At 71.9% G+C, this 57,433-nt stretch carries 49 protein-coding genes and 1 riboswitch (2 of these 50 only partly in view); of the genes, 17 read left to right on the top strand and 32 right to left on the bottom strand.

All coding sequences use genetic code 11. The features are described 5' to 3' along the window. A protein-coding gene (dnaE, locus tag ACIGO6_RS04755) for a DNA polymerase III subunit alpha (RefSeq protein ID WP_399871225.1) crosses the window boundary here: on the bottom strand, positions 1-2,568 show its 5' portion. 972 nt of this gene lie to the left of the window's left edge; 2,568 of the gene's 3,540 nt are visible here — the first part of the coding sequence; it begins with the start codon at positions 2,566-2,568; its stop codon lies off the left edge, out of view. A gap of 289 nt (positions 2,569-2,857) precedes the next feature. Between dnaE and ACIGO6_RS04750 the strand changes: the two genes are divergently transcribed. The 4 genes from ACIGO6_RS04750 to ACIGO6_RS04735 all read left to right on the top strand — a co-directional run bounded on the left by ACIGO6_RS04750 (position 2,858) and on the right by ACIGO6_RS04735 (position 7,680). After that, the gene (locus ACIGO6_RS04750; protein WP_399871223.1) at positions 2,858-4,198 is read left to right on the top strand and encodes a DUF2252 domain-containing protein; all 1,341 of its coding nucleotides are present in this window, start codon (positions 2,858-2,860) and stop codon (positions 4,196-4,198) included. 69 nt (positions 4,199-4,267) lie between these two features. Beyond that, positions 4,268-4,975, top strand: coding sequence for a hypothetical protein (locus tag ACIGO6_RS04745; protein WP_399871221.1), 708 nt, complete (start codon positions 4,268-4,270; stop codon positions 4,973-4,975). 97 nt (positions 4,976-5,072) lie between these two features. Beyond that, positions 5,073-5,876: a DsbA family protein gene (locus ACIGO6_RS04740; protein WP_399871218.1), complete on the top strand. Its 804-nt coding sequence runs from the start codon at positions 5,073-5,075 to the stop codon at positions 5,874-5,876. 118 nt (positions 5,877-5,994) lie between these two features. Continuing rightward, positions 5,995-7,680, top strand: a complete 1,686-nt coding sequence (locus ACIGO6_RS04735; RefSeq protein ID WP_399871216.1) for an alkaline phosphatase D family protein — start codon at positions 5,995-5,997, stop codon at positions 7,678-7,680. Here ACIGO6_RS04735 and ACIGO6_RS04730 read toward each other — a convergent pair. Further along, positions 7,665-8,252: a dienelactone hydrolase family protein gene (locus tag ACIGO6_RS04730; protein WP_399871213.1), complete on the bottom strand. Its 588-nt coding sequence runs from the start codon at positions 8,250-8,252 to the stop codon at positions 7,665-7,667. The two genes, ACIGO6_RS04735 and ACIGO6_RS04730, sit on opposite strands and share 16 nt — an antisense overlap. A gap of 106 nt (positions 8,253-8,358) precedes the next feature. Between ACIGO6_RS04730 and ACIGO6_RS04725 the strand changes: the two genes are divergently transcribed. Then, positions 8,359-9,483 carry a mechanosensitive ion channel family protein gene (locus ACIGO6_RS04725; protein WP_399871210.1) on the top strand — a complete coding sequence of 375 codons (1,125 nt, stop codon included), beginning with the start codon at positions 8,359-8,361 and terminating at the stop codon, positions 9,481-9,483. Between the two features lie 30 nt (positions 9,484-9,513). On the opposite strand, the gene ACIGO6_RS04720 is transcribed toward ACIGO6_RS04725, so the two are convergent. From ACIGO6_RS04720 to ACIGO6_RS04700, 5 genes are all read right to left on the bottom strand, one after another. After that, positions 9,514-11,100, bottom strand: a complete 1,587-nt coding sequence (locus tag ACIGO6_RS04720; protein ID WP_399871207.1) for a Na+/H+ antiporter — start codon at positions 11,098-11,100, stop codon at positions 9,514-9,516. 266 nt (positions 11,101-11,366) lie between these two features. After that, positions 11,367-11,852, bottom strand: coding sequence for a GNAT family N-acetyltransferase (locus ACIGO6_RS04715; RefSeq protein WP_399871203.1), 486 nt, complete (start codon positions 11,850-11,852; stop codon positions 11,367-11,369). Beyond that, the gene (locus tag ACIGO6_RS04710; protein ID WP_399871201.1) at positions 11,849-12,793 is read right to left on the bottom strand and encodes an RluA family pseudouridine synthase; all 945 of its coding nucleotides are present in this window, start codon (positions 12,791-12,793) and stop codon (positions 11,849-11,851) included. The genes ACIGO6_RS04715 and ACIGO6_RS04710 overlap by 4 nt, the downstream gene beginning before the upstream one ends. 59 nt (positions 12,794-12,852) lie before the next feature. Continuing rightward, complete coding sequence (gene lspA, locus ACIGO6_RS04705; protein WP_399871198.1) at positions 12,853-13,446, bottom strand: signal peptidase II; 594 nt, start codon at positions 13,444-13,446, stop codon at positions 12,853-12,855. A 67-nt stretch (positions 13,447-13,513) separates the two neighbouring features. Continuing rightward, positions 13,514-14,239, bottom strand: a complete 726-nt coding sequence (locus tag ACIGO6_RS04700; protein WP_399871196.1) for a TraR/DksA C4-type zinc finger protein — start codon at positions 14,237-14,239, stop codon at positions 13,514-13,516. Between the two features lie 591 nt (positions 14,240-14,830). On the opposite strand from ACIGO6_RS04700, the gene ileS reads away from it, so the two are divergent. After that, positions 14,831-17,986 (top strand): isoleucine--tRNA ligase, encoded by a 3,156-nt coding sequence (ileS, locus tag ACIGO6_RS04695; protein ID WP_399871193.1) that lies wholly within the window; start codon positions 14,831-14,833, stop codon positions 17,984-17,986. 256 nt (positions 17,987-18,242) lie between these two features. Here ileS and divIVA read toward each other — a convergent pair whose 3' ends face one another. The 16 genes from divIVA to rsmH all read right to left on the bottom strand — a co-directional run bounded on the left by divIVA (position 18,243) and on the right by rsmH (position 36,069). Next, a complete protein-coding gene (gene divIVA / locus ACIGO6_RS04690) occupies positions 18,243-19,427 on the bottom strand; it encodes an apical growth/hyphal branching protein DivIVA (RefSeq protein ID WP_399871190.1) in 1,185 nt (394 codons plus the stop codon). 55 nt (positions 19,428-19,482) lie between these two features. Beyond that, complete coding sequence (locus tag ACIGO6_RS04685; protein WP_007448661.1) at positions 19,483-19,767, bottom strand: YggT family protein; 285 nt, start codon at positions 19,765-19,767, stop codon at positions 19,483-19,485. 80 nt (positions 19,768-19,847) lie between these two features. After that, a complete protein-coding gene (locus ACIGO6_RS04680; RefSeq protein ID WP_399871186.1) occupies positions 19,848-20,489 on the bottom strand; it encodes a cell division protein SepF in 642 nt (213 codons plus the stop codon). A gap of 129 nt (positions 20,490-20,618) precedes the next feature. Next, positions 20,619-21,338 carry a YggS family pyridoxal phosphate-dependent enzyme gene (locus tag ACIGO6_RS04675; RefSeq protein ID WP_399871183.1) on the bottom strand — a complete coding sequence of 240 codons (720 nt, stop codon included), beginning with the start codon at positions 21,336-21,338 and terminating at the stop codon, positions 20,619-20,621. 6 nt (positions 21,339-21,344) lie between these two features. Beyond that, positions 21,345-22,073 (bottom strand): peptidoglycan editing factor PgeF, encoded by a 729-nt coding sequence (gene pgeF / locus ACIGO6_RS04670; RefSeq protein ID WP_399871180.1) that lies wholly within the window; start codon positions 22,071-22,073, stop codon positions 21,345-21,347. Continuing rightward, positions 22,070-23,275 carry a cell division protein FtsZ gene (ftsZ, locus tag ACIGO6_RS04665; RefSeq protein WP_399871178.1) on the bottom strand — a complete coding sequence of 402 codons (1,206 nt, stop codon included), beginning with the start codon at positions 23,273-23,275 and terminating at the stop codon, positions 22,070-22,072. Before ftsZ ends, pgeF begins: the two co-directional genes overlap by 4 nt. 287 nt (positions 23,276-23,562) lie before the next feature. Further along, the gene (ftsQ, locus tag ACIGO6_RS04660) at positions 23,563-24,357 is read right to left on the bottom strand and encodes a cell division protein FtsQ (RefSeq protein WP_399871175.1); all 795 of its coding nucleotides are present in this window, start codon (positions 24,355-24,357) and stop codon (positions 23,563-23,565) included. A 25-nt stretch (positions 24,358-24,382) separates the two neighbouring features. After that, a complete protein-coding gene (gene murG, locus ACIGO6_RS04655) occupies positions 24,383-25,477 on the bottom strand; it encodes an undecaprenyldiphospho-muramoylpentapeptide beta-N-acetylglucosaminyltransferase (RefSeq protein WP_399871172.1) in 1,095 nt (364 codons plus the stop codon). A 6-nt stretch (positions 25,478-25,483) separates the two neighbouring features. Continuing rightward, complete coding sequence (gene ftsW, locus ACIGO6_RS04650; protein ID WP_399871170.1) at positions 25,484-26,854, bottom strand: putative lipid II flippase FtsW; 1,371 nt, start codon at positions 26,852-26,854, stop codon at positions 25,484-25,486. A gap of 77 nt (positions 26,855-26,931) precedes the next feature. Further along, positions 26,932-28,338 carry a UDP-N-acetylmuramoyl-L-alanine--D-glutamate ligase gene (gene murD, locus ACIGO6_RS04645; RefSeq protein WP_399871167.1) on the bottom strand — a complete coding sequence of 469 codons (1,407 nt, stop codon included), beginning with the start codon at positions 28,336-28,338 and terminating at the stop codon, positions 26,932-26,934. 11 nt (positions 28,339-28,349) lie between these two features. Then, positions 28,350-29,441: a phospho-N-acetylmuramoyl-pentapeptide-transferase gene (mraY, locus tag ACIGO6_RS04640; RefSeq protein WP_399871625.1), complete on the bottom strand. Its 1,092-nt coding sequence runs from the start codon at positions 29,439-29,441 to the stop codon at positions 28,350-28,352. Further along, entirely contained in the window at positions 29,441-30,856 is a 1,416-nt protein-coding gene (gene murF / locus ACIGO6_RS04635; protein ID WP_399871164.1) for a UDP-N-acetylmuramoyl-tripeptide--D-alanyl-D-alanine ligase, read from the bottom strand. The genes mraY and murF overlap by 1 nt, the downstream gene beginning before the upstream one ends. A 28-nt stretch (positions 30,857-30,884) precedes the next feature. Next, positions 30,885-32,405, bottom strand: coding sequence for a UDP-N-acetylmuramoyl-L-alanyl-D-glutamate--2,6-diaminopimelate ligase (locus ACIGO6_RS04630; protein WP_399871162.1), 1,521 nt, complete (start codon positions 32,403-32,405; stop codon positions 30,885-30,887). 209 nt (positions 32,406-32,614) lie between these two features. Further along, positions 32,615-34,582 (bottom strand): peptidoglycan D,D-transpeptidase FtsI family protein, encoded by a 1,968-nt coding sequence (locus ACIGO6_RS04625; RefSeq protein ID WP_399871159.1) that lies wholly within the window; start codon positions 34,580-34,582, stop codon positions 32,615-32,617. Beyond that, entirely contained in the window at positions 34,579-35,052 is a 474-nt protein-coding gene (locus ACIGO6_RS04620; protein ID WP_399871157.1) for a septum formation initiator family protein, read from the bottom strand. The genes ACIGO6_RS04625 and ACIGO6_RS04620 overlap by 4 nt, the downstream gene beginning before the upstream one ends. 60 nt (positions 35,053-35,112) lie before the next feature. After that, positions 35,113-36,069, bottom strand: a complete 957-nt coding sequence (gene rsmH, locus ACIGO6_RS04615) for a 16S rRNA (cytosine(1402)-N(4))-methyltransferase RsmH (protein WP_399871155.1) — start codon at positions 36,067-36,069, stop codon at positions 35,113-35,115. Between the two features lie 422 nt (positions 36,070-36,491). Here rsmH and ACIGO6_RS04610 point away from each other — a divergent pair, with 422 nt between their 5' ends. From ACIGO6_RS04610 to ACIGO6_RS04595, 4 genes are all read left to right on the top strand, one after another. After that, complete coding sequence (locus ACIGO6_RS04610) at positions 36,492-37,046, top strand: beta-class carbonic anhydrase (protein WP_399871152.1); 555 nt, start codon at positions 36,492-36,494, stop codon at positions 37,044-37,046. A gap of 268 nt (positions 37,047-37,314) precedes the next feature. After that, positions 37,315-38,352 (top strand): AAA family ATPase, encoded by a 1,038-nt coding sequence (locus ACIGO6_RS04605; RefSeq protein ID WP_399871150.1) that lies wholly within the window; start codon positions 37,315-37,317, stop codon positions 38,350-38,352. Next, entirely contained in the window at positions 38,352-39,716 is a 1,365-nt protein-coding gene (locus ACIGO6_RS04600) for a DUF58 domain-containing protein (RefSeq protein WP_399871147.1), read from the top strand. The genes ACIGO6_RS04605 and ACIGO6_RS04600 overlap by 1 nt, the downstream gene beginning before the upstream one ends. A gap of 154 nt (positions 39,717-39,870) precedes the next feature. Next, positions 39,871-42,261 carry a DUF3488 and DUF4129 domain-containing transglutaminase family protein gene (locus tag ACIGO6_RS04595; protein WP_399871145.1) on the top strand — a complete coding sequence of 797 codons (2,391 nt, stop codon included), beginning with the start codon at positions 39,871-39,873 and terminating at the stop codon, positions 42,259-42,261. Positions 42,262-42,388: 127 nt separating this feature from the next. Here the strand turns inward: ACIGO6_RS04595 and ACIGO6_RS04590 are convergent, their stop codons facing one another. The 3 genes from ACIGO6_RS04590 to ACIGO6_RS04580 all read right to left on the bottom strand — a co-directional run bounded on the left by ACIGO6_RS04590 (position 42,389) and on the right by ACIGO6_RS04580 (position 44,805). Beyond that, complete coding sequence (locus tag ACIGO6_RS04590; RefSeq protein WP_399871143.1) at positions 42,389-42,796, bottom strand: spore wall synthesis complex protein; 408 nt, start codon at positions 42,794-42,796, stop codon at positions 42,389-42,391. Between the two features lie 278 nt (positions 42,797-43,074). Further along, positions 43,075-43,902: a methyltransferase gene (locus tag ACIGO6_RS04585; protein ID WP_399871141.1), complete on the bottom strand. Its 828-nt coding sequence runs from the start codon at positions 43,900-43,902 to the stop codon at positions 43,075-43,077. A 204-nt stretch (positions 43,903-44,106) separates the two neighbouring features. Beyond that, positions 44,107-44,805 carry an SAV_6107 family HEPN domain-containing protein gene (locus ACIGO6_RS04580; protein WP_399871138.1) on the bottom strand — a complete coding sequence of 233 codons (699 nt, stop codon included), beginning with the start codon at positions 44,803-44,805 and terminating at the stop codon, positions 44,107-44,109. A 187-nt stretch (positions 44,806-44,992) separates the two neighbouring features. On the opposite strand from ACIGO6_RS04580, the gene ACIGO6_RS04575 reads away from it, so the two are divergent. Both ACIGO6_RS04575 and ACIGO6_RS04570 read left to right on the top strand, forming a co-directional pair. Beyond that, positions 44,993-45,622: a TetR/AcrR family transcriptional regulator gene (locus ACIGO6_RS04575; protein WP_399871136.1), complete on the top strand. Its 630-nt coding sequence runs from the start codon at positions 44,993-44,995 to the stop codon at positions 45,620-45,622. A 492-nt stretch (positions 45,623-46,114) separates the two neighbouring features. Beyond that, positions 46,115-47,614: a phytoene desaturase family protein gene (locus tag ACIGO6_RS04570; RefSeq protein WP_399871133.1), complete on the top strand. Its 1,500-nt coding sequence runs from the start codon at positions 46,115-46,117 to the stop codon at positions 47,612-47,614. A 34-nt stretch (positions 47,615-47,648) separates the two neighbouring features. On the opposite strand, the gene ACIGO6_RS04565 is transcribed toward ACIGO6_RS04570, so the two are convergent. From ACIGO6_RS04565 to ACIGO6_RS04540, 6 genes are all read right to left on the bottom strand, one after another. After that, positions 47,649-48,632, bottom strand: a complete 984-nt coding sequence (locus ACIGO6_RS04565) for a hypothetical protein (protein ID WP_399871131.1) — start codon at positions 48,630-48,632, stop codon at positions 47,649-47,651. A 56-nt stretch (positions 48,633-48,688) separates the two neighbouring features. Beyond that, the gene (gene metF / locus ACIGO6_RS04560; protein ID WP_399871129.1) at positions 48,689-49,612 is read right to left on the bottom strand and encodes a methylenetetrahydrofolate reductase [NAD(P)H]; all 924 of its coding nucleotides are present in this window, start codon (positions 49,610-49,612) and stop codon (positions 48,689-48,691) included. A 115-nt stretch (positions 49,613-49,727) separates the two neighbouring features. Further along, positions 49,728-50,384 (bottom strand): thiamine phosphate synthase, encoded by a 657-nt coding sequence (gene thiE / locus ACIGO6_RS04555; protein WP_399871127.1) that lies wholly within the window; start codon positions 50,382-50,384, stop codon positions 49,728-49,730. A 205-nt stretch (positions 50,385-50,589) separates the two neighbouring features. After that, the gene (locus ACIGO6_RS04550) at positions 50,590-50,955 is read right to left on the bottom strand and encodes an Rv2175c family DNA-binding protein (RefSeq protein ID WP_399871126.1); all 366 of its coding nucleotides are present in this window, start codon (positions 50,953-50,955) and stop codon (positions 50,590-50,592) included. Positions 50,956-51,031: 76 nt separating this feature from the next. Beyond that, positions 51,032-52,246: an NAD(P)/FAD-dependent oxidoreductase gene (locus ACIGO6_RS04545; protein WP_399871622.1), complete on the bottom strand. Its 1,215-nt coding sequence runs from the start codon at positions 52,244-52,246 to the stop codon at positions 51,032-51,034. A 143-nt stretch (positions 52,247-52,389) separates the two neighbouring features. Beyond that, on the bottom strand, positions 52,390-52,740 hold the full coding sequence (locus tag ACIGO6_RS04540; RefSeq protein WP_399871124.1) for a hypothetical protein: 351 nt from the start codon (positions 52,738-52,740) through the stop codon (positions 52,390-52,392). 51 nt (positions 52,741-52,791) lie between these two features. After that, a riboswitch (TPP riboswitch) is annotated at positions 52,792-52,903 on the top strand. Between ACIGO6_RS04540 and thiO the strand changes: the two genes are divergently transcribed. The 5 genes from thiO to ACIGO6_RS04515 all read left to right on the top strand — a co-directional run. Beyond that, a complete protein-coding gene (gene thiO / locus ACIGO6_RS04535; protein ID WP_399871122.1) occupies positions 52,901-54,100 on the top strand; it encodes a glycine oxidase ThiO in 1,200 nt (399 codons plus the stop codon). Its footprint overlaps the riboswitch before it by 3 nt. A 2-nt stretch (positions 54,101-54,102) precedes the next feature. Beyond that, the gene (gene thiS, locus ACIGO6_RS04530) at positions 54,103-54,303 is read left to right on the top strand and encodes a sulfur carrier protein ThiS (protein WP_399871620.1); all 201 of its coding nucleotides are present in this window, start codon (positions 54,103-54,105) and stop codon (positions 54,301-54,303) included. Positions 54,304-54,305: 2 nt separating this feature from the next. Next, positions 54,306-55,103, top strand: a complete 798-nt coding sequence (locus tag ACIGO6_RS04525; RefSeq protein ID WP_399871120.1) for a thiazole synthase — start codon at positions 54,306-54,308, stop codon at positions 55,101-55,103. Between the two features lie 196 nt (positions 55,104-55,299). Continuing rightward, the gene (gene pknB / locus ACIGO6_RS04520; RefSeq protein WP_399871117.1) at positions 55,300-57,264 is read left to right on the top strand and encodes a Stk1 family PASTA domain-containing Ser/Thr kinase; all 1,965 of its coding nucleotides are present in this window, start codon (positions 55,300-55,302) and stop codon (positions 57,262-57,264) included. Positions 57,265-57,311: 47 nt separating this feature from the next. Then, positions 57,312-57,433, top strand: the start of a protein-coding gene (locus tag ACIGO6_RS04515) for a deoxyribonuclease IV (protein ID WP_399871114.1). It continues 769 nt past the right edge of the window; 122 of the gene's 891 nt are visible here — the first part of the coding sequence; it begins with the start codon at positions 57,312-57,314; the stop codon falls past the right edge of the window.

The raw sequence follows: 57,433 nt of genomic DNA, 5'->3' as shown, positions 1-57,433 counted from the left end.
GAGGCCGAAGAGGATCACGTCGTCGCCCTGCGCGGCGAAGTTCGCCATGGACTCGTTGACGTTGGGCGGCAGCACCTTGATGCCCATGCGCCGGCACTCGTTCAGGTAGACGGCCGACTTGTCCTTGTCGTCCTTGACCGAGGTGAGCAGGGCGGCCATGTACTCGGCGGGATGGTTCGCCTTGAGGTACGCGGTCCAGTACGAGACCAGTCCGTACGCCGCCGAGTGCGCCTTGTTGAAGGCGTAGCCGGCGAACGGGACCAGCACGTCCCACAGCGCCTGGATGGCCTCGTCGCTGTAGCCCTTCTTGCGGGCGCCCTCCTGGAAGAGGACGAAGTTCTTCGCCAGTTCGTCGGGCTTCTTCTTGCCCATCACGCGGCGGAGGATGTCGGCCTCGCCGAGCGAGTAGCCCGCGATGATCTGGGCGGCCTTCTGCACCTGCTCCTGATAGACGATCAGGCCGTAGGTGACCGCGAGGACCTCCTGGAGGGGCTCCTCCAGCTCCTTGTGGATCGGCGTGATCTCCTGGAGGCCGTTCTTGCGCAGGGCGTAGTTGGTGTGCGAGTCCATGCCCATCGGGCCGGGACGGTAGAGCGCGGAGACGGCGGAGATGTCCTCGAAGTTGTCGGGCTTCATCAGCCGCAGCAGCGAGCGCATGGGGCCGCCGTCGAACTGGAAGACGCCGAGCGTGTCGCCGCGCTGGAGCAGTTCGAAGGTCGTGGGGTCGTCCAGCGGCAGGGACAGCAGGTCGAGGTCGATGCCCTTGTTGGACTTCACCATCTTGACGGCGTCGTCCATGATCGTGAGGTTGCGCAGGCCGAGGAAGTCCATCTTCAGCAGGCCGAGCGACTCGCACTGCGGGTAGTCCCACTGCGTGATGGTCACACCGTCGGTGTGCCGCACCCAGATCGGGGCGTGGTCGACGATCGGCTCGCTGGACATGATCACGCCGGCCGCGTGCACGCCCATCTGCCTCACGAGGCCCTCGACGCCCTTGGCGGTGTCGATGACCTTCTTCACGTCCGGCTCGTTCTCGTACATCGAGCGGATCTCGCCGGCCTCGCTGTAGCGGGGGTGCTCCGGGTTGGTGATGCCGTCGAGGTCGATGCCCTTGCCGAGGACGTCGGCGGGCATGGCCTTGGTGAGCCGGTCGCCCATCGCGTACGGGTAGCCCAGCACGCGCGCGGAGTCCTTGATGGCGTTCTTCGCCTTGATCTTGCCGTAGGTGCCGATCATGGCGACCTTGTCGGCGCCGTACTTCTCCGTGACGTACCTGATCACCTCGACGCGCCGACGCTCGTCGAAGTCGATGTCGACATCGGGCATGGAGACGCGCTCGGGGTTGAGGAACCGCTCGAAGATCAGACCGTGCGGGATCGGGTCGAGGTCGGTGATGCCCATGGCGTACGCCACGATCGAACCGGCCGCGGAGCCTCGGCCGGGGCCGACCGCGATGCCCTGGTTCTTGGCCCACATGATGAAGTCGGCGACCACGAGGAAGTAGCCCGGGAACCCCATCTGGATGATGACGTCCATCTCGTACTCGGCCTGCTTCTGGCGGTCCTCGGGGACGCCGCCGGGGAAGCGGCGCGCCATGCCGCGGCGGACCTCCTCCTGGAACCAGGTGATCTCGGTGTAGCCCTCGGGGATGTCGAACTTCGGCATGAGGTCGCGCTTCTCGAACATGCCGGTGGTGTCGATCATCTCGGCGATCAGGCGCGTGTTGGCGCAGCCCTCCTGCCAGGCGTCGGAGGAGTCGATGGCGTACATCTCGTCCGTCGACTTCAGGTAGTAGCCGGTGCCGTCGAAGCGGAAGCGGTCCGGGTCGGAGAGGTTCTTGCCGGTCTGGATGCACAGCAGGGCGTCGTGGGCGGTCGCCTCGTGCGCGTACGTGTAGTGCGAGTCGTTCGTCACCAGCGGCGGGATGCCGAGCTTCTTGCCGATCTCGAGGAGCCCGTCGCGCACCCGGTGCTCGATCTCGATGCCGTGGTCCATCAGCTCCAGGAAGTACCGGTCCTTGCCGAAGATGTCCTGGTAGTCGGCGGCCGCCTTGAGGGCCTCGTCGAAGTGGCCGAGGCGCAGCCGGGTCTGCACCTCGCCGGAGGGGCAGCCGGTGGAGGCCACGATGCCCTCGGACCACTGGCTGATGGTCTCCTTGTCCATTCGCGGCCACTTCTGCAGCCAGCCCTCGGCGTACGCGTCGGAGGAGAGCCGGAAGAGGTTGTGCAGGCCGGTGCTGTTCGTCGCCCACATGGTCTTGTGGGTGTAACCACCCGAACCGGAGACGTCGTCCCGCTTCTGGTGCGGCTGGCCCCACTGGATCTTGCGCTTGTTGCGGCGCGACTCGGGGGCGACATACGCCTCGATCCCGATGATCGGGGTGACTCCGGCCTTCTCCGCGGAATGAAAGAAGTCGTACGCCCCGTGCAGGTTGCCGTGGTCGGACATGGCGATGTGCGTCATGCCCATCTCATTGCAGGCGTTGAACATGTCCTTCAGCCGCGCGGCACCGTCCAGCAGCGAGTACTGGGTGTGGACGTGCAGGTGCGTGAACGGCGGCTTGGACACGTGCGGCCTCCTGAGAAAACTGTGGGCGACGGGCTGCGGTCAGTCCGGGGGGTCAGCGTCGAAGTCTATGCCTCGCCACTGACACTCCGAACGGACTCCGCGGCGCGAAGCGCCTCCATGAGGGGCGGTGGTCGGGTGACGGGTGGGCCGCCCGCGCGTACCTTCGGGGGCGGGCCCGCGTGTCGGGCGGGCCCCCGGGGCGCGGGCACTCCCGCATCCCCTCGAACGTTGATCCGAGTGGAGATCCGCTCCACCCGTCAGGCACCACCCGCACCAGGAGGCACCAGGCATGTCGGCACCGCAGCTCAGCGAGGAGCACCGCGGCGAGGAGATCCTCGCCGTCTTCGACACCGCCTTCGGCCAGCTGCTGGCCGCGGATCCGGCGGCGTTCCGCGTGAAGTTCCGGAAGATGGCGGCCTCGGCCTTCGCGTTCTACCGCGGCACCGCATGCCTCTTTTACCACGATTTGACCGCGGACCCCGAGTTCGGTTCCCAGACCGGCGGCCCGTACCTGGACGACCGGACCTCCCGGGTGTGGATCCACGGCGATCTGCACGCGGAGAACTTCGGCACGTACATGGACTCCACCGGCCGGCTGATCTTCAACGTGAACGACTTCGACGAGGCCTACGTCGGGCCCTTCACCTGGGACCTCAAGCGCTTCGCCGCCTCCGTCGCGCTGATCGGGTACGCGAAGGCGCTCAGCGACGAGCAGATCACCGAGCTGGTGCGGGTGTACGCGGAGGCGTACCGCGAGCGGATCCACGCCCTGGCCACCGGCGCCAAGAGCGACGAGGTGCCGCCGTTCACGCTGGACACCGCGGAGGGCCCGCTGCTGGGCGCCCTGCGGGTCGCCCGCTCCCTGACCCGCTTCGGGCTGCTGGACTCGATGACGGAGATCCGCGACTTCGAGCGCCGCTTCGCCTCCGGCGGTGGCGCCGTCGAGCTGGACGCGGCCACGCGCTACAAGGTGCTGGCGGCCTTCGACGGCTACCTGGAGACGCTCCCGGAGTCGTCCCTGACCCGCCCGGACTCCTACCGCGTGAAGGACGTCGTCGGACGCCGCGGCATCGGCATCGGGTCGGCCGGCCTGCCCTCGTACAACATCCTGCTGGAGGGCAACAGCGACGCCCTGGAGAACGATGTCGTGATCTACATCAAGCAGGCCCAGACCCCGGCGGTCTCCCGGCACATCACCGACCAGGCGATCAGCGACTACTTCCAGCACGAGGGCCACCGCACGGTGATCTCCCAGCGCGCCCTCCAGGCGCACGCCGACCCGTGGCTGGGCTGGACCGAGCTGGACGGCTCTGGCCAGCTGGTCGCGGAGGTGTCGCCGTACGCCGTCGACCTCGACTGGGGCGACATCGACGACCCCGAGGAGATCGCCGAGGTCGTCGCAGACCTGGGCCGGGCCACGGCGACGATGCACGCGGCGGCGGACGACCAGTCCGGGGAGTCGCTGGTGCCGTTCTCCACGGAGCGCGCCATCGACGCGGCGATCGCGGCCGACGAGGAGGGCTTCGCGCCCCTGCTGGTCGACTTCGCCCACCGGTACGGCGCACGCGCGCGTGCCGACCACCAGACCTTCGTCGACCTCTTCCGCAACGGCCGGATCCCTGGCCTGTGACCGTCGGGATTCTCACAGGAACCCTTTAGGAGTCCCTTACCGGACCCCGTGACACACTCTTCTACTGCTATGGACATATCCGGAACCCCGCTCAGAGCCGTACGCGCGGCGCTGTTCACGGCACTCGTCGTGACGCTCAGCACCGCGTCGCACGTGCTGCTGTCCGGGGTTCCGCTGCCGCTGGCCACGGTCGGCGCGGTGGCAGCCGCCGTGTTCCTGATCGCCTACGCCCTCGCCGGGCGGCGCGAGCGCGGCTTCGGGCGGATCGCCGCCCTGCTGATCCCGCTCGAGCTGGCCGCCGACACGGTCTTCACCACCGGCCAGCACGTCTGCTACGGCAGGACGGGCGGCCCGGTCGCGGGCCCGCTGCGGTCGGTCGGCTTCGACGTGCTGTGCGGCGACGGGACCGGCGTGCACGCCGGGGTCACCGCCCCGCTCAGCCGGGTGACCGGCGCCGAGACCGACCGGCTGGCGACCGCGCTCGCCGACGCCGACCCCCGGACCGCCTGGCTGCTGCTCGGCGCGCACCTCGGGGTCGGGCTGCTGGCGGCGGCCTGGCTGCGCCGCGGCGAGCGCGCGCTGGCCCAGCTGCTGAGCGCGGTGGCCGCGACCACCTTCCGGCCGCTGCTGCTGGCCGTCGCCGCCGTGAGCGCCCGCCGGGCCCCGGCGGTGCGCCGCCCGGCGGCGCTGGCCCACCGCACCACCGGCGCCCGCGAGGCGATCCTCACGCACTCCCTGGGACGGCGCGGACCGCCCTGCCCGGTCGCCCTCGTGTGACCCGCGCGCCCTCGCGCGGCACACGACCGAGCACCGGCAGTCCCCCGTACGTAATCCGCACACCGACCGTGTGCGCGTCCCCGGAGAGAGCATCACCATGAGCAAGCGGAACAGTCAGGCGGCGAAGTCGGCGGCCCGTGAGCGGCTGCGCCTGGAGCGTGAGCGTCAGGCCAAGCGCGACAAGGTCAAGCGGCAGGTCATCGTGGCCTGCTCGATCGTCGGCGTGCTGGCGATAGCCGGCGGCATCAGCTACGCCGTCGTCCAGAGCAACCAGCCCTCGAAGTGGGAGAAGGCCGCCGACGCCAAGGTGGTGGCCCCGGCCAACACCTCCGGCAAGAACGGCACCACGGTCACCCTCGGCGAGTCCAAGAGCGACAACGTCGTCCACCTCTACGAGGACCCGCGCTGCCCGGGCTGCGCCAACTTCGAGCAGACCATCGGCGAGACGGTCAACAAGGGCATGGAGGACGGCACCTACAAGCTCTCCTTCACCATCGGCACCTTCCTCGACGGCAACCTCGGCGGCGAGGGCTCCAGGAACGCCCTCAGTGCCCTCGGCGCCGCGCTGAACGTCTCCCCCGAGGCGTTCATCGACTACAAGACGGCGCTGTACTCCTCCGAGTACCACCCGTCGGAGTCGACCGACGAGTTCGCCAAGGACGACTACCTGATCAAGGTCGCCAACTCGGTCGACGCCCTCAAGAACAACAAGAAGTTCCAGGACGCCGTGGAGAAGGGCACCTACGACGCCTGGGCGATGAAGATGAGCGACGCCTTCCAGAAGGCCGAGGACGTCCAGTCGACCCCGACCGTCAAGATCAACGACAAGGTGATCGAGACCCCGGGCACGGACGCCGAGTGGCAGCAGGCGCTCAAGGACGCGGGCGTCACCAAGCAGTAGGCCCAACAAGTAGTACGCACAACAAGCAGGACGCACCAGCGGTACACATGTGAACGAGCGGGCGAACTTTTGCCAGTTCGCCCGCTCGCGGCCATACCGATCAGTAACCTGATCGGCCGTGACCAGTCGACACAGATCATCCGAGAACCCCGTACCGTCGTCCGCCGAGCGCGCGGACACCCGTGCTCCGAGCCGCCGTACGGTCGTCAGGGCCGCGGCGGCCGGCGCCGTTCTGGCCGCCCCGCTCGCCGCCGCCCTGCCGGCCGGTGCCATCGACGCGGGCCCCGCCTTCCTCCACGGCGTCGCCTCCGGCGATCCGCTGCCCGACGGTGTCCTGCTGTGGACGCGGGTGACCCCGACACCTGCCGCGATACCCGGCTCGGGTGTCGGTCCGGACACCGAGGTGAGCTGGGTCGTCGCCACGGACAAGGCGTTCACCGACATCGTCGCCAAGGGGTCCGTCACCGCGACGGCCGCCTCCGACCACACCGTCAAGGCCGACGTCCGCGGTCTCGCACCGGCCACGGACTACTGGTTCCGCTTCTCCGCGGGCCCCACCGACTCCCCCGCCGCCCGCACCCGCACCGCCCCCGCGGCCGACGCCTCCGTGCCGGGCCTGCGCTTCGGCGTGGTCTCCTGCGCCAACTGGGAGGCGGGCCACTTCTCCTCGTACCGGCACCTCGCGGCCCGCGGCGATCTGGACGCCTGGCTGCACCTGGGCGACTACATCTACGAGTACGGCACCGGCGAGTACGGCACCCGTGGCACCGTCGTCCGCCCGCACGCGCCCGCCCACGAGATCCTCACGCTCGCCGACTACCGCGTCCGGCACGGCCGTTACAAGACCGACCCCGACCTCCAGGCGCTGCACGCCACCGCGCCGGTCGTGGCGATCTGGGACGACCACGAGATCGCCAACGACACCTGGTCGGGCGGCGCCGAGAACCACACCGAGGGCGCCGAGGGCGCCTGGTCGGCACGTCAGGCCGCCGCCAAGCAGGCCTACTTCGAGTGGATGCCGGTCCGCCCCGCGATCGCCGGGACCACCTACCGCAAGCTGCGCTTCGGCAGGCTGGCCGACCTCTCGCTGCTGGACCTGCGCTCCTTCCGCTCGCAGCAGGTGGCGCTCGGCAACGGCGAGGTCGACGACCCGGACCGCACCCTCACCGGCCGCGCCCAGCTCGACTGGCTCAAGGCCCAGCTCGCCTCCTCCGACACCACGTGGCGGCTGGTGGGCAACTCGGTGATGATCTCGCCGTTCGCCATCGGCTCGATCCCCGCCGAGCTGCTGAAGCCGCTGGCCGAGCTGCTGGGCCTGCCCAAGGAAGGGCTCGCCCTCAACACCGACCAGTGGGACGGCTACACCGACGACCGCCGCGAACTGCTGGGCCACCTGCGCGCGAACGCCGTCCGCAACACGGTCTTCCTGACCGGCGACATCCACATGGCGTGGGCCAACGACGTGCCGCACAACGCGGCCACGTACCCGCTGTCCGCCTCGGCCGCCACGGAGTTCGTCGTCACCTCGGTGACCTCCGACAACCTCGACGACATCGTGAAGGTCCCCGAGGGCACGGTCTCCGCGGTCGCGGCGCCGGTCATCCGGGCCGCCAACCGGCACGTCCACTGGGTCGACACCGACCGGCACGGCTACGGCGTGCTGGACGTCACGGCGGAGCGGGCGCAGATGGACTACTACGTCGTCTCCGACCGCACCGACCCGGACGCCACGTCGAAGTGGGCCCGTTCGTACCGCACGCGCAGCGGCACACAGCGGGTGGAGCGGGTCTACGCCCCGGTCTGATCCTCCAGGGACTCCAGGAAGCCGAGCGCCACCCGCCAGGTGGCCTCGGCGGCCTCCTCGTCGTAGTCCGGCAGGTCGGGGTCGGTGTAGAGATGTCCCGCCCCGGGGTAACGGTGCACCTCGACGTCGGCGCCGATCCGGCCCATCTGGAGGTACCAGGCGCTGAGCCAGTCGTCCGTCTCGAAGGGGTCCGGCTCGGCGACGTGCAGCTGGACCGGCAGGTCGTCGACCGAGGCGTTGGGCGCGATGTCCGAGGTGCCGTGCAGGAGGAGCAGTCCGCGCGCCCGGTGGTCGCCGAGGGCGAGGGTCTGGGCGATGGAGGCGCCGAGCGAGAAGCCGGCGTACACCAGTCCCCGTTCGGAATAGGGCGCGGCGGCCAGCACCGCCCGCTTCAGCAGCTCCTCCCTGCCGATGCCCTCGTGGTGGGCCATGCCCTCCTCGACCGCGTCGAAGGTCCGGCCCTCGAAGAGATCCGGGGTCCACACCTGGTGCCCGGCGTCGCGCAGCCGGTCGGCGGCCTGCCGCACCGCGGGCCTCGGGCCGAGGGTCGAGTGAAAGAGCACGATGTTCATGAGGCCATGGTGCCAGCCGGGTGTGACACCGCGCCGCGCGGCGATGGCGGGGGCAGGAGATAAGTCACAGGTTCACGGCGCGACGGGGGCGGTTACGTTCGAGGGCATGGAGACGATACTCCGCCCCGTGATCGTGATCGGCGCCTCCGTCCTGCTGACCCTGGTCATCGGATGGGCCACCGACCTGTTGCTGCGCAAGGCCGACGCACGGCACCCCGAGACGCCCCTGTGGGGCCTGCTGCGCCGCGCCCGCATCCCGTACCAGGTCATGCTGTGCGCGGCGCTGCTGAGAGGGTCGTACGTCGAGGCGCAGGTGTTCCCGGAGCACCGGTCGGCGGTCGGCCGGGTGCTGACGCTGCTGCTGATCGGTTCGGTGGCCTGGCTGGTGACCCGGATCGCCGCCGCGGTCGTCGAGACGTCGTACTCCCGCTACGCCCACGCCCATGCCCAGCGCAACCCCGCCCGGGTGCGGCGGGTGCGGACCCAGGTGTCGCTGATCATGCGGGTGGTCACGGCGGTCGTCGGTGTGGTCGCCGTGGCGGCGATGCTGCTGACGTTCCCGGCGATGCGCGCGGCGGGTGCCTCGCTGCTGGCCTCGGCCGGCATCCTCGGCATCGTCGCCGGTGTGGCCGCCCAGTCCACGCTCAGCAACATGTTCGCCGGCTTCCAGATCGCCTTCGGCGACATGGTGCGCATGGGCGACACGGTCGTGGTGGACGGCGAGTGGGGCACCGTCGAGGAGATCACGCTGACCTTCCTGACCGTGCGCACCTGGGACGAGCGCCGGATCACCATGCCGGTGTCGTACTTCACCTCCAAGCCGTTCGAGAACTGGTCGCGCGGCACCCCGCAGATGACCGGGATCGTCTACTGGCACCTCGACCACACGGCACCGCTGGACCTGATGCGCGAGCGGCTGCGCGACATCCTGCGCGCGTGCCCGGCCTGGGACGGCCGCGACTACAACCTGACCGTCACGGACAGCACTCCGAACACCATGCAGGTGCGGGCCCTGGTGACGGCCAAGGACGCGGACGACATCTGGACGGTACGCGTCACGGTCCGCGAGGGGATGATCCGCTGGCTGGCCGACGAGCACCCGTACGCCCTGCCCCGCGTCAACACGGCGGACGCGGCCCTGCGCCCGTCCCGCGACGGCCGCCACCAGCCCCGCCGCTCCCCCGCCGAGGGGACCCGTCGCTTCCCGGAGCAGCCGACGAAGAGCCTGTGAGGCGGCGGGGGCCCGGCAGACCGGCCGGCCTCAGCGCAGACTGCGTACGTCCAGGTGACGCAGGACGCGGTCCACGATCTCCGGGTCGGCCCCGGGTTCGCTGCGCGCCGCGAGCACCTCGTGCCGGGCGGCGCTCAGCATCTCGCCCTGGATCCGGCGGACCCGCTTCAGCCGCCGGGCCCGCTGCTCCTGCGCCTCGCGCCGCTCCTCGTCGCCGATGTCGGGGCTGATGCGCATCCCGATGTCGAAGGCGCGGCGCAGCATCTGCTCCGACAGCTCCTCCGGCAGCTCCTCGACCGCCTCGATCTCCTTCAGCCGCTGCTTCGCCGCCTTGGCCGCCCGCACGGCCAGCGCCTTCTCGTAGTCCTTCTCCCGCTCGGTGTCCGCCCGCACCCCCAGCCGGCCCACGAGCCACGGCAGGGTCAGCCCCTGCAGCAGCAGGGTGACCATGATCACCCCGAAGGCGATGAAGATGATCTCCTCCCGGTTGGGGAAGGGCGAGCCGTTCTCCGTCTCCAGCGGAATGGCGAGGGCCAGTGCGACCGAGGCCACCCCGCGCATCCCGGCCCACCACATGACGACGGTCTCCCGCCAGCTCGTGGGGATGTCCTCGTCGTGGTCCCGCCGGGCGTGCAGGCGCTGGGTCAGCCAGGTGGCCGGCAGCAGCCACACCAGCCGTACGAGGATCACCACCCCGGCGATCGCCGCGGCCCACCCGAGCAGTTGGCCCCACCGCCCGGAGGCGGTGTTGATCGCGTTGTGCAGCTCCAGGCCGATCAGCCCGAAGGCGACGCCGGTGACGAGCGTGTCGACGACGTCCCAGACGGTGTGCCCGGCGAGCCGGGTCATCACGTCGTCGGCGCCGACCGCGTACTCGGCGAGGAACATCGCGGTGGTGAGCACGGCGAGCACCCCGGAGCCGTGCAGCTCCTCGGCCAGGACGTACGACACGTACGGCACCAGCAGCGTCAGGCCGATCTGCAGGGTGGCGTCCCCCAGCAGATCCAGCAGCTTGTAGGCACCCCAGCCGAGCGCGAGGCCCACGGCGACGGCGACGACCGCGGACAGCACCAGGTCGAGCCCGGCCCGCCAGGGCGAGAAGGTGCCGCCGACGGCGGCGGCGATGGCCACGTGGTACAGCACGATGGCGGTGACGTCGTTGAACAGCCCCTCGCCCTCCAGGATGGACACCAGGCGACGCGGCAGCCCCAGTTGCCCGGCGACGGCGGTCGCCGCGACCGGGTCGGGCGGCGCCACCAGCGCGCCGAGCGCGAAGGCGGCGGCGATCGGCAGCCCCGGCACGATGGCGTGGGCCACCGTGGCCACGCACGCCATGGTGACGAAGACCAGCGCGACGGCGAGCAGGAAGATCGGCCGTTTGTTGGCGGCGAACTGCCGCCAGGACGTGCGCCGTACGGCCGCGTAGAGCAGCGGCGGCAGCAGTGCGGGCAGGATGAGCTCGGGCGGGATGTCTACGTTGGGCACGAACTCGAGCAGGGCGAGCACGATCCCGAGGACCGTCATCAGCACCGGCGCCGGCAGCCCGAGCCGGTCCCCGATCGGGACGCTCAGCAGGGCCCCGAGCAACAGCATGAACAACAGGGCCAACTGATCCACGGTCACCGCTCCGGTCGGGTCTCGGCGTGCACACGGCGGACCTCAAGCCTGCCACGTCACCGGTCCCACCAGCCGGTTCGGCGCCTCCCGCCAGGTCCTGTCGTCAAATTCCCGTCGTCCGCCCGGAGGGCGGGCCCGGCGGCGTCTGGTGCGTGCGATCGCAAGGCGCCGGAGCGCACTCGTGGCGGAGCCACGTGGGCGGTTCGGCAACGCGGCGAGCGTGCGTGCCAGACGCCGCCGGGCAGGCGGGAATTTGACGACAGGGCCTACAGGGCGCGCCGCATCGCGCGGTGCGGGATCCCGGCGTCGGGGAACTCCGGTCCATACGCCTCGTACCCCAGTCGCGCGTAGAAACCCAGGGCGTGGGTCTGTGCGTGCAGATCCACCGCCGTGAGCCCGCGCGCGCGTGCCACCGCCTCCACGGCCCGCACCAGCGCGGCCCCGACGCCCAGTCCGCGGGCGTCCCGGGTCACGGCGAGCCGGCCGAGGGAGCCGACGGCCGGGTCGCCGTCGCCGTTCTTCGCCGCGGCGGCCTCGCCGTGCAGCAGGCGGGCGGTGCCCAGCGCCACGCCGTCCGCCCGGAGTGCGAGGACGTGCACGGCATCGGCGTCGTACGTGTCGTACTCGAGGGCCTCGGGGACCTTCTGCTCGCCGACGAAGACGTCCCGGCGCACCGCGAAGCACGCCTCACGGTCGGCGGGGGCGTCGGCGACGCGCACCTCGTACGTCGGCGCCTGGGCCGGGGCGCTCATCCGTAGGTTTCCTCGCGGACCTGGTCCAGGGCCTGCTGGAGGTCCTCGGGGTAGTCGCTGGCGTACTCCACCCACTGTCCGTCGCCGGGGTGCTCGAAGCCGAGTCGCACGGCGTGCAGCCACTGGCGCGTGACGCGCAGGCGCTTGGCGAGCGTGGGGTCGGCGCCGTACGTCAGGTCGCCGACGCAGGGGTGGCGGTGGGCGGCCATGTGGACGCGGATCTGGTGGGTGCGGCCGGTCTCCAGCTTCACGTCGAGCAGGGAGGCGGCGCGGAAGGCCTCGATGAGGTCGTAGTGCGTGACGGAGGGCTTGCCCTCGGCGGTGACGGCCCACTTGTAGTCGTGCTGGGGGTGGCGGCCGATGGGGGCGTCGATGGTGCCGCTGGTCGGGTCGGGGTGGCCCTGCACGAGCGTGTGGTAGCGCTTGTCGACCGTGCGCTCCTTGAACTGGCGCTTGAGCGAGGTGTACGCGCGCTCCGACTTGGCGACCACCATCAGGCCGGAGGTGCCCACGTCGAGGCGGTGCACGATGCCCTGGCGCTCGGCGGCGCCGGAGGTGGAGATGCGGTACCCGGCGGCGGCCAGTCCGCCGATGACGGTCGGGCCGCTCCAGCCCGGGGACGGGTGCGCGGCGACGCCGACCGGCTTGACGATCACGACCACGTCGTCGTCGTCGTGGACGATCTCCATGCCCTCGACGGGCTCGGCGACCACCTGCACCGGCGCGGGCGCCTGCGGCATCTCGACCTCGAGCCAGGCGCCGCCCTGGACGCGCTCGGACTTGCCGACCACCGATCCGTCGACCTGCACCTTGCCCGCCGCGGCGAGCTCCGCGGCCTTGGTACGGGAGAAGCCGAACATGCGGGAGATGGCGGCGTCGACGCGCTCGCCCTCCAGGCCGTCGGGCACGGGCAGGGTACGGATCTCGGGAATCGTGCTCACCCGTCGAGTATGCCGGACGGCTCGGACACTCCCGAACGCGCGCTCAGTCCCAGCCGCGCTCAGTCCTTGTGGACGGTCCCGTCCGGGTCCAGGCCCCGGAAGGAGAGGATCACGATCAGGATGCCGCCGCAGACGATCGCCGAGTCGGCCAGGTTGAAGACGGCGAAGTGCTTGGGCGCGATGAAGTCCACGACCGCGCCCTCGAAGACGCCGGGCGAGCGGAAGATCCGGTCGGTGAGATTGCCGAGGGCACCGCCGAGCAGCAGACCCAGCGCGATCGCCCACGGCAGGCTGTAGAGCTTGCGCGCGAGCCGGGCGATCACCACGATCACGGCCGCCGCGATCACCGTGAAGATCACGGTGAAGGCCTCGCCGAAGCCGAAGGCCGCGCCCGCGTTGCGGATCGCCGCGAACCTCAGCCAGTCCCCGATGATCTCGATCGGCTCGTGGTGCTCCAGCTTGGCGACCACGATCATCTTGCTGACCAGGTCGAGAAGGTACGCGAACAGGGCCACCGCGAACAGCACCGCGATACGCCGCCTGCCCCGGGGGCGCTCCGGGGCCTGCTCCTGCTCGGCGTCGGGCAGCTCCTGCCCGTCCCCCGCCGCGTCCGGGGTGTCCGGCGTACCGATGATGCGCTCCGCCTCTGCCACGTGAGTCCCTCAGCCTAGGTACCTGACTGAGGACGAGGGTACGGCACGCCTCCGCCCCGGCGGCCGATCAGTACCGCCGCTCCTGCTTCTGCTTGCACTCGACGCACAGCGTGGCCCTCGGGAAGGCCTGCATGCGCGCCTTGCCGATGGGATTGCCGCAGTTCTCGCACAGGCCGTAGGTGCCCGCGTCCAGGCGTTCCAGGGCGCGCTCGGTCTGGCTCAGCACCTCGCGCGCGGTGGCGGCCAGCGCCAGTTCGTGCTCGCGCGTGATGTTCTTGCTGCCGGTGTCCGCCTCGTCGTCGCCCGCGCCGTCCCCGGAGTCCCGCATCATGCCCTGCAGCGAGCGCTCGGAGGAGTCGATCTCGGTGCGCAGCCGGTCGGCCTCGGACTGCAGCTCCCCGCGCGCCTCCTCCACCTCCTGCGGGGTCCAGGGGTCCTCGCCGGGGCGTACCGCGAGGTCGCCGGGGTCGGCGGCGGTACCGCGCGCCTTGGGAACGGCGGACGTGGCCGCCGTGGCCGTGCCAGGAGTCTTCTTCGCAACCACCGTCGTGGCTCCCGTCTGCTCCGCGGCCTCGGCCGCGCCCGCGTTCTTGGCCGTGCTCTTCTTCGCCGTGCTCTTCTTCGCCGTGCTCTTCTTGGCTGGGGTCTCCTTGGCTGGGGTCTTCTTCGCCGGGCCCTGCCGCGCAGCGCTCTTCTTCGCGGCGGGCGCCGCCTGGACGGTCGGGGCCTCGACGGCCGGGGTCTTCTTCGCAGCCGCCTCCGACTGCTGTACGGCGGTCTTCTTCGCCACCATGGCCGCGGCCCCTTCACATATTGTGATCTTGCTCGCGAATCGTGCTGGGACGATAAATCGACTCGAGTCCCGCGGCAACGGGGCACGCCGCCCGATTCGCCGCCCACCGCGCGCCGCGCGCCGAGCATGCATGCGTTGTGCCCAGCTCCCCGCCGGGTAATCCGCCGGGGCGGCGCCGGCCGGGCGACCGGGCAGCCGGACCGCCGACGGCGGCAATCGGGTCAGCCGGGCCGTACGGTCGACGTCCGCGGTGTACGTCCCGCCCGCAGCCAAAACCGGTCGGCCGCTGTCCGTGCGGCGCCGTACACTGGGCGGAGCGGAAAGCGTGGATGGGGACGAGTAGCGGCGTACGCAGCCCAGAGCGACCCGGGGACGGTGTGAGCCCGGGGGCGAGCGCGACGTGAAGATCACCCCGGAGCCGCCGGAAGAAAGCCGTGACGCGTCAGTCACGGCGAGTAGAACCGGCTCGCGACCCCAATGAGGGGGCTCACCGGAGCACACGACGCACCGGGGGGCCAAGGAGGGTGGTACCGCGGGAGCGCAGCTCTCGTCCCTCCGACGGAAGGCAGCACGTCCGCCGGAGGAAGCTCGTTGAATACGCAGCCGCAGTACCGCCAGGTGCCCGCCCAGGTCGACCTGCCCGCGCTCGAACACGCGGTGCTCGACTTCTGGCGTGAGCAGAAGATCTTCGCCAAGACCCTGGAGCAGTCCGAGGGCCGCCCCGAGTGGGTCTTCTACGAGGGCCCGCCCACCGCCAACGGCATGCCGGGCGCCCACCACATCGAGGCCCGCGTCTTCAAGGACGTCTTCCCCCGCTTCCGCACCATGCGCGGGTACCACGTGGGCCGCAAGGCCGGCTGGGACTGCCACGGCCTGCCGGTGGAGCTGGCGGTGGAGAAGGAGCTCGGCTTCTCCGGCAAGCAGGACATCGAGGCGTACGGCATCGCCGAGTTCAACGCGAAGTGCCGCGAGTCGGTGACCCGCCACACCGACGCCTTCGAAGCGCTCACGACGCGCATGGGCTACTGGGCCGACCTCCAGGACCCGTACCGCACGATGGACCCGGAGTACATCGAGTCCGTCTGGTGGTCGCTGAAGGAGATCTTCAACAAGGGCCTGCTGGTCCAGGACCACCGCGTCGCCCCCTGGTGCCCCCGCTGCGGCACCGGCCTGTCCGACCACGAGCTGGCGCAGGGCTACGAGACGGTCGTCGACCCGTCCGTCTACGTCCGCTTCCCGCTGACCTCCGGCCCACTGGCCGGCGAGGCCGCGCTGCTGATCTGGACGACCACGCCCTGGACGCTGGTCTCCAACACCGCGGTCGCCGCGCACCCCGAGGTGACCTACGTCGTCGCGACGAAGGGCCCGGAAGGCACGGAGAAGCTCGTCGTCGCCGAGCCGCTCGTCGCCAAGGCCCTCGGCGAGGGCTGGGAGACCACCGGCCAGTCCTTCACCGGCGCCGAGATGGAGCGCTGGACGTACCAGCGCCCCTTCGAGCTCGTGGAGTTCCCGGAGCCCGCGCACTTCGTGGTGAACGCCGACTACGTCACCACCGAGGACGGCACCGGTCTGGTCCACCAGTCCCCCGCCTTCGGTGAGGACGACCTCAAGGTCTGCCGCTCCTACGGCCTGCCCGTCGTCAACCCGGTCCGCCCGGACGGCACCTTCGAGGAGGACGTCCCGCTGGTCGGCGGCGTCTTCTTCAAGAAGGCCGACGAGAAGCTGACGGAGGACCTGGACACCCGGGGACTGCTCTTCCGGCACATCCCGTACGAGCACAGCTACCCCCACTGCTGGCGCTGCCACACCGCGCTGCTGTACTACGCCCAGCCGTCCTGGTACATCCGCACCACGGCCGTCAAGGACCGCCTGCTCCAGGAGAACGAGGGGACCAACTGGTTCCCGGACTCCGTCAAGCACGGCCGGTACGGCGACTGGCTGAACAACAACATCGACTGGGCGCTCTCCCGCAACCGCTACTGGGGCACCCCGCTGCCGATCTGGCGCTGCGAGGACGACCACCTCACGGTCGTCGGCTCCCGCGCGGAGCTCACCGAGCTGTCCGGCACGGACCAGTCGGGCCTCGACCCGCACCGCCCGTACATCGACGACGTCACCTTCACCTGCACCCACGAAAGCTGCTCCCGCGAAGCGGTGCGCGTGCCGGAGGTCATCGACGCCTGGTACGACTCGGGCTCGATGCCGTTCGCGCAGTGGGGCTACCCGCACAAGAACAAGGAACTCTTCGAGTCCCGCTACCCGGCGCAGTTCATCTGCGAGGCCATCGACCAGACCCGCGGCTGGTTCTACACGCTGATGGCGGTCGGCACCCTGGTCTTCGACAAGTCCTCGTACGAGAACGTCGTCTGCCTCGGCCACATCCTCGCCGAGGACGGCCGCAAGATGTCCAAGCACCTGGGCAACACCCTGGACCCGATCCCGTTGATGGACCGGCACGGCGCCGACGCGGTCCGCTGGTTCATGGCGGCCGGCGGCTCCCCGTGGGCGGCCCGCCGCGTCGGTCACGGCACCATCCAGGAGGTCGTCCGCAAGACGCTCCTCACCTACTGGAACACGGTCGCCTTCCAGGCCCTGTACGCCCGCACCTCGGGCTGGGCGCCGAGCGAGGCCGACCCGGCGCCGGCCGACCGCCCGGTCCTGGACCGCTGGCTGCTGTCCGAGCTGCACGCGCTGACCGACCAGGTCACCCAGGCGCTGGACGCCTACGACACCCAGCGCGCCGGCAAGCTGCTGTCCGCCTTCGTCGACGACCTGTCGAACTGGTACGTCCGCCGCTCCCGCCGCCGCTTCTGGCAGGGCGACAAGGCGGCGCTGCGCACCCTGCACGAGGTCGTCGAGACGGTGACCAAGCTGATGGCCCCGCTGACCCCGTTCATCACCGAGCGGGTCTGGCAGGACCTGGTCGTGCCCGTCACCCCGGGCGCCCCGGAGTCGGTGCACCTGTCCTCGTGGCCCCAGGCCGACCTGACGGCGATCGACCCGGAGCTGTCGAAGCAGATGGTCCTGGTCCGCCGCCTGGTCGAGCTGGGCCGCGCCACGCGCGCGGAGTCGGGCGTCAAGACCCGCCAGCCCCTCAGCCGCGCGCTGATCGCGGTGGCGGGCTTCGACGCGCTCTCTCCCGAGCTGCACGCGCAGATCACGGAGGAGCTGAACGTCGAGTCCCTCGCGTCGCTGAGCGAGGTCGGCGGCTCCCTGGTCGACACGACCGCGAAGGCCAACTTCCGGGCGCTGGGCAAGCGGTTCGGCAAGCGGGTCCAGGACGTCGCGAAGGCGGTCGCGGGCGCGGACGCCGCGGCGCTCTCCCTCGCGCTGCGCGAGGGCACGGCGTCGGTGGAGGTCGACGGCGAGACGATCACCCTCGCCCCCGACGAGGTGATCATCACGGAGACGCCGCGTGAGGGCTGGTCGGTCGCCTCCGACGCGGGCGCGACGGTGGCGCTGGACCTGGAGATCACGGACGAACTGCGCCGGGCGGGCCTCGCCCGCGACGCGATCCGCCTGATCCAGGAGGCCCGCAAGAACAGCGGCCTCGACGTCGCCGACCGCATCGCGCTCCGCTGGACGGCCACGGACCCGGCGACCATCGCCGCCCTGACCGACCACGCGGGTCTGATCGCCGACGAGGTCCTCGCGACGGACTTCACACAGGGCGAGGCGGACGACACCTACGGTGAGCCGTTCACGGACGAGGGCCTGTCCCTGACGTTCCGCCTGCGCAAGCAGTAACCGCCTAGCGTCACCTGGTTGGGCCCGGCCTCCCTCTTGCGAGGGGCGCCGGGCCCATTGCTGTCCGTCGGTGCGTGCCAAGGGTGGGTGTCGCTCGCCCGCGCTGGCCGGGTGCCGCTCCGCCCACCCGTGCCGCCCCAGCGGCACGTCTGCCCGCAGCTGTGCGCGCACAACAAAAGGGCGGGCCCCGGGTCAGAAACCCGGGGCCCGCCCTGAACGCTGCCGACGGCTACGCCGTACTACCGTTCGTCACCCGTCAGTTGTCGTCCTCGTCGATCAGGAACCCCCGCATCGGCGAAGGCGCCTGCCCCATCGGCGACGGCCCCTGCGGACGCACCGGCGCCATCGGCTGGGTCATCGCGGGCGACATCTGCTGCTGGCCGCCGTAGGACGGACCGGACTGGCCCGGCCCGCTGCCCATCGACTGGTTGCCGCCGTACGACGGCGCACTCGCGCCGGCCGGTGCCATCGAGGGCGCCGGGGACGGCGGCAGCGAGGCCGTCGCGGGCGTACGCGGCGGGGCGAGCGAGTCGTCCGCCTGGGTCTCCAGCTGGCGCAGCTGCGACTCCAGGTACGACTTCAGTCGCGTCCGGTACTCGCGCTCGAAGCCGCGCAGGTCCTCGACCTTGCGCTCCAGCGTGGCGCGGGCGGACTCCAGGGAGCCCATCGCGACGCGGTGCTTCTCCTGCGCGTCCCGCTCCAGGGCGTCCGCCTTGGCACGGGCGTCCCGCTCCAGACCCTCGGCACGCGAACGAGCCTCGCCGACGATCTTGTTGGCCTCGGAACGCGCCTCGGCGATCGCCTGGTCGGCGGTCTGCTGAGCCAGCGAGAGGACACGGGCGGCACTGTCGCCGCCGGGGCCGCCCTGACCGGGCATGCCACCGGGGCCACCGGGACCGCCGTGACCCTGCGGGCCGCCCATGGGGCCGCCCATCGGACCGGGACCCATCTGGCCCTGCATCGGACCCGGGCCCTGGCCCATCGGCCCCGGACCCTGACCCATCGGGCCGGGACCCTGCGGGCCGCCCTGTCCGCCGGGACCGGCGGGCAGCTGCGGGGCGCCGCTCGGCAGCTGGGGCGGGCCACCCATGGGGCCACCCATCTGCTGCTGCGGCGGGCCCGATATGCCGGCGGGCACCGGAGCGCCGGGACCTCGCATGCCCTGCTGGGGCATGCCGCCCTGCTGCGGTGGGCCCTGCTGCTGATGCTGCTGCTGATCCTGGGGCGGTTCCGGGGGCTTGCGCATGTTCTGCTGGTTCTGCGCAGCCGCGCGCGTCGCCGCGGCCAGCTTGGCGCGCAGGTCCTCGTTCTCGCGGAGCAGTCGGGTCAGTTCGGCTTCGACCTCGTCGAGGAAGGCATCGACCTCGTCCTCGTCATAGCCTTCTCGGAGGCGGACGGTCGTGAACTGCTTGTTCCGCACGTCCTCGGGGGTCAACGGCATCTCTTCACCTCAACGTTGTCGTCGGCATTCGGCAAGCCCGTATCTCTCTCATCGCTCACAGCCGGCTCACGATCGAGATCAGGATGTAGACGATGATCATCAGTACGAAGAAGGACAGGTCGAGCGCCACGCCCCCGAGACGCAGCGGCGGGATGAACCGCCGCAGAAGCTTCAACGGTGGATCGGTGACAGTGTAGGTGGCCTCCAGAACGACCACCATCGCCTTGCCGGGTTGCCACGAGCGGGCGAACTGGAAGACGTAGTCCATGACCAACCGGAAGATGAGCACGATGAGGAAGCACATCAGCGCGATGTAGACGACATCCAGGACCACGCTCATGACCCTTGCTTCCCTCTCCCCTGATCCATCTCTCGGACCCGTTGTCGGGTCCGTGTCTTGCTCACTGCCGGTGGTGCGTCTCAGCTCTGGTTGAAGAACCCGCCCTCTGCGATGCGGGCCTTGTCCTCCGCCGTGACATCGACGTTAGCAGGAGACAGCAGGAACACCTTCTGCGTCACCCGCTCGATACTGCCGTGAAGACCAAACACCAAACCGGCCGCAAAGTCGACAAGTCGCTTCGCATCTGTGTCATCCATCTCAGTGAGATTCATGATCACCGGCGTTCCCTCACGGAAGTGTTCCCCGATGGTACGGGCCTCGTTGTAGGTCCGGGGGTGAAGTGTGGTGATCCGGTAGGGCTCTCGTTCGGACACGACCTTGGGCATGATGACCGGTGCGCTCTTTTCCAGGCTTGCGCGTTCTTGTGTGATGGACGCCACGGGCGCGATGCGTGCCGGGCGGCTCGATTCCGCCGCGAGCGAAGCGGAACGGGGCACCGGCTCACGCTGCGCGGGCGGTTGGACGATACGTACCTCTTCGTCCCTTTGGGACTGATGTGAACCGTGTGACTGGTGGACCGGTTCGTGCCGCCGGTGGTCCCGCTCGGGCTCCGGGTCCAGTTCGGGTTCGAAGTCGTCGTCGGGGTCGAACCCCCGGCCGTCGTACCCATCGTCCTCCACGAGGCCGAGGTAGACCGCCATCTTGCGCATCGCGCCGGCCATGCTCTGAGTCCTCCGCTCTGTGGTGGATCGGCTGACGACTGCCAAGTGCCCGCGATCCACAAGGTCGTTACGTCCGCCTTTCAGCGGTAATGACCATATTTTCTGCTGTGGTCCGACTTCTTGGCGACGTTACCCGAGCCTGGGGCGGACTCCGAGTACCGCAGTGCCGACGCGTACATGTGTCGCTCCGGCGGCCACGGCCTGTTCGAGGTCCGCACTCATCCCTGCGGAGACCATGTTCGCAGCCGGATGGGCTCGGCGCACGTGGGTCGACAAATCCATGAGGCGCTCGAAGGCGGCCTGTTGGCGACCCGCGTACTCGCCGGTGAGCGGGGCGACGGTCATCAGTCCGTCGAGCCGCAGCCCCGGGGACCCGGCGACGAGGTCGGCCAACTCTTCGATTCCCGCGGGCGACACGCCGCCGCGCTCGCCCCGCGCACTCTCCCCCGCGTCGAGCGCGACCTGGAGGAGGCAACCCACCTCGCGCCCGGACCGCACGGCCTCCTTCGACAGAGCCGTGACGAGCTTGGGACGGTCCACGGACTGCACGACATCCGCGTAACCGACCACCGAGCGCACCTTGTTGGTCTGCAATTGACCGACGAAATGCCACGAAAGCGGCAGATCCGAGCATGCGGCGGCCTTGGGCGCCGCGTCCTGGTCGCGGTTCTCGGCGACATGGCGCACGCCGAGTTCCGAGAGAATGCGCACATCGTCCGCCGGATAGGTCTTGGTGACCACGATGAGGGTCACCTCCTCGCGCGGGCGACCCGCAGCCGCGCACGCGGCGGCGATGCGCTCCTCCACTTTCGCCAGGTTTCCGGCGAGTTCGTGCTTACGGTCCGTCATGCCCCATCAGTCCAGCCAGACATATCCCGCGAGCCGCCCGGTGGTGCGGTCGCGTCGGTACGAGAAGTGGTCCTTCGACTCCCGGGTGCACACCGGCGACTGCGCCCGGTCGCACACCCCGAGGCGTTCGAGCTGCGCGTGCACTCCGGCGCTCACGTCGACCGCCGGAGTGCCCCAGCTCGTCTCGGCGTACGCCGCCGGCTCGACGGCGGCCACGTCGGCGCGCATCTCCTCCGGCACCTCGTAGCACCGGCCGCACACCGCGGGCCCGGTGCGGGCCACGATCCGGGCGGGGTCGGCGCCGAGTTCGGTCATGGCCCGTACGGCGGCGGTAACGACCCCGGCGACCAGGCCGGGCCGGCCCGCGTGAGCCGCGGCGGCGACACCGGCGACGGGGTCGGCCAGCAGGACGGGCACGCAGTCGGCGGTCAGGACGGCGAGGGCGAGACCGCGTTCGGCGGTGACGACCGCGTCGACCCGCGGGACCGGCGCGTCGCCCCAGGGGCCGTCGACCACGGCGACGTCGGCGCCGTGGACCTGGTTCATCCAGACCACCCGGGCCGGGTCGACACCCAGCGACCTGGCCGCCAGCTCCCGGTTGGCCGTGACGGCGCCGGGGTCGTCACCGACCGCGCCGCCGAGGTTGAGCTCCTCGTACGGAACGGCGCTCACTCCGCCCCACCGGTCGGTGAAGCCGAAGTGCGCGCCGTTCACGGTGTCGCGCTGTCCTATCACTTCAGGAAGTCCGGCACGTCCAGTTCCTCGGCCGCGCTGTCCGAGTAGGTCCGCGACGGCGGGACCGGCGGCGGGGAGACCGGCGGCAGGTCGCTCACCGGCTCCGGCGCGGGGGCCGGCTCGGGGTCCTCCTTCGGCTTGACGCTGCCGAGCGAGCCGAAGGACGGGCGGCTCTCGGGCTGCCGTACCGGCGCGGTCTCCTCGCGCTTGGCCGGGGTGGAGCCGAGGACGTTGTCCCGCTGCTTGGCGGGCGGCTGGCCCCCGTCGAACCCGGCCGCGATCACGGTGACCCGCACCTCGTCGCCGAGGGCGTCGTCGATGACCGCGCCGAAGATGATGTTGGCCTCGGGGTGGGCGGCCTCGCTGACCAGCTGGGCGGCCTCGTTGATCTCGAACAGGCCGAGGTCGGAGCCGCCGGAGATGGAGAGCAGTACGCCCCGGGCGCCGTCGATGGAGGCTTCCAGCAGCGGCGAGGAGATCGCCATCTCGGCCGCGGCCACCGCGCGGTCGTCGCCGCGGGCCGAGCCGATGCCCATGAGGGCCGAACCGGCCTCGGACATGACCGACTTCACGTCGGCGAAGTCCAGGTTGATCAGGCCGGGCGTGGTGATCAGGTCGGTGATGCCCTGCACACCGGAGAGCAGCACCTGGTCGGCGGACTTGAACGCGTCGAGCACGCTGACCTGGCGGTCCGAGATGGACAGCAGCCGGTCGTTGGGGATGACGATGAGGGTGTCGACCTCTTCGCGGAGCTCGGCGATGCCGTCCTCGGCCTGGTTGGCGCGGCGCCGCCCCTCGAAGGTGAACGGGCGGGTGACCACGCCGATGGTGAGGGCGCCCAGCGAGCGGGCGATGTTGGCCACGACGGGCGCGCCGCCGGTGCCGGTGCCGCCGCCTTCACCGGCCGTCACGAAGACCATGTCGGCCCCCTTGAGGACCTCCTCGATCTCCTCGCGGTGGTCCTCGGCGGCCTTGCGGCCGACGGCCGGGTTGGCTCCGGCGCCGAGTCCGCGGGTGAGTTCACGGCCGACGTCCAGCTTGACGTCGGCGTCGCTCATCAACAGAGCTTGCGCGTCGGTGTTGATGGCGATGAACTCGACGCCCTTGAGACCGACCTCGATCATCCGGTTGATGGCATTGACACCACCGCCGCCGACACCGATGACTTTGATGACTGCGAGGTAGTTCTGCGGTGCTGCCACGTCGAAGGCCTCTCGCCTCGAGTTACGTGTCGTCGAATCGCCGGAGCACTGCTGCCCCGCGACCCGCCGACTGATGCCGAATGGGACGGTCCGTAGCGCCGACCCGAACCCTAACGCTGAAGTTTAGGGTTACCAGTGTGTCCGTTCCTTGGAGTCTTCTGAACAGGACACTAAGTCGACAAGTGGCGCGCGTTCAACGAACACGCCGAACCTCCCGTTTTTCTTTTCACCCTATGTGATCAGCCGTAGCGCTGCCCAACCAGGGTGCTGGCCTGCACGTATACCCGTCAACTCCCCGATGACGCCGGTGCGGTGGGAACACTGACGTCGAAGTGGCTTGCGTCGGGCGTCGCTTTCATCAGCGCGGTGAGCGCGCGGGCCTTCCGCGCCCCCTCCTCGCCGCTCCCCCACGCCACGGTCCGGTCACGGCTCAACTCCAGCGAGATGTCGTCGTAGGAACGGACCTTGACGACCCGCGTGTCGCGGGCGACCGCGGCCGGGAGGCGGCCGGCCACCCGCACCGCCTCGCGCACCAGGCGGTCCTCGCCGAAGCGGCGCAGACTCGCCGTGGCCGAGTCGGAGGCGGCGGGTGCCAATTCCAGTTCGGGCACACCTTTGGGGGCCTGGGAAACCGTGGCGAAACGGACGCCTTCCTCATCCACTTCCACGAACTTTCGGCCTTTGTGCACCAACAGAACCGGAGTGCGCTCCGTCACCTTCACTCCGATTCCGTGCGGCCAGGAACGTTCCACCACGACCTCGTCAATACGGGGCAATTCCCGACGCAACCGCGCCTCGATCACCCCGGTGTCGACGGAGATCAGCGGGTCCCCGACGGGCACGTCGGCGGCCTCGCGCACCTGCCCGGGCGTCAGGACCCGGGTGCCGGAGACCGACACGCGTTCCACGCGCGTCCAGTTCGAGCCGTAGAGCAGCCAGACGGTGCCGCCCGCGACGAGCACCAGGGCGACGACAAGGATGATGATCGTACGAAGTCGGGGCGGGCCGAACCGCCGCGTCCGGGGCGGGCCGGACGATTCCTGCTGGCGTGCACCGCGCTCGGCGGTGGTCGGTCCGGCCACGCTCCCTGCCTTCCGTCAGACCTGTCTAGCGGTGCGCACGGGCGGCGATCGCCTCGTACACCATGCCGACGAGCAGGTCGTCGGCGTCCCGGCGGCCGAACTCGGCGGCGGCGCGGGACATCTCGTACAGCCGGTGCGGGTCGGCGAGCACGGGCAGGACGTTGTGCTGCACCCACTCGGGGGTGAGGTCCGCGTCGTCGACCAGCAGCCCGCCGCCGGCCTTGACCACCGGCTGGGCGTTGAGCCGCTGTTCGCCGTTGCCGATGGGCAGCGGGACGTAGGCGGCCGGGAGCCCGACGGCGGAGAGTTCGGCGACGGTCATCGCGCCCGCGCGGCAGAGCATCATGTCGGCCGCGGCGTACGCGAGGTCCATCCGGTCCAGGTAACTTACCGGGATGTAAGGGGGCATTCCCGGCATCTGGTGGACCTGCGGCAGTTCGTTCTTGGGGCCGACCGCGTGCAGGATCTGGATGCCCGCCTGCTGGAGCCAGGGCGCGACCTGCTGGACCACCTCGTTGAGGCGGCGGGCGCCCTGCGAGCCACCGGTCACCAGCAGCGTCGGCAGGTTGGGGTCGAGCCCGAACATCGCGCGTGCCTCGGGACGCGCCGCGGCCCGGTCCAGGGTGGCGATGGCGCGGCGCAGCGGGATGCCGATGTAGCGGGAGTTGCGCAGCTTGCTGTCGGGGGTGGAGACGGCGACCTGGGCGGCGTACCGCGAGCCGATCTTGTTGGCCAGGCCGGGACGGGCGTTGGCCTCGTGCACGACGATCGGCACGCCGAGCCGCTTGGCCGCCAGGTAGCCGGGCAGGGCGACGTAGCCGCCGAAGCCGACCACGGCGTCCGCCTTGGTGCGTTCCAGGATCTGCTCGGTGGCCTTGATGGTGCCGCGCAGCCGGCCCGGGACGGTGATCAGCTCGGGGGTGGGCTTGCGCGGCAGCGGTACGGCCGGGATCAGCGCCAGTTCGTACCCGCGCTCGGGTACGAGGCGGGTCTCGAGGCCGCGTTCCGTGCCCAGGGCCGTGATCCCCACGGTCGGATCCTGCCTGCGCAGGGCGTCCGCGAGGGCGAGCGCGGGCTCGATGTGGCCCGCGGTTCCTCCGCCGGCGAGTACGACATGCACCGAAATTCACCGCTCTCCGGACGAGCGCGCCGCCGAGGCACGCCGTCGCATCGTGTTCCAACTCCGGGGGTTCCGCTTGGACCCGGTGCCCCCGGTTCCCCGCTTTCTACCAAAGCGAGGTTGCCGCAGCGCAAGCGCCGCCCGCGCACCGGGCTCGTCGCGGGCGAACGCGATGAGCAGTCCGATGGCGAACATGGTCGGCAACAGGGCGGAACCCCCGTAGGAGAACAGCGGGAGGGGGACGCCGGCGATAGGCAGCAGCCCGAGGACCGCGCCGATGTTGATCACGGCCTGGGCCGTGATCCAGGTGGTCACGCCTCCCGCGGCATACCTCACGAAGGGGTCCTCCGTGCGTCCGGCCACGCGGATACCCGCATAGCCTAGAGCCGCGAAGAGGGCGAGCACCGACAGCGTCCCCGCCAGGCCCAGTTCCTCACCGGTGACGGCGAAGATGAAGTCGGTGTGCGCTTCGGGGAGTTGGCCCCATTTCTCCACACTTGCACCGAGCCCGGATCCGAACAGTCCGCCCGAGGCGAGGGCGTAGATGCCGTGCACGGCCTGCCAGCAGGAGTCGCCTGGGCCGGGGTCGGTGGCGCCGATGCAGTTGAGGCGGGCCATGCGGTTGGGGCTGGTCTTGATGAGGATGAAGCCGAGCAGCACCGCGATCGAGAGCACCCCGGCGAACAGCCGTGTGGGCGCGCCCGCCAGCCACAGCAGGCCGAACAGGATCGCCGTCAGGATGATCGCCGTCCCCATGTCGCCGCCGAGCATGATCAGCCCGAGCAGCATGAACGCCGCCGGCACCAGCGGCACCAGCATGTGCTTCCACTGCGTCAGCAGCCTCTTGTCCTGCTTGCGGGCCAGCAGGTCCGCGCCCCACAGCACCAGGGCGAGCTTGCCGAACTCGCTGGGCTGGATCTGGAAGGAGCCGCCCAGCGCGATCCAGTTCTGGTTGCCGTTGACCGCCACTCCTATCCCCGGCACCTGCACCAGGATCATCAGGACGACGGCACCGGCGAGGATCGGATAGGCCAGCGCCCGGTGCAGCTTCACCGGCATCTTCATGGCGGCCACGAGGAGGCCGGCGCCGATCAGCGCCGCGAGGGCCTGCTTGCGGAAGAAGTACGACCCGGGCAGTGACAGCTGGAGCGCGGTGATCTGGGAGGCCGAGTAGACCATCACCAGGCCGAGCACGGTGATCAGGGCGCTGCCGCCGGAAATCAGGTAGTACGCGGTCAGCGGCCGGTCCCAGGCGCGGCGCAGGCGGTGGTAGAGGCGCAGCACGGGGTTCTCGTGCGGTGGGCTCGGCGCGGCGGGGCGCTTGACGGCCCGCTGCGCGGGCGGACGTCCGGTCCGGCTGCCGGGACTACCGGGCATCGCGGCCTCCGCTGTACGTCGGCATGGACCGTCCCACGCGTCCCTCCAGAGGTCACCCGGCGCAGGAGACGGCCGGGTCAGGCGCCGAGTTCGCGAACGGCCTGCGCGAACGCGTCACCGCGCTGGTTGTAGTTGGTGAACATGTCCATGGAGGCACAGGCCGGGGCCAGCAGCACCGTGTCGCCGGGCCGGGCGAGGCGCCGGGCCTCCTGGACGGCCTGGAGCATCGCACCAGTGTCGGTCCGGTCCAGGTCGACGACGGGTACTTCCGGGGCGTGTCGCGCCAGCGCTTCGCGGATCAGGGCGCGGTCGGCGCCGATCAGTACCGCCCCGCGCAGGCGCTTCGCCGCTCCCGCGACCAGCTCGTCGAAGGTCGCGCCCTTCGCCAGACCGCCCGCGATCCACACGATCGACTCGTACGCCGCCAACGACGCCTCGGTGGCGTGGGTGTTGGTGGCCTTGGAGTCGTCGACGTAGGACACGCCGTCGACGTCGGCGACGTGCGCGATGCGGTGGGCGTCCGGGGTGAAGGCGCGCAGCCCGTCCCGTACGGCGGCGGCGGAGACGCCGAAGGCGCGGGCGAGGGCCGCGGCGGCAAGGGCGTTGGCGATGTTGTGCGGGGCCGGCGGGTTGACGTCGGAGACCTCGGCGAGCTCCTGGGCGTTCTTCTGCCGGTTCTCGACGAAGGCGCGGTCGACCAGGATGCCCTCCACCACGCCGAGTTGGGAGGGGCCGGGGGTGCCGAGGGTGAACCCGATGGCCCGGCAGCCCTCCTCGACGTCGGCGGCACGGACCAGGTCCTCGGTGGCCTTGTCCGCCACGTTGTAGACGCAGGCGACGCGATTGCCCTCGTAGATACGGCCCTTGTCCGCGGCGTACGCCTCCATGGAGCCGTGCCAGTCGAGGTGGTCGGGGGCGAGGTTGAGGACGGCCGCCGAGTGGGCGCGCAGGGAGGGCGCCCAGTGGAGCTGGTAGCTGGACAGCTCCACGGCCAGGACGTCGTACTCCTCCTCGCCGGTGACCGCGTCCAGCAGCGAGACGCCGATGTTGCCGACGGCGGCGGTGCGCAGTCCGGCCGCCTTGAGGATCGACGCCAGCATCTGGACGGTGGTGGTCTTGCCGTTGGTGCCGGTGACCGCGAGCCAGGGCGCGGAGTCGGGACCGCGCAGGCGCCAGGCCAGTTCGACGTCGCCCCAGACGGGGACGCCGGCCTCGCGCGCCGCCGTGAACAGCGGCTTGGTGGGCTTCCAGCCGGGCGCCGTGACGATCAGCTCGGTGCCGTCGGGCAGGGTGTCGCCGTCGCCGAGGCGCACGGTGATGCCGAGCGCCTCCAGCTCCGCCGCCTGCGCCCGCGCGCGCTCGTCCGCGCCGTCGTTGACGACGGTCACGCGCGCGCCGAGGCCGTGCAGGACCTTGGCCGCCGGTACCCCGGAGACGCCGAGCCCGGCGACGGTGACGTGCTTGCCCTGGAATTCGAAAGGCACCGAGGAGTCGGTCACTTGTCCGCTGCCCATCCCGCGTAGAAGAGGCCCAGTCCGACGATCACACAGATGCCCTGAATGATCCAGAAACGGACCACGACAAGGACCTCGGACCAGCCTTTGAGTTCGAAGTGGTGCTGGAGTGGCGCCATTCTGAAGACGCGCTTGCCGGTGAGGCGGAAGGAGCCGACCTGGATGACCACCGACATGGTGATCAGGACGAACAGGCCGCCCAGGATGGCCATCAGCAGCTCGGTGCGCGAGCAGATCGCCAGACCCGCGAGCACACCGCCGAGCGCGAGCGAACCGGTGTCGCCCATGAAGATCTTGGCCGGCGAGGTGTTCCACCACAGGAAGCCGAGGCAGGCGCCCATCAGGGCGGAGGAGACCACCGCGAGGTCGAGGGGGTCACGCACCTCGTAGCAGGCGCCCGGGTTGGTGAGGGTCAGCGCGTTGGCGCAGGACTCCTGGAACTGCCAGACGCCGATGAAGGTGTAGGCGCCGAAGACCAGGACGGAGGCGCCGGTGGCCAGGCCGTCCAGGCCGTCGGTCAGGTTCACGCCGTTCGACATCGCGAGGATCATGAACAGCGCCCAGATGACGAACAGCACCGGGCCGATGGACCAGCCGAAGTCGGTGATGAACGACAGCTTGGTGGACGCGGGCGTGTTGCCGCGGTTGTCCGCGAACTGGAGCGAGAGCACGGCGAAGGCGATGCCGACGATCAGCTGGCCGGCCATCTTCGCCTTGGCCCGCAGGCCCAGCGAACGCCGCTTGACGATCTTGATGTAGTCGTCGAGGAAGCCGACCAGGCCCATGCCCACCATCAGGCCGAGCACCAGCAGACCCGAGAAGGTCGGCGCCGCGTCGACCTCCGGGTCCAGGTAGCCGGTGATCATCTTGGCCAGGAAGTAGGCCGCGACCGTCGCCAGGATGAAGGCGATGCCACCCATGGTCGGCGTACCGCGCTTGCTGGCGTGCTCGCGCGGTCCGTCGTCGCGGATGTACTGGCCGTAGCCCTTGCGGGCCAGCAGCTTGATCAGCAGCGGCGTGCCGACCAGCGTCAGGAACAGGCCAATGACTCCCGCGAACAGGATCTGCTTCATCATCGGGCGGCAACCTCACCCTCGGCGCCGGTCTCGAGCAGCGCCGCGGCGACGCTCTCCAGACCCACCGAACGGGACGCCTTCACGAGTACGACGTCCCCCGGGCGCAACTCGCTGCGCAACAGGTCGACCGCCGCCTGTGCGTCGGACACGTGCACCGACTCCTCACCCCACGAACCCTCGTTATATGCGCCCAGTTGCAGCCATTGGGCTTCCCTGCCCCCGACCGCGACGAGCTTGCTGACGTTGAGCCGGACGGCGAGCCGTCCGACCGCGTCGTGCTCGGCGAGCGCCTCGTCCCCGAGCTCGGCCATCTTGCCGAGCACCGCCCACGTACGGCGCCCCTTTCCCATGGCGACGAGCGCACGCAGCGCGGCCTTCATGGACTCGGGGTTCGCGTTGTAGGCGTCGTTGACGACCGTCACGCCGTCCGGGCGCTCGGTGACCTCCATCCGCCAGCGGGAGAGGGAGCCCGCCTCGGAGAGCGCGGTGGCGATCTCGTCTGCGGACATGCCCAACTCGTGGGCGACGGCGGCCGCGGCGAGCGCGTTCGACACGTGGTGCTCACCGTACAGGCGCATGGTCACATCACTTGCACCGGAGGGTGTGTGAAGGCTGAAGGAAGGCTGTCCGCTGTCCGTGAGTCGTACGTTCTCGGCGCGAACGTCCGCTTCGTCGGACTCTCCGAAAAGGAGCACCTTCGCCTTCGTTCGGGAGGCCATGGCCCGTACGAGGGGATCGTCGGCGTTGAGGATCGCGGTGCCGCCCTCCTCGGCCGGCGGCAGCGCCTCGACGAGTTCGCCCTTGGCCTGGGCGATCTGCTCCCGGCCGCCGAACTCGCCGATGTGCGCGGAGCCGACGTTGAGGACGAGACCGACCTTCGGCGGGGTCAGTTCGCAGAGGTACCGGATGTGGCCGATGCCGCGGGCGCCCATCTCCAGGACGAGGAACCTCGTCTCGTCGGTGGCGGTGAGCGCGGTGAGCGGCAGCCCGACCTCGTTGTTCATGGAACCGGGCGTGAACACCGTGGGCGCCTTGCGGCGCAGGACCTGGGCGATCAGGTCCTTGGTGCTGGTCTTGCCGGCGGACCCGGTGAGGGCCACGAGGGTGGTGCCGAGGCGCCGTACGACGTGCCGGGCGAGGGCGCCCAGGGCGGCCTGGACGTCGTCCACGACGATCGCGGGCACCCCGACGGGACGGGAGCCGAGCACGGCCACCGCGCCCGCCTCGACGACCGCCGACGCGTAGTCGTGGCCGTCCACGCGCTCGCCGACGAAGGCGACGAAGAGGCTGCCGGGCCCCGCTTCCCGGGAGTCCCGGACCACCGGTCCGGTGACCTCGACGGACGCGTCCGGTATGTCGTGCATCTGCCCGCCGACGACTTCTGCGATCTCGGCGAGGGAGAGGGCGATCACAAGTTCATCCCCTGGGTCTTCAGGATTTTCATCCCTGGGTCTTCCGGATGGCTTCGCGAAGCACCTGGCGGTCGTCGAAGGGACGGACGACCCCGGCGATGTCCTGGCCCTGCTCATGTCCCTTGCCCGCCACCAGCACGGTGTCGCCGGGCTCGGCCCGGGCGACGGCCGCGGCGATCGCGGCGGCCCGGTCCTCGAAGACCTGCACCTCGCCGCGCTCGTGCGCGGGCACGGACGCCGCGCCCTGGAGCATGGTGGCGAGGATCGCGAGGGGGTCCTCGGAGCGTGGGTTGTCGGAGGTCAGTACGGCGGTGTCGGCGAACCGGGCCACGGCCGCGCCCATCGGCTCCCGCTTGGTGGTGTCCCGGTCGCCGCCGCAGCCGAGCACGGCGTGCAGCCTGCCCTCGGTCACCTTGCGCAGGGCACGCAGGACCGACTCGACGGCGTCGGTCTTGTGGGCGTAGTCGACCACCGCGAGGTACGGCTGCCCCTCGTCCACGCGCTCCAGGCGGCCCGGCACGCCCGGCACGGCGGCGATGCCGTCGGCCGCGGAATGCGGGTCGAGGCCGGCGGCGGCCAGGGAGACGATCGCGGCGAGGGTGTTCGCCACGTTGAAGGTCCCGGCCAGCGGCGACCGGGCGGCGATCCGCTCGCCCTTGGGGCCGAGCACGGTGAACGTCGAGTCCAGCGGGCCGACGGTGACCTCGTCGGCGCGCCAGTCGGCGTCCGGGTGGCCCTCGGCGGAGTAGGTGACGACCGGGACGCCGGCCTCGTTCGCGAGGCGGCGCCCGTACTCGTCGTCGACGTTGACGACGCCGAGTTTGCTGCGCTTCGGCGTGAAGAGCTGGGCCTTGGCCTGGAAGTAGTCCTCCATGCCGGAGTGGAACTCCATGTGCTCCGGGCTGAGGTTGGTGAACACCGCGATGTCGAAGACGCAGGCGTCGACCCGGCCGAGCACCAGGGCGTGACTGGAGACCTCCATGGCGACGGCCTCGGTGCCGCGCTCGCGCATCACCGCGAACAGTGCCTGGAGGTCGGTGGCCTCGGGCGTGGTGCGCTCGGACTTGATGCGCTCGTCGCCGATGCGCATCTCCACCGTGCCGATGAGCCCGGTGGTCTTCGCCGTGCGCAGACCACCCTCGACGAGGTAGGCGGTGGTGGTCTTGCCGGAGGTGCCGGTGATGCCGATCTGCAGCAGGTCACGGCCGGGGTGACCGTAGATCGTGGCCGCCAGTTCGCCCATCCGCGCGCGCGGGTCGTCGACGACGAGCGCCGGCAGACCGGTGGCGGCGACGCGCTCCGCGCCGGCCGGGTCGGTCAGCACGGCGGCGGCGCCGAGGCCGGCGGCCTGGGTGACGAAGTCGGCGCCGTGGGCGCGGGCCCCGGGAAGGGCGGCGTACAGGTCACCGGGGCGGACGGCGCGCGAGTCATGGGTGATGCCCGTGACCGGGGCGGCGCTGTCCGGCGCGGTGACACCCAGCTGGTCGGCGAGCTCCGCGAGGGGTGTGGCGGAGATCCGCACCGGCCGGGGCGGTCCCGGATATGTCACGGGGTGGCCCTTCTGGGTGATTTGGGACTGATCAGGGTGTGGCACGGCGGTGAGCGTACCGGGCGTACCGGCTTCCGGGCGAAGCGAGGGGCGGGGGCTGCTCTGGTTCCCGGGGTCGGGGGTGATCGTCGTCACGGGTGGTTCCTGGTGGCTCGGTACTGAATCGGCGCTGGCTCGGTACGGGCTCGGTGCTGGTCGGGGCTTGCCGGTCAGGGCTTGAAGGTGACCGGGAGGTTGGCGGGGTCGGCCCCGGTCGGCGGGACCTGAAGGGTCTTGAGGGCGAACTCCATGACCTGCTTGTAGATGGGGCCGCAGATCTGGCCGCCGAAGTAGCTGCCCTGGGTGGCGTTCTGGATGGCGCAGTAGACGGTCACGCGGGGCTTGTCGGCGGGGGCGAAACCGGCGAACGACGAGGTGTACCCGCGGTACTTGCCGGTGGCCGGATCCACCCGGTTGGCCGTGCCCGTCTTGCCCGCCACGCGGTAGCCGGGGATCCGGGCCTTGGTGCCGGTGCCCTCCTCGTCGTCGACCACCGACTCCAGCATCTGCGAGAGGGTCCGCGCGGTCTTCTCGCTGATCACGCGGGTCTTCTCGGGCTCGGGGGACGCTGTGAAGCGTCCGTCGGCGTCCTTGGTGCCGCGCACGAGCGTGGGTTCGACACGGACGCCGCCGTTGGCGATGGTCGAGTACACGGAGGCCGCCTGGAGCGCGTTCACGGAGACACCCTGGCCGAAAGGGATCGTGTACTGCTGCGAGGTGGACCACTGGTCGGGCGGCGCGAGGATGCCCTTGGTCTCGCCCGGGAAGCCGAGCCCGCTGTAGCCGCCGAGGCCGAACTTGCGCAGGTACGAGTAGAGCACCTCGTTGGCCTCCTGCTGGGTCTTGCCCAGCTCGCCGGTGGCCATGATCGTGCCGATGTTGCTGGACTTGGCGAGCACGCCGTTGAGCGTGAGGTACCAGGTGGGGTGGTCGATGTCGTCCTTGAAGAGGCGGTCGCCGCGCTTGAGCCGGTTGGGGATGGTGAGGTGGGTGCCCGGTGTGGCGACGTTCTCCTCCAGCACGGCCGCCATCGACAGCACCTTGGCGGTGGAGCCCGGTTCGAAGGCGTCCTGGAGGGCGGCGTTGCCCAGCGCCTTCGGGTCGGCGTGGGCGAGGTCGCCGGGGTCGAAGCCGGGTGCGTTGGCCATGGCGAGGATCTCGCCGGTGGCGGTGTCCTGGACGATGACGTAGCCGCCGTCGGCCTGGGACTTCTCCACCTGTTCGCTGATGGCGTGCTGCGCGGCCCACTGGATGTCGCGGTCGATGGTGAGCTCGACGTCGCTGCCGGGTACGGCGGGCGTCTCGGTGGCGCCGGCGGTGGGCACCTGGCGGCCACCGGACTGGGCGTAGCGGATCTCGCCGTCCTCGCCGGCCAGCGTCTCGTTCAGCTTCCGTTCGAGGCCGCCGCCGCCCTTGCCGTCGGCGCCGACCCAGCCCAGGATTCCGGCGGCGAGGTCGCCGCCCGGGTAGACGCGCTTGCTGCTGGGGTCGGCGAAGACGCCCGCGAGGACGTTGACCGCGGACTTGTCCGTCTCCGCCTTCTTGGTGAGCGCGGCCTTCAGGTCCTTGATCTGGTTCCAGACCTGCGGGCTCTGGCGGCGGGCGAGGCGGACGTAGCGCAGTTCCCGGTTCTTCGGGCGGAGCCGGTCGACCAGGTCCTCCTGCTTCTCCCCGAGGATCGGTGCGAGGAGCGCCGCCGCCTGCTCGGGGCCGTCGCCGACCTTCAGCTGCTCGCGCGTGAACATCGTGGGGTCGGCGGTGATGTCGTAGGCGTCCACGGTGGTCGCGAGGGCCACCCCGTTGCGGTCGGTGATCCCGCCGCGCTCGGCGGGCAGGGTGTGGACGACGTAGCGGTTCTGCTCGGCCTTGGCGGTGTACGTGCCGGCGTCGACGGCCTGGACCTGGAGGAGCCGTACGACGAAGGCGGACATCACCAGGGTCAGCGTCAGGCCGATCAGGCGCAGTCGCGGGCGGGGGCTGCCCAGCCTGATGACGCGGGGCGCGCCCGGCCGGGGCGGGCCCGGCCGGCGTGCGGGCCGGGCTCCGGGGCCGGGCTGCCGCCGCCCGCCGGGGCGGACGGGCCTCGCGGGTCCGGGCACGCGGCGGCGCGGCGGTTCCCTGTCGGACACTTCCGTCACCTGCCGGGGGTCGGGGTCGTCGCTGTGGAGGTGGGGCCGGACCACCACGCGCCCGTGGACGAGGCGCCCAGTGCCTCGGGGGCCAGGACCAGCGGGGTGGTGGCGGCGGACGCCGGGCGGGGCGAGCCCTTGACGCTGCCGTCCGGGGAGAGGAACGCGGGGTCACCGCCGGGCACCATGCCCAGCTCGAGGGCGCGGCGCTGAAGGGCCCGGGGGGCGGAGTAGGCGTCGATGTCCCGCTGGAGACCCTGTTCCTCGTCGGTGAGCTCCTTGGTCTCCTGCTTCAGGTCGTCCAGCTGGAACGAGCCCTCGCTCAGGGCGGAGTTCAGCACCAGGAGCCCGATGAGGCCGCCGCCGAGCAGGACGACCACCAGGAGGACGAAGGGGGCCCGCGCCGCCTGTCCGCCGCCCGGCGGGAGAAGCCGGGCGAGCCGGGCCGCCCTCCCCTTCAGTTCGGGTTTCCTACTCACACGCCCTCCCCTCGGCCCGGGTGGACCGTCCGCACCCGCGCCTGCCCTGGCTCACTCGCTTCACTCGATGGACTCCCTGATGCGCTGGGCCCCGCGCAGCCGTGCCGGAGCCGCGCGGCGGTTCTCGGCGATCTCCTCCTCGGTGGGAAGTTCGGCACCACGCGTGAGCAGCTTGAGCCGGGGCGCGTAGCGCTCGGGGACCACCGGCAGCCCGGGCGGCGCGGTGTTCGCCGCACCGGCCGCGAACACCTGCTTGACCAGCCGGTCCTCCAGGGAGTGGTACGACAGCACCGCGATCCGTCCGCCCACCGCGAGCGCCTCGACGGCCGCCGGGATCGCCCGCTCCAGGACGGACAGCTCGCCGTTGACCTCGATGCGCAGGGCCTGGAAGGTGCGCTTGGCCGGGTTGCCACCGGTGCGCTTGGCGGCCTGTGGCAGCGCGGCCCGGATCAGCTCCACGAGCCGGGCGCTGTTGGTGAACGGCTCCTTCTCGCGCTCGCGCACGATCGCGGACACGATCCGCTTGGCCTGCTTCTCCTCGCCGTACGCCCTCAGGATGCGGACGAGTTCACCCGGCTGGTAGGTGTTGAGGACCTCGGCGGCGCTCATGCCGGTCGTCTGGTCCATCCGCATGTCGAGCGGGGCGTCCTGGGCGTAGGCGAAGCCGCGGTCCGCCTCGTCGAGCTGCATGGAGGAGACGCCGAGGTCGAACAGCACGCCCTGGACGCGCGGGACACCGAGCCGGTCGAGTACGTCGGGCAGCTCGTCGTAGACGGCGTGCACCAGGGTGGCGCGCTCCCCGTACGGGGCGAGCCGCTCACCGGACAGGCGCAGGGCCTCCTTGTCCCGGTCGAGGGCGACGAGCCGGGCCTCGGGGAAGCGTGCGAGCAGGGCCTCGCTGTGCCCGCCCAGCCCCAGCGTGCAGTCGACCACCACGGCCCCCGGCTCCTGGAGGGCGGGCGCCAGCAGGTCCAGACACCGCTGGAGCATCACCGGGACGTGTCGACTCTGGCTCAAGTGGGACGGCCTCTCAGGTCCGGCACGGCGTCACGCACTGCCGGGTCCCCTCCCGCTCGCATCTGAAGGGGAGGCCTGCCGGCGCCAAAAGCGTCGGCCGGCCAGGAGCGGGAGGAGGCCGAGCCGTACGTACGCGCCGCGCACGTGGGGAGATCTGGCGGGACGTCGTCCAGGTCTCCGGGGAATTCAGTCCAGCAGGGAGACCCTCGCCTCCCGCTTCGCGTCACTTTAGTCCACCCTGTCGCCCGGTCAATCAACCGGCCTGCGCGTCGCGGGCGCCGGCGTCCGCGAACCGGTGGCGCGCCGCGGTTCACCCGTACGGACCCGTCCGCATCGTCCTGTGGGTTGGCTCACAACAAGCCGCGATGACGTTCTTTGTCCCGCTTCACAGCGGGCCACGGACGGGGACGGCCAGTAACGTCATGGTTATGACGACTTCTGCATCGGTTCCCGCCGGCTCCGAATCGGCCATAGTGGACGACCACACCGTCACCGACCGGCTCGTCGAGGCGAACGCGCGCTATGCCGCCGCGTTCACCGACCCCGGGATGGACGCCCGCCCCGTCCAGCGCGTCGCCGTCGTGGCCTGCATGGACGCGCGTCTCGACCTGCACGCCGCACTGGGCCTGCGGCTCGGCGACTGCCACACCATCCGCAACGCGGGCGGCGTCGTGACCGACGACGTGATCCGCTCCCTCACCATCAGCCAGCGGGCGCTCGGCACCCGCAGCGTGGTCCTCATCCACCACACCGGGTGCGGCATGGAGTCCCTCACCGAGGAGTTCCGGCACGACCTGGAGCTGGAGGTCGGCCAGCGTCCCGCGTGGGCCGTCGAGTCCTTCCGGGACGTGGACCAGGACGTGCGCCAGTCGATCGAGCGGGTGCGCACCTCGCCCTTCCTGCTGCACACCGAGGACGTGCGCGGTTTCGTCTTCGACGTGAAGACGGGCCTGCTGCGCGAGGTCGCCCCCGCCTGATCCCGTCCGGTCCCGCCTGCCGTGGCAACGATTCGTGCCGCGCAAGCGCCGCAAAGGCCGCAAGGTCCGACATATCGCGGCCAGTTGTCCACAGGCGAGTGACACGAATCGGTAACGGCAGCAAGAATGCGGGATGTGGCGTCGTGCGGAACTTTTTCCGCACGGTGTCCGTGATTCGGGGTGGGCCGGTCCGCGGGTGGGGGCCGGTTCGGCAAGTTGGGGTACGCCCGCTTCCCAGGGAGCGCGGGGAAAGGCCGAGGAGGGCCGGGTGACGACCTATGACGATCGAGCGAGCCTCACTGATCTGACCGCTGTGGTCGAGCGGGTGCGCGGTTCGGTGGAGGACGTGATCGAGGGCAAGCCCGAGGTCGTACGGCTCTCGCTGACCGTGCTGCTCGCCGAGGGACACCTGCTGATCGAGGACGTCCCGGGAGTCGGCAAGACGATGCTGGCCAAGGCGCTGGCACGGTCCATCGACTGTTCCGTGCGGCGGATCCAGTTCACACCGGACCTGCTGCCCTCGGACATCACCGGGGTGTCCATCTGGGACCAGCAGCGCCGGGACTTCGAGTTCAAACCGGGCGCGATCTTCGCGCAGGTGGTGATCGGCGACGAGATCAACCGCGCCTCGCCGAAGACCCAGTCCGCGCTGCTGGAGTCGATGGAGGAACGCCAGGTCACCATCGACGGCCAGACCTACGAACTGCCCAGCCCCTTCATGGTGGTGGCGACGCAGAACCCGGTCGAGATGGAGGGCACCTACCCGCTGCCGGAGGCCCAGCGCGACCGCTTCATGGCCCGGGTCTCCATCGGCTATCCCAGCCCGGAGGCCGAGCTGCAGATGCTCGACGTGCACGGCGGGGTGAACCCGCTGGACGACCTCCAGCCGGTGGCGCACGCGCACGAGATCCTCAAGCTGATCGAGGCGGTCCGGGGCGTCCACGTCGCCGACCCGGTCCGGCGGTACGCCGTGGACCTGGTCGCCGCCACGCGGACCCACCCGGACCTCAGACTCGGCGCCTCGCCGCGCGCGACGCTGCATCTGCTGCGCGCGGCGAAGGCGTCCGCGGCCCTGAGCGGCCGGGAGTACGCGCTGCCGGACGACGTGCAGGCCCTCGCGGTCGCCGTCCTGGCCCACCGCCTGCTGCCCACCGCCCAGGCCCAGCTCGGCCGCCGCACCGCCGAGCAGGTCGTCCACGAGATCCTGCAGCGCACGCCGGTGCCGGCGGCGCCCCAGCAGCAGACGGGCTTCGGCATGGGCCACGGCACCCCCGCGTACGACCGGCAACCGCCGCGGAGGCTGTGATGGACGCCGGGGGGACGGACCGGTCGCGGAACGAGGGGGGCGAGGGCGGCGGCATCCGCACCGCCCTGGCCGGTCTGACCACCCGCGGGCGCTCCTTCCTGGCCGCCGGCATCGCCGCCGCGGTCTGCGCGTACGTCCTCGGGCAGAGCGACCTGCTGCGCGTCGGGCTGCTGCTGAGCGTGCTGCCCCTGGTGTGCGCGACCGTGCTCTACCGCACGCGCTACCGGGTCGCCGGCAGCCGCCGGCTCTCCCCCGCGCGCGTGCCCGCGGGCAGCGAGGCCCGGGTCCACCTGCGCATCGACAACGTCTCGCGGCTGCCCACCGGTCTGCTGATGCTCCAGGACCGGGTGCCCTACGTCCTCGGACCGCGCCCCCGCTTCGTCCTCGACCGGGTGGAGCCGGGCGGTCGCCGCGAGGTGTCCTACCGGGTCCGCTCCGACCTGCGCGGCCGCTATCCGCTGGGCCCGCTGCAGCTGCGTCTGACCGACCCGTTCGGACTGTGCGAGCTGACCCGGTCCTTCTCCACGCACGACACCCTGACCGTGGTCCCGCGCGTGGAGGCGCTGCCGCCGGTGCGGCTGAGCGGGGAGGCGAAGGGGTACGGCGAGGGCCTGCAGCGCTCACTCGCGCTGGCGGGCGACGACGACGTGATCCCGCGCGGGTACCGCTACGGCGACGACCTGCGCCGCGTGCACTGGCGCTCCACCGCGCGCTACGGCGAGCTGATGGTGCGCCGCGAGGAGCAGCCGCAGCGCGCCCGCTGCACGGTGCTCCTGGACACCCGGGTCGTGGCCTACGAGGGTGCCGGGCCCGACTCGGCCTTCGAGTGGGCGGTGTCGGGCGCGGCGTCCGTGCTGGTGCACATGCTGGAGCGTGGCTTCTCCGTCCGGCTGCTCACGGACACCGGGGACTCGGTGCCCGGCGAGGGCGCCGACGGTTTCGCGGGCGCGAGCCAGGGCACGGCGGAGGCGGCCGGACTGATGATGGACACCCTCGCGGTGATCGACCACTCCGACGGCACGGGCCTGTCCCGGGCGTACGACGTGCTGCGCGGCGGGAACGAGGGGCTGCTGGTGGCGTTCTTCGGCGACCTGGACGAGGAGCAGGCCGCGGTGGCCGCCAGGATGCGGCAGCGCAGCGGCGGCGCGGTCGCCTTCGTGCTGGACAGCGAGACCTGGGCACGGGAACCGGCCGACGTGCACCGGCCGTTGGGCAGGAGCGAGGATCGGTTGCGGATGCTGCGCGAGGCGGGCTGGACCGCCGTGCCGGTGCCGCGCGGCGCCGGTCTGGAGGAGCTGTGGCGCCTGGCGGACCGCGAGCGCACCGGTGTGGCGGGGGCGAGCGCTGGGGAGGGCACGCGATGAGCGGACGACCACGACAGGCACCGGCCGCCCGGGCCCGCGCACACCTGCGGCCGTTGCACCAGTTGCACCAGTTGCACCAGTTGCACCAGTTGCACCAGCAGGTCTGTCATATGCACAGCGGTCGCGTGCCGGCCGACGGCCGGAGGGACACGCGATGAGCGGGCAGGCGCGGCTGGCGCTGTGTTCGTGGGCGGCCACGCTGATGGTGGCGTGCTCGCTGCTGCCGCTGGTCGATCCGGCCACCTGGATCCTGCAGGCCATCGTCCTGCTGGCGATCCAGTCCGGGGTGGGTGCGGCGGCCCGCCGGGTGCCGCTGGCCCGGCCGCTGACCATCGCCGTGCAGGCAGTCACCGGACTGGTGCTGCTGACCCTGGTCTTCGCCCGGCAGCAGGCGCTCGCCGGACTGGTCCCCGGCCCGCAGGCCTTCCAGCACTTCGCCGAGCTGCTGCGCCAGGGCGGCGACGACATCGCGCGGTACGCGATTCCGGCGCCGCTGGAGTCCGACGGCATCCGGCTGATGCTGGTCGGCGGTGTGCTGGTGATCGGGCTGCTGGTGGACACCCTCGCGGTGACCTTCCGCAGCGCCGCCCCCGCCGGGCTGCCGCTGCTCGCGCTGTACTCGGTGGCCGCGGGGCTGTCCGACGGCGGCGCCGACTGGCTGTGGTTCCTGGTCGCGGCGGCCGGCTACCTGACGCTGCTCCTGGCCGAGGGGCGTGACCGGCTCTCGCAGTGGGGCCGGGTGTTCGGCGGTGCGCCGCGTTCCCCGGGCCGGGAGCGGGGCGGCGCGGTCGCTCCGGTCCGTACCGGGCGGCGCATCGGCGCGTTCGCGCTGGGCGTCGCCCTGGTGGTGCCGCTGGCCCTGCCCGCGATGAACGACGGGCTGCTGGACGGCGCCGGGACGGGCGTCGGCTCCGGCAGCGGGGGCGGCGGCACGATCTCCGCGGTGAACCCGCTGGTGTCCCTGCGCGACAGTCTCAATGTCGACGAGGACCGCCAGGTCCTCTCCGTCAAGACCGACTCGAGCGACATCTCCGACCTCTACCTGCGCATCGTGTCCCTGGACGACTTCGACGGCACCACCTGGAAGCCGTCCAAGCGGCGCATCACCGGCGTGCCGAAGGACAGCTTCCCCACGCCGGCCGGCCTCGGCCCCGACATCAAGCGCGCGGAGATCCGGACCAGCATCTCGGCCGCGGACTGGTACGCCCAGGACTGGCTGCCGATGCCGTACCCGCCCAGCGGTGTGCGGGTCCCGGGCAGCTGGCGCTACGAGCCCGTCGGGATGACCCTGGTCGGCGACCACGGCCAGAACACGCGCGGGCTGACGTACGAGGTGCGGAGCCTGGACGTGCAGCCGACCGGCGACCAGCTCGCCGCGGCACCGCAGCCGGCGGCGGCCCTGAAGCGGGAGTACACCGAGCTGCCGGACTCGCTGCCCGAGGTGGTCTCCCGCACGGCGCGCGAGGTCACCACCGGCGCGGCGAACCCCTACGAGCAGGCGGTCAAGCTCCAGGAGTACTTCGCGGTCAACGGCGGTTTCGAGTACGACACCCAGGTCGACGTCGGCGGCGGATCGGACGGGATCGCCCGCTTCCTGAAGGACAAGGAGGGCTTCTGCGTCCACTTCTCCTTCGCCATGGCGGCGATGGCCCGCTCCCTGGACATACCGGCCAGGGTCGCGGTCGGCTTCGCGCCGGGTTCCCCGCAGGCGGACGGCTCGGTGTCGGTCGGGCTGCGGGACGCGCACGCCTGGCCCGAGGTGTACTTCGAGGGGGTGGGCTGGACCCGCTTCGAGCCGACGCCGACGCGTGGCTCGACCCCGTCGTACACCCTGACGGAAACGCCGGGCAGCACGGTGCCGGACGAGGCCCTGCCGTCGCGGAACACCCAGCCGGAGCCGTCGGTGGCGCCCTCGACGAGCGAGAGCTGCACGGCCCAGGACAAGAAGCTGGACGCCTGTGGCACCGAGTCGGCCGCCGCCGTACCGGTCACGGGCGGCGACGGGACGAAGTGGTACGCGGTGCCGCTCTGGGCCCTGGGCGGCCTGGCCGTGCTGCTGATACCGCTCGCACCGATGCTGTGGCGGCTGCGCACCCGGGCGGTACGGCTGGGGGCGCACGGCCGCGCCGAGGGGGACGCGGTACCGCACACTCTGGCGGTCTGGCAGGAGCTGACCGACACGGCGTGGGACTTCGGGATCGCGCCGGACGAGTCGCAGACTCCGCGCAAGGCCGCGGACCGGATCGCCCGGCTCGGGCAGCTCGACCCCACGGCCGCGGCGGCGGTGCACCGGGTGGCGGACGCCGTGGAGCAGGTTCTCTACGCGCCCCGGCCCCGTCCGACGCCGGGACTCACGGAGGACGTCCACCGGGCGAGCGCCGGTCTGCGTGCCACGGTCGGCCGCGGTACGCGACTGCGCGCACGGTTCGCGCCGCGTTCGACCGTACGGGCGGCCTGGGCGGTGTCGGACCGGTGGACGGCGCTGAAGCGGCGGGCCGCGGCTGCCCGGCCGACGCTGCGGAAGACTTCGGGGCAGCAGGGCTGAGCCCGGCCGACCACCGCCCGGAAACCCCGGTGGTCGGCCGGCAGCACGGACGGGCATGCGTGAGGGGGTGACCACCGAGTCGGTGGTCACCCCCTCACGCAGATGTCCTGGTGAGCGGCTGCTCGGGCTACTGCCCGCCCTGCTGCTCGTCCCTGCGCCGCTGCCAGCGCTCGTCGATGCGGTCCATCATGGATCGGCGCTGCCGTCCCTGACGGCGGGCCTGCGGTCCGCCACCGGCTCCGGCCGCGGGCTGCTCGCCCGGTTTCGGCGCCTTGCGCCATCCGGTCACGGCGAGGACCGCGCAGCCCAGCATGACGAGGAAGCCCACCACACTGAGCCAGACCTGCTGGGCGACCATACCGGCCATGAGGAGCGCAATACCTACGAGGAAGCCCGCGACCGCCTGGTAGACCCGTCGCCGGGTGTACGTACGCAGCCCGCTTCCCTCGAGCGCTGTCGCGAACTTGGGATCTTCGGCGTACAGCGCTCGCTCCATTTGCTCGAGCATGCGCTGCTCGTGCTCCGAGAGCGGCACGGAGTCCTCCTCATCGTGCAGTCGCCGGGGCGACCCGGGGGGGTCCCTTCAGGATAGGCAGGGAATCGCCCCCGTGAAACCCGCCCCTCTGCGCCAATTGGCCAACCGGTTCCCGCCATGGACGCGCCGGCTCGCTGAAGTTCCCATTCCCCAGCGGCCGACCCGTCATGCCGGGCGGTCTCCCTCGATCATACGGCGACTGGCCCCCGTTCGGGTGGCCTGTGGCGTACTCCATCTGCAGCCCCGCCCCTGATCAGCCCCGTACCCCTCCGGGCGGCTCAGGCCTCCCCGGCCCCCTGCGTCTCACCGAGCACGTGAAGCTGGGTGGCCACGGAGTGGAACGCGGCCAGTTCGGCCGCCGCGGCCTCCAGCTCCAGGAGGGCGTCCATGGCGCCGGGCTCGGTGTCCACCAGGACTCCGGGAACGAGGTCGGCGAAGACCCGTACCCCGTGCACCGCGCCGATCCGGAGCCCCGCGGCCTCGACCAGCGCGGTGAGCTGCCCGGCGGTGAACCTGCGCGGCACGGGGTCGCCCGTGCCCCAGCGGCCGTTCGGGTCGTCGAGGGCCTGCCGGGCCTCCGTGAAGTGGCCGGCGAGGGCACGCGCGAGCACGGCGCCGCCGAGGCCGGCGGCGAGCAGGCTGAGGACGCCCTCGGGGCGCAGGGCGGCGACCACGTTGCGCACGCCCTCCGCCGGGTCGTCCACGTACTCCAGGACGCCGTGGCACAGCACGACGTCGTAGCCGCCGCGCTCGACCACGTCGAAGAGGCCGTGGGCGTCGCCCTGCACGCCGCGCACACGGTCGGCGACGTCGGCCTCGGCGGCACGGCGCTCCAGGGCGAACAGGGCGTTGGGGCTCGGGTCGACGACGGTGACGCGGTGGCCGAGGCGGGCCACGGGCACCGCGAAGTTGCCGCTGCCGCCCCCGGTGTCCAGGACGTCCAGCGCCTGACGGCCCGTGGCCTTGACCCGGCGGTCGAGGGCGTCCTGGAGGACGTCCCAGACCACGGCGGTACGAAGGGCGGCGCGGGATCGGGAGGGATCGGAGCGCAGCGACGTCGTGTGCGGGTGACGGTGGGAGGCGGGCGGGCGCATCGGGTCCGACACGGCAGTTGACTCCTCGGCGCGGCACCGCCTCGGGCACGGGCGGAGCGAACGGGCTGCCGCCCCCGCCCGGGCGGGAAGGGGCAGGCTTCAGGCTTCTCCCACCCTATTGCCTCCGGTGCGGGCACCGGTCACCCGTGCCTCACCGGTGCCACCTGCCGGGCGGCGCCCGGCGGGCAGGTGGGCGGCGAGCGGCGCGCGGCGCGCTCACCCCGTGTCCGGAAGGCCACGGTCCGTGAGGACGGAACCGGTACCCGGCCGGCCCAGGTCGGGCAGATCCCCGTCGGGAGGAACCGCGCCCGGGCGGTCCGCGCCGGAACGATCCCCGCGGTCCATGTCCGGCCGGTCCGCGTCGGGGCGCTCCCTGTCCGGGCTGTGCACGTCCGGGCGGTCCGTGTCCGGGCGGGGCTGGGGCAGGACCGGCTGGAGGACCAGCATCCGCTCCACGAGGCGCAGGAACATCGCCACGTCACGTATCAGGTCGTCGGCGTCCCGGCTGCCCGCCGCGCCCTGGATGCCCGCCTCGGCGCGGGCCCGGCGCCGGGCGCCGGAGGCGAACAGCGCGCTCCAGTCGGCGAGCTCGGGCGCGATCTCCGGGAGCACCTCCCAGGCACTCCGGATGCGGGCCCGGGCCCGGGGCGTGGTCTCGGGGCGGCCGCGCGCCGCGAGCACCGCGGCAGCCGTGCGCAGGGCCGCGAGGTGGGCCGTCGCGTACCGCTCGTTCGGCGTTTCGAGGACGGTGGCCTCCTCCAGGCCCGCCCGGGCCTGGGCGAGCAGGTCGAGGGCGGCGGGCGGGGCGGTCGTCCGGCGGAGCACGGGGTGCACGTCGCTCGCCGGGCCGGTCAGTGAGGGGGCAGGGCCGGCTGCGCGGCGCCGCCGGGCGGCGGCTGCGGACGAGTGGGCCATGACGATCCTCCTGTCGTCTCCGTGACGGCACGCCCCGACAGGAGGTGCCGTATGTGCCCATCGTGAGGTATGCCACTGACAATCCGTTCCGACCTGGACTTTTGCCTCGATCGAGCGTTCGGGTCACGTGTCGGCACCCGCACCTCGCGGTGACGGGACCTGCCGGGTTGCTGTGACAATCGGGACCATGGAAAGCAGCAGCGCCACCTCGCAGGGCAGCAGCCGCCGCGAGGCCACCCGGCAGAAGCTCTACGAGGCGGCCGTCACCCTCATCGCCGAGCAGGGCTTCTCCGCCACCACCGTGGACGAGATCGCCGAACGCGCCGGGGTCGCGAAGGGCACGGTCTACTACAACTTCGCCAGCAAGTCCGTCCTCTTCGAGGAGCTGCTGCGCCATGGTGTCGGTCTCCTCACCGCGTCGCTGCGGGAGGCGGCGGAGCGGACCGCGGGGGAGGGCCGCGGCCGGGTGGACGCCCTGGACGCGATGATCCGCGCGGGGCTCGTCTTCATCGACCGCTACCCGGCCTTCACCCAGCTGTACGTGGCCGAACTGTGGCGCACCAACCGGGCCTGGCAGTCCACGCTGCTGGTGGTCCGGCAGGAGGCCGTCGCGGTGGTGGAGGGCGTGCTGCGCGAGGGCGTGGAGAGCGGTGAGTTCTGCGAGGAGATCGACGTGCCGCTGACCGCCGCCGCACTGGTCGGCATGGTCCTGGTGGCCGCGCTGGACTGGAAGTCGTTCCAGCCGGAGCGCTCCCTCGACGACGTGCACGCGGCGCTGTCCAGGCTGCTCCAGGGGCGCGTGAGCGGCCGCGTCTGAGAGGCCTGGTCCGAGAGGCCTCTGACCGGAGTCCGGCCGCACACACGAAGGGCGCCGGTCCCCCGGTGGCCGCGTCCCCCGCGGGCCACCGGTGGACCGGCGCCTTCTCGTGCTCCCCCGTACGACCCCCCGTCGGAACCCCCGTCGGAACCCCCGTTCTCGGTCGTTCCCCCGGGCTCCCCCGTGCCTCGCTTCCGCCGACCGCGGCCGGCGGAAGGAGCGGATCGCGGGCCCGGCTCCGTTTCCGGCGCCCCGTGTCGCCGGTTCCGGAGCCGTGCCCCTCTCCGTGCCTCCACTCTCTCGTTCCCGCAGGTCGGGACCCATCCGTGCGCATACTCATCTCGCGGAGTAGGTACGGATACTCAGTCGTGCGCACCCCGGCTCACAGCGGCGCGTCACCGAGCGGTCACGCGCGCGTGCGTCGGGATACTCAGGCCCGGCACCCCGGCACCCCGGGACCGGTTGTCGGTGGTGGCGGATAAAGTCCCTGGCATGGCACGGATTGCGGTGATCGGCGCCGGGATGGGCGCGATGGCAGCCGCCGCCCGGCTGGCCGTCGCGGGCCACCGGGTGGCGGTGTACGAGCGGAGTCGGACGTACGGCGGGGCCCTGGGCCGCTTCGAGCGGGACGGGTTCTCCTTCGACACCGGGCCCGGTCTGCTGCCCCTGCCCGCGGTCTGGCGCGATCTGTTCGTGAAGACGGGCAAGGAGCCGCTGGAGTCCTGTGTCGAGCTGGTGCAGGTCGACCCCTCGTCACGGCACGTGTTCGCGGACGGCACGGAGGTCTCGCTGCCGAACGCCTCGCGTGCGGGCGTGCTCACCTCCCTGGACGCGTCGCTCGGCCCGGCCGCCGGGCAGCGCTGGGGCGACTTCCTGGTGCGGGCCCGGGAGACCTGGGACCGCACGCGCCGCCCGCTCCTCGAGGAGCCGCTGTGGCCGAACTGGGAGGTGCTGGCCGGGCGCGAGCCCTACCCGGCGGTCCCGCACAAGCGTCTGCTGCGCACCCGCCGGGCCGGCACGCTCGCCGAGATCGGCGCCTGGGAGCTGCGGGACCCCCGGCTCGCCGCGCTCCTGGAGAGTCACGCGCTGGCGTACGGCCTGGACCCCCGGACCGCCCCGGCGAACGCCGCCGTGCTGCCGTACATGGAGTACGCCTTCGGTATGTGGTACGTGCGGGGCGGTGGTCTGCGGGAGTTGGCGCGGGCGGTGTACGAGCGGTGCCTGGCCCGCCGGGTCGAGTTCCGCTTCGGCACCGAGGTCACGGGGATCGTGGAGAAGGACGGCCGGGTGGCCGGCGTGGAGCTGGCCGAAGGTGCCGTGGCGGAGGCGGAGTTCGTGGTCGCCGGGGTGGCGCCGGGCGTGCTGGACCGCCTCTGCGGGGGGTCGGCGGTGCGCGGTGCGGGTGAGGTGCCGCCGCAGCCCGCCGGGGCGAGCCGGGTGACGGTGCTGCTGGCGCTGCGGGGCGGCCGACGGGAGGGCGCGGCGCACCGGACGGTGGTGCACGCGCCGGATCGCGAGGCCGAGTTGGAGGCCCTGTTCGGTTCCGCGCCCGGTACGGCGGCGCGTCCGACCGTGACGGTCCTGCGGCCCGACGACCCGGCGCTGGTCCCGGACTCCGGCCACGAGGCGGTCACGCTCACCTCGACGGTGCCCGCGGGCAGCGGGACGGACGCCGAGGACCACGCCGAGCGCCTCATCACCGTCGCCGAACGCGCGATACCGGATCTGCGCGACCGTCTCCTGTGGCACGAGGTGCGCACCCCGGCCGACGTCGCGGCGGCGACCGGCGCGGCGGACGGCGCGATTCCGGTGCCGGCGCTGGCGGGAGCCGGCGGACGCCTGATGCACCCGGCCAACAGCACACGCACCACAGGGCTGTTCACGGTCGGCGGCTGGTCGCACCCCGGCGGAGGTCTCCCGCACGCGGGCATGTCCGGCGCGCTGGTCGCCGGACTCGTCGTGGAGGGACCGGAGTTCCGGGGCTCGCAGTGAGGGGCCCGGGGCCCGTCACCGGGCCCCGGCGGCGTCAGAAGCGGTACTGCTCGTCGTAGCCCTGGCCCTGCGTCTGGCCGTTGCCCTGGGGCGGGTACGTCTGCTCCGGCGGGAGTTCGCCGCCGTAGGGGTCGTCGGCGCTGCGCTGCTGCGGCACCCAGACCCCGCCGGCCGGGGTCTCGCCGCCGTAGCCCGCCTGCGTGCCGGTGGCGTACTGGTCCTGTCCGTAGGCCTGCTGACCGTACTGCTGCCCGCCGGTCGTGTCGTAGCCACCGGTGTCGTACGACGTCCCGCCGTAGCTGTGGGTGCCGATGTACGGGTCGGAGTAGGCGGCGTACTGCTGCTGGGCGCCGGTGTCGAAGCCGTACCCCTGCTGGCCGTAGCCCGAGTAGTCGTAGGCGTAGGACGGGTCGGCGGCGCCCGGCGTGGCCGCGGCGGGTTCCTGCCGGCCCTGGCCGTAGCCGGCGTCGGCGTACACGCCGTACGAGCCGGTGTCGTCCGGCATGGGCTGCGGCTCGTAGACGGCGGTGGTCTCGGCGGCAGTGGCGTCGGCGGGGCGGACCGGGGTGAACACGTCGTCCCGGTCGTAGTCGTCGTGGCCGTACGGGAGGCCGCCCTGCCCCGGCAGGTCGTCCCGCGCACGGTCGTCGTAGGCGTCGCGGCCGTCCCGGCCGCCGTCGGCCGCCTCGAGGCCGGAGACCTCCAACGTCGGTTCCTGACGGCCCCGTCCGGGACGGCCGCCGCGCCTGCCGACGAGGCCCGCAGGGGCGTTGACCGCCCAGCCGGCCTCGAAGCCGCGGCGGAAGGACAGCGTGACGTAGGTCTGGCCGACGGCGAAGGCGGCCGCGCCCAGTCCGATGACGAGCACGTTCGACATCAGCACACCGGCGACGACGCCGGCGAAGCCGCCGAAGGCGAGCAGCCGCCAGCGCAGCCGCGCCTTGTACTGCAGCAGCACCTCGCCGAGCAGCCACAGTGCGACGACGCCGAACGCGATGTAGAGGACCGCCCAGCCCATGTACGCCCCTCTCCCAGTGGCCGCTGTGCAGTGTGTCGTAAATACGTGCGGCCGGTCTAGGCCCGCGGTGGGTGGTGCAGGCCCAGGTTCTCGTAGATTTCCAGGGTCGCCGTGGAGTTGTTGAGCGTGATGAAGTGCAGTCCGGGAACACCCTCGGCCAGCAGCCGCGCGCAGAACTCCGTGGCGAACTCGATGCCAATGGAGCGTACAGCCGTCGGATCGTCCTTTGCTGTGAGGATCCGCTCTTTCAGCTCGGCCGGGAAGGAGGCGTTGCTGAGCTTTGGCAACCTCTCCAGCATCTTCACGCTGGTCACCGGCATGACCTCGGGGATGATCGGGGTCTCGCAGCCGGCCGCGGCCACCTTGTCGCGCAGGCGCAGGTACGACTCGGGCTGGAAGAACATCTGCGTGATCGCGTAGTCGGCGCCGGCCCGGCACTTGTCGACGAAGTGGGTCACGTCCGCGTCCCAGTCGGCGGAGCGCGGGTGCATCTCCGGGAAGGCCGCGACGCCGACGCAGAAGTCGCCGGACTCCTTGATGAGCCGGACCAGTTCGGCGGCGTAGGTCAGGCCTTCCGGGTGCGCGACCCACTCGGCCGTCGGGTCGCCGGGCGGGTCGCCGCGCACGGCCAGCATGTTGCGGATCCCGGCGTCGGCGTACTGACCGATGATGTTGCGCAGCTCCGCGATCGAGTGGTCGACCGCGGTGAGGTGGGCGACGGGGGTCAGCGTCGTGTCGGCGACGATCTGCTGGGTCTCCCTGACCGTGCCCGAGCGGGTGGAACCGCCGGCGCCGTAGGTCACGGAGACGAAGTCGGGGGCGACTGCTTCCACCCGCCTGAGCGCGCTCCACAGGTTCTTCTCACCCTTGGGCGTCTTCGGCGCCGAGAACTCGAACGAGTACGTCGTCTTGCCTGCGGCGAGGATGTCGCGCACGGTGCGTGCGCGATCAGTCCTGGTGGATGCGGTTCCGAGGGCCATACGGGCAGGTTAGCCAGGGGGCGGCGGTCCCCCAACCGGATGCGGGACATTTGTCCGCTTTGTCGAGTTGTTGTCCACCCCTTGGACACATGCCTCGGGCACGCGCCCGGCCCGCCTACGCCTCCCGCAGCCGCTTCGCGAACTCGGCGGCCGCCGCGCCCGGGTCGTCCGCCGCCGTGATCGCGCGGACGACGACGACACGCCGGGCGCCCGCCGCCAGCACCTCGTCGAGGTTGCCGAGGTCGATGCCGCCGATGGCGAACCAGGGGCGGTCGGTGCCCAGGGACGCCGTGTACCGGACCAGGTCGAGGCCCGGCGCGTGGCGGCCCGGCTTGGTGGGGGTGGGCCAGCACGGCCCCGTGCAGAAGTAGTCCACGCCCTCCTGGGTGGCGGCAGCGGCGGCCTCGGCCTCGGCGTGGGTGGAGCGGCCGACGAGGACGTCGTCGCCGAGGATCGCCCGGGCGGCGGGTACCGGGAGGTCGCGCTGCCCCAGGTGCAGTACGTCGGCGCGGGCGGCGTGGGCGACGTCCGCGCGGTCGTTGACCGCGAGGAGCTTGCCGTGGCGGGCGCAGGCGTCGGCGAAGACCTCGAGGTGCTCCAGCTCCTCCCCCGCCTCCATGCCCTTGTCGCGCAACTGCACGATGTCGACGCCGGCGGCCAGCACGGCGTCCAGGAACTCGGGCAGGTCGCCCTGGTCGCGGCGGGCGTCCGTGCACAGGTAGAGCAGGGCGTCGGCGAGCCGGGTGCGGGCGGTCGAGGCGGTGTCGGGCATGCGGGTGTCCCCCCGGGTCGGTGGCGTGGGCCCACGGCGGGCCGCGCGCCCTCGGCTTACGGGCTGCGGCCGGCCCGCGGCCCTGCGGATCGGGTACAGACTACGAACGGGGTGTCGGGCGGCGCCGACCGGTCACGGGCGTCGGCGCACGAGCCCCGGGACCCTGGGGTCCACGGTGCCCGTGCGCCGGGCGTGGTGGGTCGGGTCAGACGGCGAGCGCCTGGGCGCGGCGCTTCACCTCCGTGCCGCGGTTCTCACTCAGCGCCTGAGCGGGCGTGCCCGGCAGGCTCTCGTCGGGAGTGAAGAGCCACTCCAGCATCTCCTCGTTCGTGAAGCCGTCGTCCCGCAGCAGCGTCAGCGTTCCGACCAGGCCCTTGACGACCTTGTCCTCGTCGATGAAGGCCGCGGGGACGTGCAGCGCGCGGTTCTCACCGCGGCGTACGGCGATGAGCTGGCCTTCCTTGATCAGCTGGCGCACGCGGGTCACCTCGACGCCGAGCATCTCGGCGATGTCGGGGACGGTGAGCCAGGCAGGCACGAGAGCATCGATCTTTGCGTCAATCTCGGTCACGTCACAAGCCTGCCATCTGCCACTGACAGTCGGAAGCCGGACCCGGCCGACCCGGGCTACGGACCGGGCGGCCGGACTACGCCGTCGCCGCCTTCAGCGGCCTCGCCGGGTCGGCCAGCAGCCGCGGATCCAGCACCGTACCCGCCTGGATCAGGCGTTTGCCCTGGGCCAGGTCACGGGGGCGGCCCACCGCCAGCAGGGCGACCAGCCGGTCCTCCCGCAGCCAGCAGACCGTCCAGGCGGGGCCCGCGGGGTCGCCGCGCCACAGGGTGGTGTCGGCGGCCGTGTGGTGCCCGGCGTACTGGACGAAGCGGCCGAACTGCTCGGACCAGAAGTACGGCACCGGGTCGTAGGCCGCCGGGGCCTCGCCGGTGGCGGCGCCGATGATGTCGGCGGCGACCGTGCGCGGGCCCTGGAGGGCGTTGTCCCAGTGGTGCACCAGCAGCCGCTCGCCGTAGCGGCCCGACGGGAAGGACGCGCAGTCGCCGACCGCGTAGACGTCCGGCGCGGAGGTGCGCAGGCGGTCGTCGGCCAGGACGTCGCCGTGCGCGCCGAGGCCGATCCCGGAGCCGGCGAGCCAGGCGGTGGCGGGCCGGGCGCCGATGCCGACGACGACCGCGCCGGCGGGCAGCCGGGAGCCGTCGTCGAGGACGACGTGACCGGTCCCCCCGGCGTCGCCGGGCTCGACGCGCTCCACGCGCGCGTGCGTGCGCAGTACGGCGCCGGCGTCGGCGTACCAGGCGGTCATCGGCGCGGCGACCTCGGCGGGCAGCGCGTCGGCCAGGGGCCGGTCGGCGGCCTCCACGACGGTCACGGCGCAGCCCGCCTCGCGCGCGGCGGTCGCGAACTCGGCGCCGATCCAGCCGGCGCCGACGACCACGATGTCGTGCTGCCGGGCGAGCACCGGGCGCAGCCGTTCGGCGTCGTCCAGGGTGCGCAGCAGGTGCACGCCTTGCACGCCCTCGGTGCCGGGCAGCCGGTTCGGTTCGGCGCCGGTCGCGAGGACGAGGACGTCGTACGGCACGGGGCCGGCGGAGGTGTCGAGGAGGTGCTCGCCGGGACGCAGGCCCAGGGCCTCGCAGCCGAGCCGCAGCGTGATGCCGAGCGCCTCGAAGTCGACGTCGAAGGCGGAGCCCTCGGCCGTGCCGAGCAGGACGGCCTTGGACAGCGGGGGGCGGTCGTACGGCTGGTGCGGCTCCGCGCCGATCAGTGTCACGGAGCCGGTGAAGCCCTGCTCCCGCAGGGCGACCGCGGTCTGCACACCGGCCATGCCGGCGCCCACCACGACCACACGGCGCTCGCCGCCCGCTGCCCGTTCCTGCTCCTGCTCCTGCTCCTGCTCCTGCTCCTGCGCCGGCCCGTGTCCGTGTCCGTGTCCGTGCTCCTGCGTCTGCTCGCTCACCTGATCACCTTAGACACCTGACGAAAGGTCAGTCAGTGCTCGTGCGCAGTGACCTGCTCCACGACGCTCGTCCCGCTGCCCTGCTGCGACTCCCACTCCCAGGTCTCGTCCAGGCGCACCCGCCCGTCCGGCAGCTCGACGACGGTCGACAGGCAGTGTCCCGACGAGGTGCTGCCGTCGGTCTTGAGCTGCACGTACCGGAAGTCGAGCCGGTCGCCGTCCCGGGTACCCACCAGACGGCCGCGGACGACGTCGCCGCCCTCGTACTCGGCCCATACGGCGCCGTCCTGCTCGTGATAGAGGAACCGGGTGCGGGTACCCACCTGGCCGGGCGCCTGGTCGGCGACGGGGGCGAGGACGAGACCGTCGAGTGAACGGGCCACGGGGGAGGCTCCCTTACAAGTGCTGCGCTCTGCGGGCTAGGGTGGCCAACGTAAAGCACTCGCGGGAGCCCGGACGCACCGGGCTGAGAGGGAGGCTGGCGGCCTCCGACCGTACGAACCTGATCCGGGTCATGCCGGCGAAGGGAGGGGCTGGACGCCCATGTCGTCATCTCGCACATCACCGCGTACGTCCTCGCGTGCCGCGGACGTCCTCGTCGTAGGGGGCGGTGTGATCGGCCTGGTCACGGCCTGGCGGGCCGCGCAGCGCGGACTCGTCACGGCCCTCGTGGACCCCGAACCGGGCGGTGGGGCCGCCCAGGTGGCGGCCGGAATGCTGGCCGCCGTCACGGAACTGCACTACGGCGAGCAGACCCTGCTCGCGCTGAACCTCGCCTCGGCCCGCCGCTATCCGGAGTTCGCGGCGGAGCTCACCGATCTGACGGGGCACGACCTCGGCTACCGGCGGTGCGGCACCCTCGCCGTCGCCCTGGACGCCGACGACCGCGCCCACCTGCGCGAACTGCACGCGCTCCAGCAGCGCTCGGGCCTGGAGTCCGAGTGGCTGTCCGGGCGCGAGTGCCGGCGTCTGGAGCCGATGCTCGCGCCGGGTGTGCGCGGGGGGCTGCGGGTGGACGGCGACCACCAGATCGACCCCCGGCGCCTGGCCGGCGCGCTCGTGGCCGCCTGCGAACGCGCGGGCGTGGTCTTCCACCGCGTGTGGGCCGACCGGCTCACTCTCGGGCACGGCGGCGAGCGGGCCACGGGGGTCGTCACGGCCGACGGCACCGCGCTGGAGGCGGGGCAGGTGGTGCTGGCCGGGGGCAGCCTGAGCGGGCGGTTCGCGGGCGTCCCGGAGGCCGTGCTGCCGCCGGTGCGGCCGGTGAAGGGGCAGGTGCTGCGGCTGACGATGCCGCGGACGCACGGGCCGCTGCTGAACCGGACGGTGCGTGCCGTGGTGCGCGGCAACGCCGTCTACCTGGTGCCCCGGGAGAGCGGCGAGCTCGTCGTCGGCGCCACCACCGAGGAGCTGGGCTGGGACACGACGGTGACCGCGGGCGGCGTCTACGAGTTGCTGCGCGACGCCCACGAGCTGGTTCCCGGCATCACGGAGCTGCCCCTGACGGAGACGCGGGCGGGCCTGCGCCCCGGCTCCCCGGACAACGCCCCGCTGCTCGGCCCGACCGGGCTGGAGGGGCTGCTGCTGGCCACCGGGCACTACCGCAACGGCGTCCTGCTCACCCCGGTCACCGGCGACGCCATGGCGCACGCCCTGACCACGGGGGAGCTCCCGGCCGAGGCCCGTCCCTTCACCCCCCGGCGCTTCAGCGCCGCCCCCGCACTCTCGGAGCAGTCCGCATGACCATTTCCGTCTCCGTCAACGGCGAGCCGCGCGAGGTGGCTCCCGGTACGGCCCTGGACGCCCTGGTGGGCACGCTCACCGCCGCGCCGTCCGGAGTGGCCGCCGCCCTGAACGAAACCGTCGTCCCGCGCGCGCAGTGGTCCGCCACCGCCCTGGCCGACGGCGACCGCGTCGAAGTCCTCACCGCCGTCCAAGGAGGCTGACCATGGCCGACGATCCCTTTGTCCTCGGCGACACGACGTACGGCTCCCGCCTGATCATGGGTACGGGCGGGGCGCCCAGCCTCGACGTGCTGGAGCGGGCCCTCGTGGCCTCCGGGACGGAGCTGACGACCGTCGCGATGCGGCGCGTGAACGCCTCGGTGCACGGGTCCGTGCTGTCGGTGCTGGAGAAGCTCGGCATCCGGGTGCTGCCGAACACGGCCGGCTGCTTCACCGCCGGGGAGGCGGTCCTCACCGCCCGTCTCGCACGCGAGGCCCTCGGCACCGATCTGGTCAAGCTGGAGGTCATCGCCGACGAGCGCACCCTGCTGCCGGACCCGATCGAGTTGCTGGACGCGGCGGAGACGCTGGTCGACGACGGGTTCACGGTGCTGCCGTACACGAACGACGACCCGGTCCTCGCGCGGAAGCTGGAGGACGTCGGGTGTGCGGCGATCATGCCGCTCGGTTCGCCGATCGGGTCGGGGCTCGGCATCCGCAACCCGCACAACTTCGAGCTGATCGTGGAGCACGCGCGTGTGCCGGTGATCCTGGACGCGGGGGCCGGTACGGCGTCGGACGTGGCGCTGGCGATGGAGCTGGGGTGTGCGGGTGTGATGCTCGCCTCGGCGGTGACGCGGGCGCAGGAGCCGGTTCTCATGGCGGAGGGGATGCGGTTCGCGGTGGAGGCGGGGAGGTTGGCCCGGCGGGCCGGGCGGATTCCGCGGCGGCACTTCGCCGAGGCGTCCTCTCCTGCGGAGGGCCTGGCGGTGCTGGATCCGGAGCGGCCCGCTTTTCAGTGACCCTGCGCTGTCCTGGGCTTCGTCACCCACCCGCGCACCGCCCGTTCCGGTCGGACAAGAGGTGGACCTTGCCCGTGGGGGTTCGTCGCCGTCGTCGGCCGACCGTGCGTGGGAAGCGTCACAGGTCCGCTGCAGTAGCGGCCGCCATCGTCCGCGGCGGCGTCGGGTGTCCGTGGTGGCTCGTACACTCGCCTGCGTGGACACGACCCTTCAGGACCCTCTCGTCGGGCAGGTGCTCGACGGCCGGTACCGCGTCGAGGCGCGGATCGCGGTCGGCGGGATGGCCACGGTCTACCGGGCCGTGGACACCCGCCTGGACCGCGTGCTCGCGCTGAAGGTGATGCACCCGACGCTCGCGACCGACGCCACCTTCGTCGAGCGGTTCATCCGCGAGGCCAAGTCGGTGGCCCGGCTCGACCACCCCAACGTCGTGCAGGTCTTCGACCAGGGCGCCGAGGGGGCGTACGTCTACCTGGCGATGGAGTACATCGCCGGCTGCACCCTGCGCGACGTGCTCCGTGAGCGCGGTGCGCTCCAGCCGCGGGCCGCGCTGGACATCCTGGAGCCGGTGCTGGCCGCGCTCGGTGCCGCGCACCGGGCCGGGTTCGTGCACCGGGACATGAAGCCGGAGAACGTCCTGATAGGGGACGACGGCAGGGTCAAGGTCGCCGACTTCGGACTGGTCCGGGCCGTGGACACGGTCACCAGCACCACCGGTGCCGTCCTCGGCACGGTCTCCTACCTGGCGCCCGAGCAGATCGAGCACGGCACGGCCGACCCGCGGGTCGACGTGTACGCGTGCGGGGTCGTGCTGTACGAGATGCTGACCGGCGGCAGGCCGCACGAGGGGGACTCCCCCGCCGCGGTGCTCTACAAGCACCTGCACGAGGACGTGCCGCCGCCCTCGGCCGCCGTGCCGGGGACGGCGGCCGAGCTGGACGAGCTGGTCGCCGCGGCGACGGCGCGCAACGCGGAGATCCGTCCGCACGATGCCGTGGCGCTGCTCGCGCAGGCCCGCCGGACGCGCGGGGCGCTGACCACCGAGCAGCTGGACGCGGTGCCGCCGCAGGCACTCACCGCGGAGCACGACAACGCGGAGGACCGCACCAGCGTGATCCCCCGCGCGCTCACCATGCCCCGGCCGCTGCCCGTCAACGAGGACGAGGGCGACGGCACGCCTCACGGCTTCGCCGCGGACGGGAACGGGGACGGAGTCCATCGCACCAGCCGACTGGCCTCTCCCCCGTCGGCCCCGCCCCGGCGCCGCCGCCCGGAGCTGCGGCGCGGCCCGCTGACGATCGTCGTGGCCGTGCTCCTGGTGCTCGGTGTCGGCACCGGCGTCTGGTACATCAACTCCGGCCAGTTCACCAAGGTGCCGCCGCTGCTGTCCAAGACCGAGGCGCAGGCCCGGGACCAGCTGGACGACGCCGGTCTGGACGTCGGCACGGTCCGGCACGCCTACAGCGACACCGTGGAGCGCGGCAAGGTCATCAGCACCGACCCGGAGGTGGGCGACCGGATCCGCAGGAACGACTCCGTGTCGATCACGGTCTCCGACGGCCCCGACACCGTGAAGCTGCCGGACGTGCAGGGCTACCGGCTGGACCGGGCCCGGACCCTGCTGAAGGACGAGGGTCTGGAGCCGGGCATGGTGACCCGGGCGTTCAGCGAGGAGGTCCCCAAGGGCTTCGTCATCTCCACGAAGCCGAAGACGGGCACCACGGTGCGCGCGGGCTCGGCGGTCGCCCTGGTCGTCAGCAAGGGCAGCCCGGTGGACGTCCCGGACGTCACCGGGGAGGACCTGTCCGACGCGCGGGCCGAGCTGACGGAGGCCGGCCTGAAGGTAAAGGTCGCCACCGAGCAGGTGAACTCCGCGTACGACAGGGGCCAGGTCGCCCGGCAGACGCCCGGCGTCGGCAGCAGGGCCGCCGAGGGCGACACGGTGACGCTCACGGTGTCCAAGGGCCCCGAGATGATCGAGGTCCCGGACGTGGTCGGCGACAGCGTGGACGACGCCAAGCGGAAGCTGAAGGACGCCGGTTTCGAGGTGGACGAGGACCGCGGGCTGCTCGGGCTGTTCGGCGACACCGTGAAGGACCAGTCCGTGGCCGGCGGGGACACGGCACCCAAGGGCTCCACCATCAAGATCACCATCAGGTGACCGCTCTCACGGTCCGCCGCAGCGACCAGGCATGACACCCTGAATGGGTGAACAGTCAACAGTCCGCCCCCTCCCCCGCACTGCCCCGCAACCCCGTCGGCGGCCACGTCCCCGTGGCCGGCGGCCTGCACTCCGTGGGTCTGTCCTACGCCCGTGAGCTGAAGGCGGA

Origin of the sequence: Streptomyces sp. NPDC053750 (assembly GCF_044544295.1) — a bacterium.
Lineage (GTDB): Bacteria > Actinomycetota > Actinomycetes > Streptomycetales > Streptomycetaceae > Streptomyces.
Note: the sequence above shows the minus strand (reverse complement) of the source record. Positions and strands in the feature narration are given on the sequence as shown.

Excerpts from the sequence above, each read along its gene's own strand:
- ACIGO6_RS04675 (WP_399871183.1), bottom strand. The coding sequence starts at position 21,338 with ATGACGGACCGTAAGCACGAACTCGCCGGAAACCTGGCGAAAGTGGAG.
- ACIGO6_RS04565 (WP_399871131.1), bottom strand. The coding sequence starts at position 48,632 with ATGGGCTGGGCGGTCCTCTACATCGCGTTCGGCGTCGTCGCACTGTGG.
- metF (WP_399871129.1), bottom strand. The coding sequence starts at position 49,612 with ATGGCCCTCGGAACCGCATCCACCAGGACTGATCGCGCACGCACCGTG.
- thiO (WP_399871122.1), top strand. The coding sequence starts at position 52,901 with ATGTCGTCATCTCGCACATCACCGCGTACGTCCTCGCGTGCCGCGGAC.
- ACIGO6_RS04595 (WP_399871145.1), top strand. The coding sequence starts at position 39,871 with ATGAGCGGGCAGGCGCGGCTGGCGCTGTGTTCGTGGGCGGCCACGCTG.
- ACIGO6_RS04685 (WP_007448661.1), bottom strand. The coding sequence starts at position 19,767 with ATGAGCGTGGTCCTGGATGTCGTCTACATCGCGCTGATGTGCTTCCTC.
- divIVA (WP_399871190.1), bottom strand. The coding sequence starts at position 19,427 with ATGCCGTTGACCCCCGAGGACGTGCGGAACAAGCAGTTCACGACCGTC.
- ACIGO6_RS04725 (WP_399871210.1), top strand. The coding sequence starts at position 8,359 with ATGGAGACGATACTCCGCCCCGTGATCGTGATCGGCGCCTCCGTCCTG.
- ftsW (WP_399871170.1), bottom strand. The coding sequence starts at position 26,854 with ATGCCCGGTAGTCCCGGCAGCCGGACCGGACGTCCGCCCGCGCAGCGG.
- ACIGO6_RS04740 (WP_399871218.1), top strand. The coding sequence starts at position 5,073 with ATGAGCAAGCGGAACAGTCAGGCGGCGAAGTCGGCGGCCCGTGAGCGG.
- ACIGO6_RS04750 (WP_399871223.1), top strand. The coding sequence starts at position 2,858 with ATGTCGGCACCGCAGCTCAGCGAGGAGCACCGCGGCGAGGAGATCCTC.
- ACIGO6_RS04525 (WP_399871120.1), top strand. The coding sequence starts at position 54,306 with ATGGCCGACGATCCCTTTGTCCTCGGCGACACGACGTACGGCTCCCGC.
- ACIGO6_RS04575 (WP_399871136.1), top strand. The coding sequence starts at position 44,993 with ATGGAAAGCAGCAGCGCCACCTCGCAGGGCAGCAGCCGCCGCGAGGCC.
- ACIGO6_RS04700 (WP_399871196.1), bottom strand. The coding sequence starts at position 14,239 with ATGGTGGCGAAGAAGACCGCCGTACAGCAGTCGGAGGCGGCTGCGAAG.
- ACIGO6_RS04745 (WP_399871221.1), top strand. The coding sequence starts at position 4,268 with ATGGACATATCCGGAACCCCGCTCAGAGCCGTACGCGCGGCGCTGTTC.
- thiE (WP_399871127.1), bottom strand. The coding sequence starts at position 50,384 with ATGCCCGACACCGCCTCGACCGCCCGCACCCGGCTCGCCGACGCCCTG.
- ACIGO6_RS04570 (WP_399871133.1), top strand. The coding sequence starts at position 46,115 with ATGGCACGGATTGCGGTGATCGGCGCCGGGATGGGCGCGATGGCAGCC.
- ACIGO6_RS04600 (WP_399871147.1), top strand. The coding sequence starts at position 38,352 with ATGGACGCCGGGGGGACGGACCGGTCGCGGAACGAGGGGGGCGAGGGC.
- ACIGO6_RS04580 (WP_399871138.1), bottom strand. The coding sequence starts at position 44,805 with ATGGCCCACTCGTCCGCAGCCGCCGCCCGGCGGCGCCGCGCAGCCGGC.
- ACIGO6_RS04715 (WP_399871203.1), bottom strand. The coding sequence starts at position 11,852 with ATGAGCGCCCCGGCCCAGGCGCCGACGTACGAGGTGCGCGTCGCCGAC.
- ACIGO6_RS04610 (WP_399871152.1), top strand. The coding sequence starts at position 36,492 with ATGGTTATGACGACTTCTGCATCGGTTCCCGCCGGCTCCGAATCGGCC.
- ACIGO6_RS04730 (WP_399871213.1), bottom strand. The coding sequence starts at position 8,252 with ATGAACATCGTGCTCTTTCACTCGACCCTCGGCCCGAGGCCCGCGGTG.
- ACIGO6_RS04680 (WP_399871186.1), bottom strand. The coding sequence starts at position 20,489 with ATGGCCGGCGCGATGCGCAAGATGGCGGTCTACCTCGGCCTCGTGGAG.
- mraY (WP_399871625.1), bottom strand. The coding sequence starts at position 29,441 with ATGAAGCAGATCCTGTTCGCGGGAGTCATTGGCCTGTTCCTGACGCTG.